The sequence below is a fragment of the Halosimplex carlsbadense 2-9-1 genome (assembly GCF_000337455.1).
Classification (GTDB): Archaea; Halobacteriota; Halobacteria; order Halobacteriales; family Haloarculaceae; genus Halosimplex; species Halosimplex carlsbadense.
Genome location: NZ_AOIU01000004.1, coordinates 1 through 57,671 on the forward strand (window position 1 = coordinate 1; position 57,671 = coordinate 57,671).

The 57,671-nt window shown below is 68.9% G+C and carries 42 protein-coding genes and 1 pseudogene (1 of these 43 running past the window's edge); 13 read left to right on the forward strand and 30 right to left on the reverse strand.

Going from position 1 to position 57,671, the window contains the following annotated elements; all coding sequences use genetic code 11:
- Positions 1 to 2 precede the first annotated feature (2 nt).
- Both C475_RS00615 and C475_RS00620 read left to right on the forward strand, forming a co-directional pair.
- Entirely contained in the window at positions 3 to 695 is a 693-nt protein-coding gene (locus tag C475_RS00615) for a DUF7095 family protein (RefSeq protein ID WP_006881780.1), read from the forward strand.
- Positions 696 to 1,049: 354 nt separating this feature from the next.
- A complete protein-coding gene (locus C475_RS00620) occupies positions 1,050 to 1,886 on the forward strand; it encodes a deoxyribonuclease IV (RefSeq protein WP_006881781.1) in 837 nt (278 codons plus the stop codon).
- 113 nt (positions 1,887 to 1,999) lie between these two features.
- Here the strand turns inward: C475_RS00620 and C475_RS00625 are convergent, their stop codons facing one another.
- Entirely contained in the window at positions 2,000 to 2,641 is a 642-nt protein-coding gene (locus C475_RS00625) for a hypothetical protein (protein WP_006881782.1), read from the reverse strand.
- Between the two features lie 139 nt (positions 2,642 to 2,780).
- On the opposite strand from C475_RS00625, the gene C475_RS00630 reads away from it, so the two are divergent.
- Positions 2,781 to 3,368, forward strand: a complete 588-nt coding sequence (locus C475_RS00630; protein WP_006881783.1) for a helix-turn-helix transcriptional regulator — start codon at positions 2,781 to 2,783, stop codon at positions 3,366 to 3,368.
- 145 nt (positions 3,369 to 3,513) lie between these two features.
- On the forward strand, positions 3,514 to 3,984 hold the full coding sequence (locus tag C475_RS00635) for a hypothetical protein (protein ID WP_006881784.1): 471 nt from the start codon (positions 3,514 to 3,516) through the stop codon (positions 3,982 to 3,984).
- Positions 3,985 to 4,051: 67 nt separating this feature from the next.
- Here C475_RS00635 and C475_RS00640 read toward each other — a convergent pair whose 3' ends face one another.
- Positions 4,052 to 5,458: an FAD-binding oxidoreductase/lyase gene (locus C475_RS00640; RefSeq protein ID WP_006881785.1), complete on the reverse strand. Its 1,407-nt coding sequence runs from the start codon at positions 5,456 to 5,458 to the stop codon at positions 4,052 to 4,054.
- Positions 5,459 to 5,564: 106 nt separating this feature from the next.
- On the opposite strand from C475_RS00640, the gene C475_RS00645 reads away from it, so the two are divergent.
- Entirely contained in the window at positions 5,565 to 6,839 is a 1,275-nt protein-coding gene (locus C475_RS00645; RefSeq protein WP_006881786.1) for a DUF6498-containing protein, read from the forward strand.
- A gap of 456 nt (positions 6,840 to 7,295) precedes the next feature.
- A complete protein-coding gene (locus C475_RS00650; protein ID WP_006881787.1) occupies positions 7,296 to 8,093 on the forward strand; it encodes a class I SAM-dependent methyltransferase in 798 nt (265 codons plus the stop codon).
- Between the two features lie 8 nt (positions 8,094 to 8,101).
- Here the strand turns inward: C475_RS00650 and cysK are convergent, their stop codons facing one another.
- Positions 8,102 to 9,064 (reverse strand): cysteine synthase A, encoded by a 963-nt coding sequence (gene cysK / locus C475_RS00655; protein ID WP_006881788.1) that lies wholly within the window; start codon positions 9,062 to 9,064, stop codon positions 8,102 to 8,104.
- Between the two features lie 147 nt (positions 9,065 to 9,211).
- Between cysK and C475_RS00660 the strand changes: the two genes are divergently transcribed.
- Complete coding sequence (locus C475_RS00660) at positions 9,212 to 10,300, forward strand: aminopeptidase (protein ID WP_006881789.1); 1,089 nt, start codon at positions 9,212 to 9,214, stop codon at positions 10,298 to 10,300.
- Positions 10,301 to 10,406: 106 nt separating this feature from the next.
- Here the strand turns inward: C475_RS00660 and C475_RS00665 are convergent, their stop codons facing one another.
- From C475_RS00665 to C475_RS00675, 3 genes are all read right to left on the reverse strand, one after another.
- Positions 10,407 to 11,216 carry a lipoate--protein ligase family protein gene (locus C475_RS00665; protein ID WP_006881790.1) on the reverse strand — a complete coding sequence of 270 codons (810 nt, stop codon included), beginning with the start codon at positions 11,214 to 11,216 and terminating at the stop codon, positions 10,407 to 10,409.
- 40 nt (positions 11,217 to 11,256) lie between these two features.
- Complete coding sequence (locus C475_RS00670) at positions 11,257 to 11,595, reverse strand: hypothetical protein (protein WP_006881791.1); 339 nt, start codon at positions 11,593 to 11,595, stop codon at positions 11,257 to 11,259.
- Positions 11,596 to 12,157: 562 nt separating this feature from the next.
- Positions 12,158 to 12,823 (reverse strand): helix-turn-helix domain-containing protein, encoded by a 666-nt coding sequence (locus C475_RS00675; protein ID WP_006881792.1) that lies wholly within the window; start codon positions 12,821 to 12,823, stop codon positions 12,158 to 12,160.
- Positions 12,824 to 12,908: 85 nt separating this feature from the next.
- Here C475_RS00675 and C475_RS00680 point away from each other — a divergent pair, with 85 nt between their 5' ends.
- The gene (locus tag C475_RS00680; protein WP_006881793.1) at positions 12,909 to 14,600 is read left to right on the forward strand and encodes an NADH-quinone oxidoreductase subunit D; all 1,692 of its coding nucleotides are present in this window, start codon (positions 12,909 to 12,911) and stop codon (positions 14,598 to 14,600) included.
- A 147-nt stretch (positions 14,601 to 14,747) separates the two neighbouring features.
- On the forward strand, positions 14,748 to 16,655 hold the full coding sequence (locus C475_RS00685; protein WP_006881794.1) for a vWA domain-containing protein: 1,908 nt from the start codon (positions 14,748 to 14,750) through the stop codon (positions 16,653 to 16,655).
- Between the two features lie 39 nt (positions 16,656 to 16,694).
- Here C475_RS00685 and C475_RS00690 read toward each other — a convergent pair whose 3' ends face one another.
- Complete coding sequence (locus tag C475_RS00690; RefSeq protein ID WP_006881795.1) at positions 16,695 to 17,114, reverse strand: DoxX family protein; 420 nt, start codon at positions 17,112 to 17,114, stop codon at positions 16,695 to 16,697.
- Positions 17,115 to 17,427: 313 nt separating this feature from the next.
- Here C475_RS00690 and C475_RS00695 point away from each other — a divergent pair, with 313 nt between their 5' ends.
- On the forward strand, positions 17,428 to 17,811 hold the full coding sequence (locus C475_RS00695; protein WP_006881796.1) for a winged helix-turn-helix transcriptional regulator: 384 nt from the start codon (positions 17,428 to 17,430) through the stop codon (positions 17,809 to 17,811).
- A gap of 33 nt (positions 17,812 to 17,844) precedes the next feature.
- Here the strand turns inward: C475_RS00695 and C475_RS00700 are convergent, their stop codons facing one another.
- Together C475_RS00700 and C475_RS00705 are read right to left on the reverse strand one after the other, a co-directional pair.
- Positions 17,845 to 18,894, reverse strand: coding sequence for a TrmB family transcriptional regulator (locus C475_RS00700; RefSeq protein WP_006881797.1), 1,050 nt, complete (start codon positions 18,892 to 18,894; stop codon positions 17,845 to 17,847).
- Between the two features lie 182 nt (positions 18,895 to 19,076).
- On the reverse strand, positions 19,077 to 21,254 hold the full coding sequence (locus tag C475_RS00705; protein WP_006881798.1) for an ABC transporter substrate-binding protein: 2,178 nt from the start codon (positions 21,252 to 21,254) through the stop codon (positions 19,077 to 19,079).
- Between the two features lie 289 nt (positions 21,255 to 21,543).
- Here C475_RS00705 and C475_RS00710 point away from each other — a divergent pair, with 289 nt between their 5' ends.
- Positions 21,544 to 22,452: a serine/threonine-protein kinase RIO2 gene (locus C475_RS00710; RefSeq protein WP_006881799.1), complete on the forward strand. Its 909-nt coding sequence runs from the start codon at positions 21,544 to 21,546 to the stop codon at positions 22,450 to 22,452.
- Between the two features lie 236 nt (positions 22,453 to 22,688).
- Here C475_RS00710 and C475_RS00715 read toward each other — a convergent pair whose 3' ends face one another.
- The 5 genes from C475_RS00715 to C475_RS24795 all read right to left on the reverse strand — a co-directional run bounded on the left by C475_RS00715 (position 22,689) and on the right by C475_RS24795 (position 32,207).
- Positions 22,689 to 23,252 carry a DoxX family protein gene (locus tag C475_RS00715; RefSeq protein ID WP_006881800.1) on the reverse strand — a complete coding sequence of 188 codons (564 nt, stop codon included), beginning with the start codon at positions 23,250 to 23,252 and terminating at the stop codon, positions 22,689 to 22,691.
- Between the two features lie 148 nt (positions 23,253 to 23,400).
- Positions 23,401 to 25,281 carry a glycoside hydrolase family 5 protein gene (locus C475_RS22110; RefSeq protein ID WP_006881801.1) on the reverse strand — a complete coding sequence of 627 codons (1,881 nt, stop codon included), beginning with the start codon at positions 25,279 to 25,281 and terminating at the stop codon, positions 23,401 to 23,403.
- A 129-nt stretch (positions 25,282 to 25,410) separates the two neighbouring features.
- Positions 25,411 to 27,267 carry a DUF2125 domain-containing protein gene (locus C475_RS00725; RefSeq protein WP_049929814.1) on the reverse strand — a complete coding sequence of 619 codons (1,857 nt, stop codon included), beginning with the start codon at positions 27,265 to 27,267 and terminating at the stop codon, positions 25,411 to 25,413.
- Positions 27,268 to 27,475: 208 nt separating this feature from the next.
- Complete coding sequence (locus C475_RS25250; RefSeq protein ID WP_006881803.1) at positions 27,476 to 29,143, reverse strand: cellulase family glycosylhydrolase; 1,668 nt, start codon at positions 29,141 to 29,143, stop codon at positions 27,476 to 27,478.
- 88 nt (positions 29,144 to 29,231) lie between these two features.
- Complete coding sequence (locus C475_RS24795) at positions 29,232 to 32,207, reverse strand: DUF4397 domain-containing protein (protein WP_006881804.1); 2,976 nt, start codon at positions 32,205 to 32,207, stop codon at positions 29,232 to 29,234.
- 83 nt (positions 32,208 to 32,290) lie between these two features.
- On the opposite strand from C475_RS24795, the gene C475_RS25070 reads away from it, so the two are divergent.
- Positions 32,291 to 32,416 (forward strand): hypothetical protein, encoded by a 126-nt coding sequence (locus C475_RS25070; RefSeq protein WP_268869899.1) that lies wholly within the window; start codon positions 32,291 to 32,293, stop codon positions 32,414 to 32,416.
- A gap of 171 nt (positions 32,417 to 32,587) precedes the next feature.
- On the opposite strand, the gene C475_RS00745 is transcribed toward C475_RS25070, so the two are convergent.
- The 7 genes and pseudogenes from C475_RS00745 to C475_RS00775 all read right to left on the reverse strand — a co-directional run bounded on the left by C475_RS00745 (position 32,588) and on the right by C475_RS00775 (position 46,034).
- Positions 32,588 to 35,050 carry an endo-1,4-beta-xylanase gene (locus tag C475_RS00745; protein ID WP_006881805.1) on the reverse strand — a complete coding sequence of 821 codons (2,463 nt, stop codon included), beginning with the start codon at positions 35,048 to 35,050 and terminating at the stop codon, positions 32,588 to 32,590.
- 24 nt (positions 35,051 to 35,074) lie between these two features.
- Positions 35,075 to 38,408 (reverse strand): annotated as a pseudogene (locus C475_RS00750) (fibronectin type III domain-containing protein).
- Positions 38,405 to 39,946, reverse strand: coding sequence for a GH12 family glycosyl hydrolase domain-containing protein (locus C475_RS00755; RefSeq protein WP_006881807.1), 1,542 nt, complete (start codon positions 39,944 to 39,946; stop codon positions 38,405 to 38,407). Before C475_RS00755 ends, C475_RS00750 begins: the two are co-directional and overlap by 4 nt.
- A 41-nt stretch (positions 39,947 to 39,987) precedes the next feature.
- The gene (locus C475_RS00760; RefSeq protein WP_006881808.1) at positions 39,988 to 40,503 is read right to left on the reverse strand and encodes a fibronectin type III domain-containing protein; all 516 of its coding nucleotides are present in this window, start codon (positions 40,501 to 40,503) and stop codon (positions 39,988 to 39,990) included.
- Between the two features lie 82 nt (positions 40,504 to 40,585).
- Positions 40,586 to 42,616: a glycoside hydrolase family 5 protein gene (locus C475_RS00765; RefSeq protein ID WP_006881809.1), complete on the reverse strand. Its 2,031-nt coding sequence runs from the start codon at positions 42,614 to 42,616 to the stop codon at positions 40,586 to 40,588.
- 27 nt (positions 42,617 to 42,643) lie between these two features.
- Entirely contained in the window at positions 42,644 to 44,569 is a 1,926-nt protein-coding gene (locus C475_RS00770) for a glycoside hydrolase family 5 protein (RefSeq protein ID WP_082223216.1), read from the reverse strand.
- A gap of 394 nt (positions 44,570 to 44,963) precedes the next feature.
- A complete protein-coding gene (locus tag C475_RS00775; protein ID WP_006881811.1) occupies positions 44,964 to 46,034 on the reverse strand; it encodes a TrmB family transcriptional regulator in 1,071 nt (356 codons plus the stop codon).
- Positions 46,035 to 46,268: 234 nt separating this feature from the next.
- Here C475_RS00775 and C475_RS00780 point away from each other — a divergent pair, with 234 nt between their 5' ends.
- On the forward strand, positions 46,269 to 46,859 hold the full coding sequence (locus C475_RS00780) for a 50S ribosomal protein L15e (protein ID WP_006881812.1): 591 nt from the start codon (positions 46,269 to 46,271) through the stop codon (positions 46,857 to 46,859).
- Positions 46,860 to 46,982: 123 nt separating this feature from the next.
- Here C475_RS00780 and C475_RS00785 read toward each other — a convergent pair whose 3' ends face one another.
- The 9 genes from C475_RS00785 to C475_RS00825 all read right to left on the reverse strand — a co-directional run.
- Entirely contained in the window at positions 46,983 to 47,969 is a 987-nt protein-coding gene (locus C475_RS00785; RefSeq protein WP_006881813.1) for a phytoene/squalene synthase family protein, read from the reverse strand.
- 224 nt (positions 47,970 to 48,193) lie between these two features.
- Entirely contained in the window at positions 48,194 to 48,424 is a 231-nt protein-coding gene (locus C475_RS00790) for a hypothetical protein (protein WP_006881814.1), read from the reverse strand.
- Positions 48,425 to 48,727: 303 nt separating this feature from the next.
- Complete coding sequence (locus C475_RS00795; protein ID WP_006881815.1) at positions 48,728 to 50,752, reverse strand: serine hydrolase domain-containing protein; 2,025 nt, start codon at positions 50,750 to 50,752, stop codon at positions 48,728 to 48,730.
- Positions 50,753 to 50,918: 166 nt separating this feature from the next.
- Positions 50,919 to 52,232, reverse strand: coding sequence for an RNB domain-containing ribonuclease (locus C475_RS00800; protein ID WP_006881816.1), 1,314 nt, complete (start codon positions 52,230 to 52,232; stop codon positions 50,919 to 50,921).
- A gap of 193 nt (positions 52,233 to 52,425) precedes the next feature.
- On the reverse strand, positions 52,426 to 52,722 hold the full coding sequence (locus C475_RS00805; protein WP_006881817.1) for a DUF7562 family protein: 297 nt from the start codon (positions 52,720 to 52,722) through the stop codon (positions 52,426 to 52,428).
- Between the two features lie 125 nt (positions 52,723 to 52,847).
- Positions 52,848 to 53,495: a hypothetical protein gene (locus tag C475_RS00810; protein WP_006881818.1), complete on the reverse strand. Its 648-nt coding sequence runs from the start codon at positions 53,493 to 53,495 to the stop codon at positions 52,848 to 52,850.
- A gap of 84 nt (positions 53,496 to 53,579) precedes the next feature.
- Positions 53,580 to 54,935: an MFS transporter gene (locus C475_RS00815; protein WP_006881819.1), complete on the reverse strand. Its 1,356-nt coding sequence runs from the start codon at positions 54,933 to 54,935 to the stop codon at positions 53,580 to 53,582.
- A gap of 396 nt (positions 54,936 to 55,331) precedes the next feature.
- Positions 55,332 to 56,582: a hypothetical protein gene (locus C475_RS00820; RefSeq protein WP_006881820.1), complete on the reverse strand. Its 1,251-nt coding sequence runs from the start codon at positions 56,580 to 56,582 to the stop codon at positions 55,332 to 55,334.
- A 371-nt stretch (positions 56,583 to 56,953) separates the two neighbouring features.
- Positions 56,954 to 57,671, reverse strand: the 3' portion of a protein-coding gene (locus C475_RS00825) for an ABC transporter ATP-binding protein (RefSeq protein ID WP_006881821.1). The gene runs 1,160 nt beyond the window's last position; the window shows 718 of its 1,878 coding nt (coding positions 1,161–1,878); its start codon lies beyond the right edge, outside the window; it ends in the stop codon at positions 56,954 to 56,956.

Sequence of the window (57,671 nt, forward strand, 5' to 3'; positions counted from 1 at the left end):
CGATGACCGACCTCTCCCGTGAGGAGGCCGTCGCCCGCGTCGAGGACCTCGTCGCCCGCGTCGAGACCGACCGCATGCCCGTCCCCGTCCGGGAGGTCTGGGTCTTCGGCGACGTGACGCTCGGCCTCGACCCCGTCGAGCGCCTCGACGTCTACCTCACCAAAGACATCCTCGTCGGCGGCGACGACAGCGACACCGACCCCGACGATCTTGCGCTGGGCGTCGACGGCATCGGCGAGACCGTCCGAGCCGACTGGGCAGCCGAACACACCGAACACGTCCGCACCAACGCCAACGGCTACGCCGCCCCCGAGAAGTGCCTGGCCGCCCACCTCGTCGGCGACGACGAGCCCGTCCACCTCGAAGTGTGCAACGCCTCGTTCGACGATAACGTCACCCAGCGCCTGGAGGGCGCGCTCGCCACCGGCAACTACGAGCAGATCCTCGACCCTCGCGGTGCCTGCCTATGGGTGGACGCTGAGCCGAGGCGAGGCTCGTCGGACGAGTCCGACGGTGGGCAGCGCAGCGAGGACGCGTTCGAGAAGCTACGCGAGGGCGAGTTCGTCCTCCCGACGCTGTCGGGTGCCCTAGAGATGCTCGGCGCCGAGCCCGGCGTGGCCGAAGAGGCCGCCGACGCGCTGCGCGCCTACCGCGCCGAGCAGGAGGGCGCCACCGTCCGCGGCGACGTGGTCTGACCGCGCCGCTCGCGGTCCCGCGCTCCCGCGTCTCCCGTCGGACCGCCCCGGTTGTAGCGACCCCTTGCGACGACGAAACCACTGCCTGACCGCGGTCAAGCGGTACATAACAATCGACCGCGACGACCTACGCCGAGGTATGCTCCTGTGGGCGATCCTCCTCGGCGCTCTCACCTGGTCGCTGGTCACGCTGCTGTTCCTGGCGCTCGCCTACGCCTACGGCGACGGTCGCGGCCGACGGACGCGCGCCTGACCGACGCTCGGGGTCGCGGCCGCGTCCGGGACCGCGTGGCCGCGACGTTCGCCGCGCGGCAGTCCGATACGACTTTGCCGGTCGACCCCCTGCGGTCGGCCATGACCCGTGTCGGCGCGCACACATCGATCGCAGGCGGCGTCCCCAACGCCGTCGACGAACAGCTGGAGATCGGCGGCAACTGCGGCCAGATCTTCTCCCACTCCCCGCAGGTCTGGCAGGACCCGAACGTCGGCGACGACGAAGCCGCCGAGTTCCGCGACCTGAACGACGAGCACGACCTCGGGCCGTGGGTCATCCACTCCTCGTATCTCGTCAACCTCTGTACGCCGAAGGACGACCTCCGAGAGAAGTCCGTCGACTCCATGCAAAAAGAGGTCGACGCCGCCGAGAAGCTCGACATCCCGTACGTCAACGTCCACCTGGGCGCCCACACCGGCGCGGGCGTCGACGGCGGGCTCGACAACGCCGCCAGCGCGCTGGACGAACTATCGATTCCGGCTGGCGTCACCGTCCTCGTCGAGTCCGACGCCGGCTCGGGCACGAAGCTCGGCGGCGACTTCGAGCACCTCGCCGAGGTCCTCGACCGGTCGAGTCAGGACCTCGACGTGTGTCTCGACACCGCCCACGCCTTCGCCGCGGGCTACGACCTCTCGACGCCCGAGGGCGTGGCCGAGACCGTCACCGAGTTCGACGAGACCGTCGGGCTGGACCATCTGGAGTGTGTCCACCTCAACGACTCCAAACACGCCTGCGGGACGAACAAGGACGAACACGCACACATCGGCGAGGGCGAGATCGGCGAGGACGGCATGCGCGCCTTCCTCAACCACGACGAGTTGCTGGACGTGCCGCTCGTCCTGGAAACCCCGACCGAGGACGGCAAGAGCTTCGCGTGGAACGTCGAGCGAGTCAGAGAACTGCGAGATACCGAGTGACCGGCAGCGAACGGAGCGCCGACGGAAGACGAACCAGGTCCCGGCCGGGCGGCTGACCGCGCGGCGGTGGCAGGTGGCCCGTTCCGGGGTTAGTGGACGGACCGAACCGACGGTTACTCCGTGACGACGACCACCTCCTCGGTTTCGAGGTCTACCTGCGCTTCGTACGCTACCGCGCCGGTCGCGGTCCGGATTTCGACCTCGACGTGGCCGTCGTACGACTGCTCGCTGACGGTCACCGACCCGTCTCCGGTTTCGATCGTCGCGTTCCGGACCTCGAACGCCCGGGTACCTCCACTCTCGGTCCCGTTCGCTCCCGTCTCGGTCCAGTTCCCGTCGACGGAGACGTTCATCGACCCGGCCCGGTCGGCGCTGATCCCGTAGATCGGTTCGACGGTGAGTTCGTACTCGTCCAGTTCGGCCAGTCGCTGGCGGACCCGTTCGTCGCTCCGGGCGATAGCCTTCGCTCGGTCGCGGTCCGTCGGGGAGAGCGGTCCCTCGGTCGTCTCTACGGCCAGCCGGTCGTCGGTCGCACTCATCTCGACGGCTGTGACCCCGGTCATGTTCTCGACGACGGTGACGGTCCCGTTCGTCCCCGAGAGAGTGACGCCGCTGTCCGAAACGCGGAACTCCCCGGCCGGAGCCGCTTCGGAGAGCGGCCCGGCGACGCCCAGCGCGGTCCCGGCGTAGCCAGCGCCGCCGCCGAGCACGGCGAGCGCGACCAGCGCCAGCGCCCGTAGTCGGATGTCGGTCATCGGTAGACCGTTGGCTGAAACGCCTCATCAGCGTTCCGCCGAAAGCGGTTCGGAACGCGTTTCGTCGGTCTTTCACGGGCGTTTCAGAGGGAAACGAACCGATGGGATTAGGGGACCGCGGGAGGATGGCCGGGAACGTATGCCGCCCCTCCAGCGACGCCAACTCGCCGCGGCGGCCGCGTTCGTCGCCGCCGCGGTGGTCCTCGCAGTGCAGCTCATCACCCCCTCCCCGGTCGTCGTCTCCGTCGGCGAGAACGGGACGAACGTCTCCGAACTCGGGACGTATTTCACCCCCGAAGACGTCGCGGTCGTCGCCGCCGCCGCCGCGCTACTGGGCGCGAGCGGCACGTACCTCCTCGTCGGCGACAGTTCGACCCCCGACGCGGTCAATTCGACGGCCAGCGCCGCGACCGCGTCGCTCCCCGAGAGCGATTCTGCCGCCGTCGACTCGCCCGCTTCCGAGCGGTCGTCCGGACCCGAACCGAGCGACGACCTGGTCGAAACACGCCGCGAAGAGCTAGAGGAGACCGCGAGACGACTCTCGACCAACGAACGAGCCGTCTACGAGACCGTGCTCGACGCCGAGGGTACCCTCCCACAGACCGAGATCGTCGCCGGGACGGAGTTCTCCAAGGCGACGGTCAGCCGCACGCTCGACACGCTGGAGAGCAAGGACCTCCTCGAACGCAGGCGACGCGGCATGGGAAACGTCGTCTACCTCCGGTGAAATGCGTCTGAAACGGGATTCGAACGGCGATTTCGGGCGTTTCCAACGGGGATATATCCGGTCTTTCGAGCAACGTGTACTCGCCGTGGCGCGGTGTCGCGCCGGGATCCGCCCGGCGCGGCGCACGCGTCACGCGAACAGACAGATGAAACGCAAGACCCTGATCGCGTCCCTCTGCGTCGCGGCGCTCGCCCTCGGTGGCGCCTCCGTCGCCGCCGCGGACCTCGGGACGCCCGATCGACCGGTAGCACAGCACCACGACGACACATCCGATATCACCGTCGAGGTCGTCGACCCCGACGGCGAACTGACGGCCGACGAGCGCGAGCGGACCCGCTCGCTCGTCCGCGAGGCCGACGACGCCGTCGCGTCGCTGGCCGAACGCTTCGAGGCCGGGACGGTGACCCTGAGCGTCAGCGGGGTCGACCCGAGCGATCGCGTCCACATGGACGCGAACGCACCCGACGGCGGCCCCGAGACGGTCGTCGTCGCCGACCTCGCTGAGGAGTCGGTACGCGTCGAAGACGGCACCCTGATCGACGACAGCGAGATCGTCAGCCAAACCGTCGACAGCGACAACGTCACACTCGTCGACGGCGACCGTTCGGCGAACTGACGGACTGACCGCCGGATAGCTCCACTCAACCGCCGTCGCCGGGATCGGCGACGGTCGTTCCCTTTCGTCACCGCTCGACCGCGTCGGGCCGATTCTGCACGCGCGGGTAGCGAACGCCCAGCGCCGTCCAGTCGAGCCAGCGAGCGCCGGGACGGTCGTCCGCAAGCCGTCCGTAGGGCGGGTCGCCCGCCGTCGGAATCGCGTCGGCGGGGCCGCTGGGGTCGACGGCGTCGGCGACGTAGTCGAGGGCGTCGTCGGTCGCGCGCCAGACGCCCGCCGCACAGGACGGCAGCGCGACGCCGACGTTGTCGACCCCCGCGAGCGGTTCGGCGTGAGGGACGGCCTCGTCGTCGACGCGCTGCTGGAGCGTCGCGTAGGCGTAGAACTCCAGGTCGGCCTCGCCGGCGGCGCGGTTCTTGACGGCCGGGACGAGGTCGAACAGCTTGTTGTAGCCGACCTCGACCTTCTCGGGGTCGAGCGTCCCCATCGCCTCGTCGGTCGTGTCCTCGGGGTCGACCGCCTCGGCGGCGGAGTCGTTGGTGACGTACCAGGTGACGTAGTTCTCCTCGCGATAGCGGTGCCGGCGCGGGACGACGGTCATCCCCTTGTGCGGGAGGTACGCGCCGACGGCCGGCAAGTCGTCGGCCGGCCCGCGCACCGCGAGGACGAGCTGGTTACGGTAGGTCACCGGCTCCAGCGACGCCCGGACCGCGTCGCCGTCGCCGCCGGCTTCGCGGAACGACTCGCTCCCGACCAGCGAGTCGACGAAGCCGTGCGTGCCGGTCCCGGTCGCGGCGACGACGTAGTCGGGTTCGACCTGCACGGTCAGGTCCTGATGCGTCTCGACGGTGAGCCGGTCGAGTGCGGCCGGGTCGGCCGCGTCGCCGGCCGCGAACGCCGCGTCGGTGATATCGCCGACGACGATGCGCTCGGCGTGGTCCGCCGCAAGCGCGCGGACGAGCGCCTCGCGGTCGATCACGTACTCCTCGACCGCGGCGACGTGCTCGCCGCTGCCCTTCGCGAAGACGGTCCCGTCGTGGTAAACCTCGTGAAGCCCCTCGACCCCTTGTTCGTCGTACTCGTAGCCGGCCTCGTCCCACTGGTCGACGAGGTGGCGGTAGGGGTAGTCGGTCGAGGCGACGTACCACTCGCCGCCCTCGACGGGGACGCGGGCGTCCTCGGCGAACGGCAGCCACCGCTCGTCGACGGCTTCGCGACGAGCGCGGTCGGGGTTGAGGTACCCCTTCGACAGCACTCCGGGCCAGTCGAAGGTCTGGCCGGCGCCCAGCGGCGTGTTCGAGACGAGCGCCGCGGCGTACCCGCGGTCGACGAGTTCGTCCAATACGAGGAGTCCCTGGACGCCGCCGCCGACGACCAACGCGTCCACGTCGGCGGTCGGGTACCACTCGAAGTACTCGCGAGCCTGCTCCCACAGTGTCACCCCACGGTCGAACTCCGGTTCGTCCGCTCCCATTCGTTGTCCGCCCTTTTCGCCCGGCCCATATATGTCTGACTCCCCGTCCCGTCGGCGCTCCGTCGGGAACCGTGACCCTCAACTGAGCGACCCTCGACGCTCGGCTATGCGAGTCCCCTCCGTCGGCCGCCCGGGGCCGCTCGCGGTGGTCGCCTCGAACGCCGTCGCCCCCGTCGGCGTTCTGGCGTTCGGGTGGTCGACCACCGTCCTCCTCGGCGTGTTCGTCCTCGAACTCGCGGCGGTGCTGTGCTGGGCGGCGGTGAAGGTCCCCTTCGCAGCCAAGCGCCCGAACAACGCGATGGACGGCCATCGGCTGCTGGGCGCGCTCCAGGCCAAACGCGGCGGGATCGACCTCCCGGGACCGCTCCCGCCCGTGTACCTCCGGAACCTGCCGACGCTCGTCGTGCTCGTCGCGCTCCTCGCGCCGATAGAGCTCGGCGCGGCGTTCCTCCTGTTCGCGCTCGCCGACCCGACGATCACGGCCGAGACCACCGGACAGATGCTGCTCGGCGGCGTCGGCGTGTTCGCCGCCCGCGGCGTCGAGACCGCGACGGACTACTTCCGCGACGGCGGCTACCGCGACCACTCCCCGCGGTCCGTGATACTGGCCCCGTTCAAGTACGTCTTCGGCGTCGGGACGCTCCTGTTCGTCGTCGGCTCCTCCGGCGTCGACAGCGGCGTCGTACTCGCCCTGGTCGTGGCCGGCAAGCTCGTCTACGACCTCCGGACGATACAGGTCGAACGCGACCCGGACAGACGCGGCGTCTTCTACCGGCTCTACGGCAGCAGGGAGACCGAGATCGAACCCGAGCCGGTCGCCGTACCCGACGGCGAGCCGGTCGTCCGCGCTCGCCCCTCGCGCTCGGTCGCCGTCGCTGACGCGCTCTACCGCGGCGCCCTCTACACCCTGACCAGCACCGTCGTCGTCTGCTACGCCTTCGCCGCCGTCCTCGCCGTTTTCACGCTTCGACTCGCGCTGGCGCCCATCGCCGTCGTCCTCGCGTTCGGAACGCTCCGGGCGATCACTCGCTACCTCCGGTACGGCCCGCTGGAGTACCGCGGGTACGACGGCGTCCTCGTCGCCTACGACACGCTGTTCGACGAACCGCAGGAACGGATCGAGCGCGACGAGGTGAAACGCGTGGCCGTCGAGACCGACCTCGTCGACCGGCTGTTCGACACCGCCAGCGTCGAGTTCGACCGCGGCGACCTGACTCCGGAACTGCAGTTCACCGTCCCCGACCCCGACGAGGTCGAGCACGACGACACGCCCGAGTCGCTGATAGCCCCCTACGTCGACGACCCGAAGGCCATCGCCGACGCGCTCGGCGCCGGCTGGCTCTACGAGCGCGATGTCGAGGGGTCGGCCGCCGCGGACTGAACCGTCCGGCGAGGTCGATACGGGCGAGATACGGTGTGGAGGCGGTTGCGACGAGCGGTCGCGGTGCGGTCGGCGCGCGCTGGAGCGCGCTCTCGTGCGCGCGACGAAGTCGCGCGAGGGATGAGCATCGCAGCTTGCGAGAAGCGCAATCGGCTGGGGAGGTTCGTGGCCGTCTGCGGTGCTGTGCGGACGGTCGCGGTATTGTGCGGTTGTGGTCCCTGGCGGACTGAAAGGGCGAGGCGCGCTCGCGTTCAGTTCAGTCGTCTGAGCGGGCACTATCCGCGCGGGCGGTGCGGAGAGCGCGGATATCTCGCTCAGCGACCGCGAGCGCGTCGAGGGCTTTCATCGCTTGCCGTCGAGTGCAGTCGACACGAAAGCTAGCGAGCACGCCGAAGGTGTTCATCGCTCGCCGTCGACCGACGCGCCTATGCGGCCGGAACGCCGAACGAACGCCCAGTGCGAGAGTTCAGCGCCGACTACCTGGAAACCACCCGCGAGGGGATGTGGGGCGACTCCCGCGCAGCCCTCGTGGATCTCGACCTCTCGACCCGCGAGCGCGTGCTCGACGTGGGCTGTGGGACGGGCGAACTCACCCGCGTCCTCGCCGAGGAGAGCGACGCCGACGTTATCGGCGCCGACGCGGACCCGCGACTGCTCGCCGCGGCGAGCGAGGTCGCCCCGGTCGTGCAGGCCGACGCGACGCGCCTCCCGTTCGTCGACGACGCCGTCGATCTGGTGGTCTGTCAGGCGCTGCTGATCAACCTCCCCGACCCGGTCGGCGCGGTCGAGGCGTTCACGCGGGTCTCCTCGGACCTGGTCGCGGCCGTCGAGCCGGACAACGGCGCCGTCACCGTCGACTCCACCGTCGATTCGGAGCCGCCGCTGGCTCGCCGCGCTCGCGAGCGATTCCTCGACGGCGTCGGGACGGACGTGACGCTGGGCGCCGGCGCTCGCGACGCGTTCGAGGCGGCCGGACTGGACGTCGTCTCGACCCGCCGGTACGACCACGAGCGCGTGGTGGCGCCGCCGTACTCCGAGGCCGCCGTCGAAACCGCCCGCAGGAAAGCCACCGGGGAGGGGCTGGCCGACGACCGCGAGACGATCCTCTCCGGCGAAACCTCCGAAGGGGAGTACGACGACCTGCGCTCGGCCTGGCGCGCGATGGGGCGCGACGTGGTCGACCAGATGAGCGACGAGGCGTACGTCCGCACCGAGACGGTTCCCTTCTTCGTCACCGTCGGCCGCGTCGAGTGAGCGCCGAGTCAGTCGTCGGCCGGAGCGGCCTCGCCGGACTCGCCGGCCTCCCAGTGGCTGACGGTCGCCGGCTCGAACAGATCCGTCGAGAGGTAGCGCTCGCCGGTGTCGGGGAGGACGACGACCACCAGGTCGCCCGGGCGTTCGCGAGCGACCTCGCTCGCGGCGGCCAGAGCCGCCCCGGCGGAGACGCCCGTCAGGACGCCCTCCTCGCGGGCGAGCTTGCGGGTGGTTTCGACCGCGCGCTCGTGGTCGACGGTGCGGACCTCGTCGACGAGTTCGGTCCGCAGGATCTCGGGAACGAAGCCGGCGCCGATCCCCTGGATGGAGTGCGACCCGGCGTCACCGCCCGAGAGGACCGGTGAATCGGCGGGTTCGACGGCGACGCTCTCCACGTCGGCGCCCGCCTCCTCTTTCAGGTACTCGGAGACGCCGGTGATCGTCCCGCCGGTGCCGACGCCGGCGACGAAGACGTCCACCTCGCCGTCGGTGTCGCGCCAGATCTCCGGCCCCGTCGTCGAGCGGTGCGCCTCGGGGTTGGCGATGTTCTCGAACTGGCTGGCGAGGACGCCGCCCCGGTCGTCGGCGATAGTATCGGCGGCCTCGATGGCGCCGTCCATGCCGCCGTCAGCCGGCGTGAGGACGACCTCGGCTCCGAGAGCGGAGAGGAGCGCGCGCCGTTCCTCGCTCATCGACTCGGGCATCGTCAGTACGAGGTCGTAGCCCCGAGCGGCGCAGGCCATCGCCAGCCCGATGCCGGTGTTGCCGGAGGTCGCCTCGACGACCAGGTCGGTGTCGTCGAGGTGGCCCATGCGCTCGGCGCGGTCGAGCATGGCGGCGCCGATCCGGTCTTTGACCGAGTTGGCGGGGTTGAACGACTCGACCTTGGCCGCGAGGTTGTCGGCGAACGAGTCCAGCCACACGAGCGGCGTGTCGCCGATTTCGTCGGCGATGTCGGCTGCGATATCCATCGTCTCGCCGTAGGTGCTCGCGCCGGTTGGGTCGTCACCCTCGATATCGGGGGCAACGACCTCACCCCCGCCGACTTCGACGGGTCGCGGCCGGCGCGGAGCGGTCGGTCGGGGAACCGTTAACGGGCCGGCGGCCTACCCCCCGATATGGATCCCCGAGTCGAGGACCACGCGGACGTCATCGTCGACCACTCGATCGACCTGCAGGCCGGCGACGAGGTGCTGATCTCCGCCCCCGCGGTGGCCGAGGACCTGATCGTCGCGCTCGAAGCGCGGATCGCCGAGCGAGGCGCCCACAGCGTCGCGCTCGGGGGAAGCGCGCGCGGCCAGCGGGCGTTCAAGCGCGCGATGGACCCCGAGGACTACGACGGCCCCCCGGCGTCGCTCATGGCGATGGTCGAGGAGATCGACGCCGCCATTGGCGTTCGGGCGTCGACCAACACCCACGAGACGGGCGACGTGGCACCCGAGAAAAACGCCGCGTACGCGCAGATCATGAAACCGGTCCAGGAGGCCTACACGGACAAGCGCTGGGTCGCCACCCAGTACCCGGCGTCGGGCAACGCACAGGACGCCGAGATGAGCACGGAAGCCTACGAGGAGTTCGTCTACGACGCCGTCACGAAAGACTGGGACGAACAGCGCGAGTTCCAGGCCAACATGGTCGAGATCCTGGACGGTGCCGACGAGGTCCGGATCGTCTCCGGCGACACCACGGACGTGACCATGTCCGTCGCCGGGATGAACCCAGTCAACGACTACGCCGAGAAGAACCTCCCCGGTGGCGAGGTGTTCACCGCGCCCATCCCCGACAGCGTCGAAGGGGAGGTCCTGTTCGACATGCCGCTGATGGCGCAGGGTCGGGAGGTCGAGAACGTGCGGCTGGTCTTCGAGGGCGGCGAGGTCGTCGAGTCGGCGGCGGCGAAAAACGAGGACGTGCTCGCCGCGATGCTCGACACCGACCCCGGCGCGCGCCGGCTGGGCGAACTCGGTATCGGCATGAACCGCGACATCGACCGGTTCACGTACAACATGCTGTTCGACGAGAAGATGGGCGACACCGTCCACATGGCGCTGGGCCGCACCATCGAGGAGAACGTCCCCGACGACAGTGACGTGGAGGGCAACGACTCGGCCGTCCACACCGACATGATCGTCGACATGAGCGAGGACTCCTACATCGAGGTCGACGGCGAGCGCGTCCAGGAGGACGGCACCTTCCGGTTCGAGGAGTGAGTGGCTCGAACGAACTGAGAGCCACTGGTACCGGGCGGGGAACGCAGTGACCCGTGAGGACGGCTTCGACGCCTGAGCGGAGCGGGCCCGGACCGCGACCCCGCCCTCACAGCGGGTCGTCGCCGTCGCGTGTCCACCCGTCCTCTCGGTACTTCTTGCGCGCGCGCTCGCGCGCCTGCGGGAGTTCCCCGTCCGTCCACGTTCCCTCGTGAGCATCTCCCCACGACCGGAGCGACGATTCGAGTTCCGCGACGGCCTCCTCGCGGTCGATTCCGGACTGCTCGCGGACGCTCGTCACGCGGTCGTCGAACGCCTCGGCGGTGACGTCGGGGTCGGCGAAGCAGTCCAGGTGTCGGTCGGTCGTCCGCGCGAAGGTGATCGAGCCGTGCTGGACGACCGCGTCCTTCTGTCGGTACTGGGCGTTGCCCGAGATCTTCCGGTCGTCGCCGGCGACCACGTCGTGAGCGGGGTGGAGCGCCCGGAGGTAACACGCCGGCTCGTACACCGCCGGCCGCTCCTCGTCGGCGAACCGCGCGTCGACGCCCATGCCTTCGAGGGCATCGAGCAGCGGTTCGCAGAGCAACTCGTACGACTCCAGCAGATCACCGGGCAGTTCCTCGGCCGGCGCGACGACGGAGTAGGAGATGTCGCCGTAGTCGTCGTGATAGATCGCGCCGCCGCCGGTCGGCCGGCGAGTGACCGTGATCCCCGCGCGCTCGCAGAACTCCCAGTCGATCGTGGCGGGGTCCTGGTGGTAGCCCAGCGAGAGCGTGCTGGGTTCCCAGCGGTAGACCCGCAGCGTTCGGACCCCCTCCTCGGCGGCCGACTCGGCGGCGACCTCGTCTAGCGCCATGTTCAGCGGCCCCGGTCGGGACTCTTCGGTGATCAACCGCCAGTCCCGGTCGGCCAGACTCATATCCGAGGTTGGCACAGCGTCGGCAAATCGGTTGCGTTCGTCAGGCTCGACCGCGAGCGTCCAGCGCGAGCGCGACGACACCGGCGACGACGAACGGCCCGACGGCCAGCGGGCTCGTCAACCGCGAGACGAGGAAGTCGAGGAACTGGAAGACGACGGGCTGGGCCACGTCGAAGCCGAACAGGCGCGCCCACTCCGCCGCGAGCCGCGGCTCCAGCGGCGACACCGGCATGGCGATCGCCACCCTCGGGAAGCCGGCCGACAGGTACAGCGAGAACGTCACTACCAGCGCGGCGAACAGTCGGGCGACTGCGCGCCCGTAGGCGCGAACCACCCAGTCGCGCCGCCCGTGAGCCTCGATCGGCGTCGCTCGGTTCATCGGTAGCGTGGAGTTGTCAGCCGATGGTTATAAATCTCGGCCACCGGGGCGCCAGTGATCAGTACAGGTGTGGTCGTTAGCGGTGCGGCCGGCGTGCGCTGTCGAGCGTGCCCGCCACCTGGCGGGCCGCTCGAAACAGTCGCGCGAGGGATGAGCGAGCCGAAGGCGAGCGAATCGGTTGGGGAGGGTCGTGGCCGTCTGCGGTGCTGTGCTGTCCCTGGTGTCTGCGCGAACCGTGTGAGCGCAGGCTCAGGAGAGCTTGCTCTCCTGGTGGACTGAAAGGGCGAGGCGTGCTCGCGCCGATAGTCGCCTGAGCGGGCCACTATCCGCGCGGGCCGTGCTGAGAGCGCGGATATCCCGCGCAGCGACCGCGAGTGCGAGGCGCGAGCGAAGCGAGCGCCTCGGCATGCGAACGGGGAGTGCAACGACCCGTGAGCGAGCGCGCCGAGGGCTTTCAACGTGTACCGTCGACTGCGGTCGCTGTCTCTCGATTTCTTTCCAACCCAACGTCACCCGAAACGACCGATACGCTCGCACCACGAATCGAACGGGACGCGACGACTCAGAACGGGCCGGTCGAGGCGACGTTCTTCATGACCGAGCGCTCGGCGCGCCGGAGCAGTTCGGCGGCGGTGCCGGGGGCACAGTCGAGGCGGTCGCCCACGTCCTCGACGCTGCCCTCGCTGGGCGTCTCGTAGTAGCCGCAGTCGACCGCCGCGAGGACGGCCTCGAACTGGCGGTCGGTCAGGTCGCTGCCGGCGTCGAGCCGGCGGGCGTCGTACTCACCGACCTCCAGCACCTCGGCGTCCATCCCCTCGGGCATCTCGTCGACGGCGGTCTGGAGCATCTCGGCGGGACCGACGGCGGTCAGCCGGACGGTGCCGTCGGCGCGGTACTCGACGGGCATCAGCCCCACCAGCCCCGGCTGGGTGAACGCGCCGACGAAGTCCTGACTGTGTTCCGGGATCGTCTCGCGGACGTAGAGGTAGAAGGTGTCGTCGGGACATCGCGAGATTTCGTAGGTCGACACGCTCTCGACGTCTTCGAGGATGGGCTCGTAGGGGTCGGGGTCGCCGTCGACGTGGAACAGGAACGCCGGCTCGTCGTCCAGCGCCGTGTTGTACTGGATCAGTCGCGAGACGGTGTACCCCTCCTGTTCGACGACGAACTGGTGCATCGGGTGTCGCACGGCCGGTTTCTGGTGGACCGCGACGCGCAGGTACCGCATCGCGCGATCGAATTCGGCGGGCCGACTTAAACCCTGCCCACTCGTGAGGCCCAACGGCGATTGTCCGACCGCGCCAAGCGCGGGTATGGACCAACGGCAGCGACAGGTGGGCGAGACGGGGGAGACGGCCCCCGCGGCGGTCGCCCCGGCCGACGCCGACTCGCCGCTCGACGCCGCGCTCGCGGTCGTCCCCGACGACGCCGTCACCGACACCGAACAGCATCTGAACGCGCCCGCGCTCGTCGTCCGAGCCGACCGCGTGCAGGCGGCGCTGTCGGCGTTGCGCGACCGGGCGGGGTTCGACCACTGCGCCTGCGTCACCGCCCAGGCCTACGGCGACCGCTACGAGTCGATCTACCACCTCCGCAGCTACGACGACCCCCAGCGCGAACTCTCGGTGGTCGTCCCGACGCCCGCCGCCGCGCCCGAACAGGAGAGCGCGGCGCCGGTGTATCCCACCGCCGACTGGCACGAACGGGAGGCCTACGACCTCGTCGGGATCGAGTACGACGGCCACCCCGACCTGCGGCGGATCCTCCTGCCGGAGACCTGGCAGGGCCACCCGCTCGATCCGGACTTCGACCAGACGGAGCCGCAGATCGTGCCCTTCCGCGAACACGAGAACCCGCTGGCCGAGGACCACCGCGACGGTGACACGATGTACGTCAACCTCGGCCCGCACCACCCGGCGACCCACGGCGTGCTCCGCGTGGGCGCCACGCTCGACGGCGAACACGTCGCCGAGGTGACCCCGGACATCGGCTACATCCATCGCTGCGAGGAGCAGATGTGCCAGCAGGGCACCTACCGCCACCAGATCATGCCCTACCCCGACCGGTGGGACTGGACCGGCGCCGGCCTCTGTAACGAGTGGGCGTACGCCCGCGTCGCCGAGGATCTGGCCGACATCGACGTGCCCGAGTACGCCCAAGTGATCCGCACCATGAGCGCCGAACTCTCGCGGCTGCTCGGCCACTTCCTCGCCGTCGGCACCTACGCGCTGGACGTGATCGGGGAGTTCACCGCCTCGTTCATGTACGCCATCAAGGAGCGCGAGCGGATCCAGTCCATCCTCGAAGACCTGACCGGCCAGCGGCTGATGTTCAACTACTTTCGGCTCGGCGGTGTGGCGTGGGACCTGCCCGACCCCCGCGCGGACTTTTTCGCCGAGATCCGCGAGTTCGTCGACGACCTGCCCGACCGCCTCGCCGAGTACCACGACCTGCTCACCAGCAACGAGATCTTCCAGATCCGCACGGTTGAGACCGGCGAGCTATCGGCCGAGACGGTCAGGGAGTACGGCTGTACCGGCCCGGTCGCTCGCGGGTCGGGCGTCGACTACGACCTGCGCCGCGACGATCCCTACGGCTACTATCCCGAACTCGACTGGGACGTGGTCACCGCCGAGGGCGGCGACAACTACTCGCGCGTGCTCGTGCGCCTGCGCGAGATAGAACAGTCCGCACGCATCATCGAACAGTGCGTCGACCTGCTCGAGGAGTGGCCCGCGGACGAACGCACCGTGCAGGCCAACGTCCCCCGGACGCTGCGGCCCGACCCCGACACGGAGATCTACCGCGCCGTCGAGTCCGCCAAGGGCGAACTGGGCATCTACATCCGCGCGGACGGCACGGACAAGCCCGCCCGCTTCAAGATCCGCGGCCCCTCCTTCTCGAACCTCTCCGCGCTGGAGGAAGCCGCCCGCGGCGAGTTCGTCGCCGACCTCATCGCCACCATCGGTAGCCTCGACCCCATCATGGGCGACGTGGACCGGTGACTGCGGGAGGTTCGTATTGGCATTCGGTACCGAATACCACGATCGACGAACGCGCGCGATAGATCTGTCGATAGAGCGGTTTTGAACGGTGAAACGCGCCTTTGATCCATCGGCCGACCTATTAACTGACGTGAACGATCGTGGTGCATGCGTCAGGCACTACTCGCGGTGGCGGTGGTCGCGCTGGTGGTCCTCGCCGGCTGTGGAAGCGCGTCGAACAGCTCGGGCGGTCCCGTGGGCGGCGGCGACGGGGCCAGCGGTGCGGTGGCCGGGGACGGGGGCAGCGGCGGGAGCAACAGCATCGGCGTCAGCGCCGGCGGCGCCGCCGACGCCAACGCCTTCCGGAGCAACGTCGAGGAGGGGTACGTCCCCCAGCCCACGGATCTGACCTACGAGGGACTGTTCCACGACTACTACTTCGACACCGGCCAATCGCGGCCGTGCGAGGCGCTCTTTTGCCCCTCTTACAGTACGGCGGTGACCCGGGACCCGCTCGCCAACGACACCGAGCGGTTCGTCACCGTCGGGCTCAACTCCGGCGTCTCGACGGCCGACTTCGAGCGCAAGCCGCTGAACCTCGTGGTCGTCGTCGATACCTCGGGGTCGATGAGCGACCGATTCAGCGAGTACTACGACGACGGCGGCGAGGAACGGCGAGTCGAAGAGAACCAGCCGAAGATCGACGCCGCGGGCGACGCCGTCGTCTCGATGCTCGGCCGGCTGAACGCGAGCGACCGGGTCGGCGTCGTCGCCTACGACAACACGGCGCGCACGGTCCAGGGGCTCCAGCGGGTCGGCGAGACCGACCGGGGCGACCTCCGGAGCGAGATGCGCTCGCTGCGGGCCGACGGCGGCACGAACCTGGACGCCGGGATGAGCCGCGCCGAGGAGATGCTCTCGGCGCACGCCGGGAACAGCGAACGGGAGACCCGCGTGGTCTACGTCACCGACGCGATGCCGAACCTCGGCGAGACCGACGGCGGCGCCCTGGAGTCGCGGATGCGCTCGTACGCGAACCGTGGGATCCACACGACGTTCGTCGGCGTCGGCGTCGACTTCAACTCCCGGCTGACCGAGACGGTCTCGACGGTGCGAGGGGCGAACTACTACACCGTCGACTCGCCGGCGCAGTTCGACGAGCGCATGGACGAGGGGTTTGCCTACATGGTGACGCCGCTGGTGTACAACCTCTCGCTGGAGGTGGCCGGCGACGGCTACCGGATCGAGAACGTCTACGGGTCGCCCCAGGCCGACGCCGCTAGCGCCGAACTGATGGAGGTCACCACGCTGTTTCCCTCCCGGCGCGAGGGCAACAAGACGGAGGGCGGGGTCGTCCTGCTGGAGGTGGCGAAGACCGGCAGCGACCCGACGCTCGACCTCGTCGCGAGCTACGAGGACCCCGGGGGCGGTGCCCGAACGGTGACGAGGAACGTGAGCTTCGAGTCGCGAGCGGCGCCGTCCTACGGGTCGACCGGCGTCCGCAAGGCGGTCGCACTCGCCGAGTACGGGAACCTGGTGCGCAACTGGATGGCCCACGAACGGGCCGGCGGCGACGCCGGTGCCGACTCCGCCAAAGCGGCTATCGAGTACCGGGAACACGACGGCCAGTGGGAGCAGTCGTCGGTCGACCTCGCTGTCAGCGCGCCGTACGACCGCCGGTTCGACCGCTTCGTCGATCACTTCCGCGCCGAGAAGGCGGCGCTGGGCGCTGACCGCATGGAGCGGGACCTGGCGATACTCGAACGGCTGGCGGCCGCCGACGGCGGGGCGGAGAGCGGGGCCGACGACGGATCGCCGGCGCCAGCCGACCGCGGTACCCGCTCGCCGATTCCGTCGTTCACGGAACCACCCGCCGACGACTCGGATCCGACCGCCGCCCTCGCGGACGAGGGCGGTGATAGCGAGTCGGCCTCGAACGCCGGGTTCCTCGGCCGGCTCGGTAGTGACCTGCCCCTGCTCGGGGCGATCAACCTCCTCGTGACGCTCGCGGTCGCCGCCTACGGGGTCTCACAGAAGCGACAGTCCCGGGCGACCGCGAGCGAGCGGATGGAGTGAACCGGGGGTCACCGGAGCGGGTATCGACCGCGTGACGCGCTAGAAGAGACCGAAACCGACCGCGTAGGGCCAGGCCTGCCCGCCCAGTGCGAGGAATCCGAGCGCGCCGCCGGCCAGCGCGACGTTCTTCAGGAAGCCAGTCATCTCGTCCTGGGCCTGGTCGTCGGGGACCGCCCAGAAGTCGTGCATCGTCACCGCCGAGACGAGCAGGAAGGTGGCGAGCGCACCGGCCGAGAGCACCGGCGCGACGCCGAGCGCGACCCCGATACCGCCGAGGACGAGCATCACGCCCGAAGCGACCACCGAGAACGCCGGCGCGGGGATCCCCTTCATCTCGGCGTAGCCGGCCATCCCCTCGACGCCCGAGAAGTGGTTGATCCCCATGAACGCGAGGACGCCGCCGAACAGCACCCGAGCGAGCAGGAAGATCACGTCGCCCGCCGCCGACTCGGCGACCATCAGGCCGTCACCGCCGTTCGGGCCGCGATGTGTTCGTCGTCCGTGCTACCGTCGTGAACGCGTGCCTCTGCCATCGACAGCACGTACAACCCCCATACAAATATACGTTATCTGACACCAGTGTCACCGGGAGACACCGGTGTTACCGGGCGCGTGGTGGGCCACCGACGCCATCGTGACTCCGCCACAGCGGTGTCGGGTCGGCTTTGGCCGGCTCGAACCGGATCGGGTCGCGTCCAGTAATCAGGTGTCTCGGTGATACCGGGTTCGTGAACGAACTGCCTAAGTAGGTGGGCGGAGTACGGGGAGACACATGGCGACGAACGCGAACTCCGAGGCGGCGAACCCCGAGGCCTGTCCCGTGGTCGACTCGCTCGAACAGATCGGTTCCCAGTGGCGACTGGTCGTGCTGTACGACCTCCAGGAGGGGGAAAAGCGGTTCAACGAGCTCAAGCGCTCGACCGGCGCGAGTTCGCGCACGCTCTCGCGCGTGCTCGACGACCTGCAGGAGCTGGACCTGGTCGACCGCCGACTCGAAGAGGACGCCCCCGTCGCGACGTTCTACTCGCTGACCGCGAAGGGCGAGTCGCTCTGTCCGGTCTTCGACGCTATCGAGGGCTGGGCCGACGAGTGGCTCGGCGCGGACGCCGACGAGAAAGAGGCGATGGCCGCCGTCGAGGCCGTCGCCGGCGAGTAACACCGTCGACCGCGGGCGCCGTTTCCCGGACGCTCACTCCTCGACCGGCCGGAGCCGAACCGACGCGGCGCGGTACTCTTCGAGGAAGCCGCCGGGCGCGCTGACGCTGACGACTCGCTCGCCGGTGTCGACGACGAGGCTGTTCTCCAGGGTGAACTCGTTGGTGACCGGGTCGACGAGCGCCTGGCGTACCTCGCGGACGCGCCCCTCGATCCGGCCGCCGGACTCCGTCTCGACCGCTGCGCGCAACGCCGCGCCGGCCTCGCGGTGGCGGGCCGCGGCGAACGTCGCGGCCCGGAACCACTCGAAGGTCGCCGGCAACTCGGGCGGGTCGGCGACGTGGACCTCCCGCGGGAACGGCCAGTAGGCGCCGAGGAACGTGGCGATGACCGCGCCGGTCAGTCCCCACTCGGAGACCCAGACGACACCCTCCTCGAAGTAGGCGCCGTCGAACACTTCGGGGCTGCCGATCATCGCCCGCTCGTCGTCGGCGGCGTAGGCGAACGCCATCTCGCCGCCCCAGCAGCGGACGGCCGTCGCCAGGTCGGCGTAGCGGTCGGGCGCTTCCCCCATCTCCTCGACTTCGCCGACCAGCAGGAGGACGAACGCTCCGCGCTCGCGGGCCGCGCGCAACTCCGACTCGACCTCGGGAACCACGTCGGCCGGTACCGAGACCAGCACCTCCGACTCGGCGCTCTCGATGTCTTCACGGAGGTTCTTGAGCGCTTTCCGCCGGGATTTCGCCATCTCGATCTCCGAGGTCCGGGGCTGGGTCTCGGTGAATCGCTCCTCCAGGGCGGGCGTCATCGCGTCGATGCGCTCGGAGATGTCGGCCATCGCCTCCCGCGGCGCGAGCGCGCGAATGGTGGTCGGCGAGGCGTGGTCGTTGACTCGCACGAGCCCCCGGTCTTCGAGGCGCTCGACGATGTTGTACACGGTCCGCTGGGTGACGCCGGCCTCCTCGGCGACGGCGCTCGTCGTCGCCTCGCCGAGTTCCAGCAGCGCGAGGTACGTGTTGATCTCGTTGTCCGAGAGCCCGAACACCCGCAACTGTTCGCGCAACGCTGCGTCGTCGGAGTCCATTTGTGTCGATGTCTCGCTCGCGAGTAATCCGTGTGTTGTTCGGCGGGAGCCGTCCCGGCGATCGCGACGCGTGGGAGTGGGAGCGACGTGTGGCGTCGCGATCCCCGGACGCTCCGTGACAAGGAGTTGGGAGCGGTATTGCGACGATACCACCGACCGGTGGCGACGGCGTCGTTACATCGCTACCCCTCCTCCGGCGGTTCGAACTCGGTGTCGTAGCTGGCCTGTGCGATCCCGCCCAGCACGAGCACGTTCTCGATGCCGAACGAGTGCTCGTAGTCGAACGCCCGCGCGGAGGACCCTGGCCAGTCGAAGTCCCGGACGTTCCCGAACGACCCCTGCATGTACTGGTGGAACGGGAAATGGGGGACGTAGAAGTTGTAGTACTTCGCGCAGGTGCGATACAGCTGCTGGCGCTCGGCCTCGCTGTTGCCCGGCTGGCGGATCGCGTTGACCGTCTCGACGAGGTTGATTTCGGTGGCGCCGTCCAGGTCCGGGGCCTTCCCGGCCTCGTCTGGGGCCTCGAAGGCGCCGGGCTCGTCGGGGATCTGCTGGACGATCGGCTTGCCCTGAGTGTCGACGGTGTCCTCGGGCTCGGCCTCGAATGGGTCGGGGGCGGTTGGGCTGCCGGCGACGAGCGTCTCGTCCCACCAGGCGCCCACGTCGTGGTAGTACTGGAAGACGTACGGGTCGCCGTGCCAGTACAGCGACGACTCGTAGTTCAGCCCCCCGTTGGGGTCTAAGTTGTTCGACCACGTCGACCACCCCTGCGTCGAGAGGTTCACGCCGAAGCCCCAGTTGGCCAGGTTCGCCCGGATCGTCTGGGCGGCCTGGACGTGTTCGGGGATCGTCGACGTGGCGAACAGGTCGATCTCGGCGGGGTTGCCGGAGGGATCGACCCACTGACCGCCCTGTCTCGTGTAGCCCGCGCGGTTCATGTACTCGGTGGCCGTCTCCGTGTTCGACCCCCGCGAATAGGTGTGCAGACTGTCGAGGAACTCCTCGGAGAAGATCGCCTCCGATTGGGCGTCCAGGAGGAACGTGTCGTGGGCGAGCGGCTGGGCGCCCCCCTCTCCCCAGCCGTTCATCGAGACGGCGTTCCAGTCGACCGCTTCGATCAGCGCGCGGCGCACCCAGAGATTCTGGAGGTGGGAGTTGTTCCAGTTGAGTTTCCACATGTCGCCGCCGGTCGCGCGCAGCCACCGCGTGAACTCCTGCATGTAGTCGGGCAGTACCTCGCGGTTCAGCGCCGCGCCCGGCGACACGTCGCCGACGTTCACGTCCAGCACGCCCTCGGTTTTCAGCGTCTGGGCGCGGTCGCCCTCCGCCCAGTAGATCGCGAGCTTCTCGACGTTGGTGTGGCCGGCGTTGGGATGCTCCGGGTCGAGCCGGAGGATCATCCGCTCGGAGCCCACGTCGTCCATCGACTTCAGGCGGTAGGGACCGGACCCGGCGAGGTACTCGTCGGTCCCGCCCGCCAGCGCGATGCGGTCGAGCGAGACGCGGTCGCTCTTGAGCTCGTCGGTCACCGAGGTCGCCCGGTCGCGCGACCCGGCGTCGCGGTACTGCTCCAGATACGGCTCCGTGAACGACGGGTGCAGCGGCGGGTCGCCGTCGACCGGCCCCGCGTACGTCTCCAGGATGTTGCTCGCCGTCGGGTCCGGCTCCTGCTCCGAGACTGTCCCCTTGTCCGTCCACTGGTGGAGCGTCCACTGGTCCTCCGCCCGCTGGTTGAACGTCGCACTCTCCGTGAACTTGTTCCCGGCCTGGAAGAACTCGACGTGGTTGTGCTTCTCGCGGGCGACCGCGTCGTGAGCGTCACCGTTCCAGTACGTCGAGCGGTCGTCGTGGTGGTCGTACCAGTCGTAGGGCGGCTCGACGTCTGTGCCCTCGATCCACGTCATGATCTCGATCTCCTCGTGGTCTGGCTTGTGCGGGGTGGGAATCGTCGTCCCGCTGTAGGTCAGGTTCGTCGTGTGGACGTTCCGGAGCCCGTGGAGGTCGGACATCCACAGGTCGCCGGCGGTGTTGTCCTGGGGCGTCCAGGGGTTCCAGTCGAACACGTCCGGCGAGTTCGCGTGGGCGTAGGCGATCGTGTCGACGACGGGCTCGCGGTCGGTCGCCGTCGCCGTCTCGGTGTCCGTTCCCGAATCCGCCGGTCCGCTGCCCTCACCGTCGAACTCGATCGGTTCGACGGTGCCATCGTCCGACCCGGCGGGCGTCGCCGTCGACCCGCCCTCGCTCGGACAGCCGGCCAGTCCCGCCGCGCCTAACCCCGCGATCACCTGTGCGTACTGTCGGCGCGAGAAGCCGCCCGCCGACTCACCGTCCGCCTCGTTTCCCTCGTGATTAACTACCATGATTCGTGCCCTACTGTGGCCCACCCCTTGAAATAATTTCTGGAAGAAATCTTTTTTCGCGATATTTTCAACACACTCGTCCGGCCGTTCGGGCCTCGGAAACGTCGATTCCACTCACCGAGTCCCGGTTGCGGCCATCGCGAACGAGCGGTCGGCGTCCCGTGAGGCCGTGCGTTCGGGGCGACCAGTTCAGCGGCTCGGGGAGAATTCGATATCGCGGCATGTGATTTATCGGCCGGTCGCGGCCGACGCGTCGGGCTTTTCCCTATCGACGGAGTACGGGCGAGTAATGGTCCAGAACGTGGCATCCGTGATAGCCGACCTCGAACCGGAGGACTTCTATCTGCTCTCGGGGGTCGAACAGGGGATGCGCTTCTCGGAATATGTCAACCGCGAGAAGCTCCCCGAGTACACTCGCCTGTCCCCGGAGAACGTGGACTACCGGCTGGACCGCTGTGAGGACCGCGGGCTGGTCGAACGCAAGACGATCCAGTACGAGGGGTTCAAGCTCACCTTCGAGGGGTACGACGCGCTCGCGTTGCACACCTTCGCCGAGCGGGAGACCTTCGACGGCGTCGGCGCTCCCCTGGGCGTGGGCAAGGAGAGCGACGTGTACGAGGTCCGCTCGTATCGCCCGCTCGCGCTGAAGTACCACCGCGAGGGCTACACCAACTTCCGCGAGGTAATGAAAGAGCGCGACTACACGTCCGATCGGGACCACGTCTCCTGGCAGTACACCGCGCGCAAGGCCGCCGAACGCGAGTACGACGCCCTCGAAAGCCTCTATCCGGACGTGTCTGTCCCCCAGCCCGTCGACCACAATCGCCACGCCCTCGTCATGGAGAAGGTCGACGGCGTCGAGCTCTCCCGGACGAAACTCACCGACGCCCAGGTCGTCCCCGTCATGGAGCTGATCCTCGCGGAGATGGCGACGGCCTACGCCGAGGGGTACGTCCACGCCGACATGAGCGAGTACAACGTCTTCGTCACCGAGGCGGGCGTCGTCGTCTTCGACTGGCCCCAGGCCGTCCCCACCGACCACGAGAACGCCCGCGAACTGCTCGAACGCGACGTGGAGAACCTCGTCGGCTACTTCGCCCGCAAGTACCCGAGTCACGTCGACGGAGTGGACATCTCCGGCCTCGCCGCAGCCCTCGCCGACGATTCGTTCGAGTCGGTCGCCGAGTTCGCCCAGTAGACCCGCCTCGCCAGGGTATCGTCGTCGCCGATTCCCCGAGACCGACCGCTGAGTCGACGGATCCGCGAATTTTGTCGCCCCACAGAGAACACAGTTGCGGCCTCGTATCGCACTAATAAATCAGATATCGCGATATGGAATTCGATCGGCGTACTCCGCCAGGCACACAGAAACGGTCGCGAGAAGGATTGGTTCGTGCGATTCGGTCGATTGCGCTCGGGAGAGTGCCCCGGGCCTCAGCCGAGGACGTATCCCAGGCGGGGGAAGCGCTCGATCAGCGCTTCGCCGCCGACCTCGTAGCGCTCGATGAGCGTGTCCAGCCCGATGATGCGGCCCGCGCCGAAGGCGGCGACGGCGAGGAACACGAGCATGTACGCGAAGTCGCCGTTGATGACCCCGTGTTCGATGCTCCAGTTCCCGAAGTAGAACATGAGCATCATGAGCGCGCCGAAGAACGCCGCGAGGCGGACCAGCGCACCGACGAGCAGGCCGAGGCCGATGAGGACCTCGCCCCACGGGACGGCGACGTTCGCGAAGGCGACGAACCAGTCGGTCGTCCCCATCCACAGGAACATCCCTTCGAGGGGGTTGCCGTTCGTCGCGGCCGAGTGAACCAGGTAGCCGTCGGCGGCGAAGCCCCCGCCCAGGACCTTCGCCAGGCCCGAGTGCAGGAACGCGTAGCCCATCATCAGCCGCAACGCCAGCACGAACCACGCCGAGAGGCTGTGTGCCTTCCCGTGAACCGTGAGACCGCCGATCTTGCTCTCGAACTCGTTGACGCCGGGGGTGGTCGTCGACATTGGTGTGACCTCTATCTAGAGAGACGGCGAACGCGAGCATATACCCGGGCGGCTGTTCTCCACCGTTGGGAACCGTTCTCGGCGAGTGAGAAACGCCCTCCGGTGAGAACGGACGGTTCGTCCGCCTCGACCCCGAGAGAGGGGGACGCTACTCCAGCCGGACGCCGTCGATCCGCAGCCGGCTACTGCCGCCCTGCCAGAAGTTCAGCCGCAGCGAGAGACTCGACGATGTCCGGTCGACGCCCGCCGACGCCATGTCGACGGCGACCGTCGACAGGGTGGTGCCGATCGAGTCGTCGGTCACGTCGGCGAGCATGCCGCTCGCGCCGCCCATGCTGAATCGGACCTCCGACTCCTCGCCACCCGATGCGCCGGCGACCGAGAGGACGAGCGTGTCGTAGTCGCTCACGTCGCGGTTGATCTGCTCCTGGTACCAGCCGCCGTTGTCGTACGCCAGCACCAGCGCGCCGTCCTCGACCTCGCCGGAGCCGTTGGCGAAGCTCCCGGCGCCGCACCACTGGCCCAGGTCGTTGCGGTTGGCCGACCACGCGGGGTCGCCGTCGTAGTCGTTGATCACGAGGGCGTCGGTCGCGGGTGTGTCCGTCGGCGTGTTCGGCGCGTCGGTCGGCGTCGGCGTCGACGTTGGACCGCTGGGCGTCGGCGTGTCGGTGGGCGTGGCCGTCGGCGTCGCGGTCGGGGTAGCGGTGGGCGTGGCGGTCGGTGTCGCCGTATCCGTCGGCGTGTCGTCGTCGGTCCCGGTATCGACCTCGCCGTCGGGCACGTCCTGGTCGCGGTGGGCGGCGAGTTCCTCCCGCCAGAACTCGCCGTAGGGTTTGACCGACCAGTCGTGGTCGAGCATCGCCGGCCGCCACTTGCTGTCGAAACACCAGACCTGCCAGTGGACGTCGTAGTCGGCGAAGAAGTCGAGAAACTCCTGGCCCTCGTCGTCGGCGGTCCCGGTGATGTAGTTCGCGCCGTTCTCGCCCCAGCCGAACTCCGTCATGAACACGGGCACCTCCTCGGCCGGTTCCCCGAAGTACTCCGAGAGCGGCCGGAGATTCTGATGGCCGTAGACGTGGCCGGTGTACGCGAGGTTGTCGCCGTCGAACTCGTTTCTCGGCGCCTGGTAGGTCCACTGGCTCCAGCGGGGCGAGCCGATCAGGATCAGGTTCCGCGGCGCGTGCTCGCGGATGGTGTCGACCCAGGGCTGGGCGGCCGCCTTCCAGGTGTTCCACGTCTCGATGGCCTCGTCGTCGGTCGGGTCCACGTCGACGTTGGGCTCGTAGTGACCTTGGAAGGGGTGGATCGGCTCGTTGTACACCTCGAAGAGCACGTTCGAATCCTCGGCGAACTCCGGGGCCACCGTCTCCCAGAACATCGTCAGCTCCTCGTCGATGCCCTCGCTGTCGTAGGCGTGTGCCTCGTCCTGGCCGCGGTGGCGGTGGTAGTCGACGATGCAGTAGACGTTGTGCTCGGCGCAGGTGTCGACGGCCGGACGGAGGTGGTTCTGGACGTACGATTCGAGTTGTGACTGCGAGAATCCGGGGACCGGCGGGATACCGCCAGTGTCGTGGCCGCCGACGTCGGTGGGCTGGATCGGCAGGCGCACGATCCGCGAGTACCAGCCCTCCTCGGCGTTCGTCGCCCGCGCGATGGTCTCGTCGGCGTCCGGGCGGAATTCCTTGGCGTTCATCCGCTTGGCGTCGGGGACGTTCACGCCCCGGAGGATCACCTCGTTGTCGCTCGGGTCGCGGATCAGGTTGCCGTCGCGGTGGAGCCACGGCGTGGGGATGCCGTCAGCGGCGGCGCTGCCGGTGATGCCCAGCCCGAGCGCCGTCGCGGCGCCCGCGCCCGCGGCCGTCCGCAGGAAGTTGCGCCGGGAGACGGCGTCGACCCGGCGGGCGACCCCGTCGGCGTAGCCGCCCGAGGCGTCGCCAGTCCGGTCGCCGGCGGTGTCGTCTCTCCGGTGGTCGGCGGTCTGTTCGTCGGTCGATGCGTCGGTTCGGTCGCTGCCGTGGTCGTGTGACATCTGAGGATGGAGTGGGATCCGCGGCGCGGCGCCGCCGTCAGGGGCGACGGCGCCGCGGTCGCGGGCGGGGTTCGGGAACGGTCTCGGTCGATTCGGGAACGGTCCCGGTCGGTTTCGGGACGCTCGCGGTCAGTTCGGGACCCGGTAGGTCAGGCCGATGGCGTCGATGATCGGGTCGTTGCGGTCGAGGTTCGTCTCCAGTTCGACGTGCAGCGAGTCGAGCATCGTCTCGACCAGGTCCTGCCGTTCTGCGCTGGTCGACCACGAGCTGCCGTCGCGAGGCGTGCCGATCTCCATGGCGACGCTCTGACCCGGGTAGAGCGTCCGCATGTGGTAGGGCTCGTCGTGGTTGGCGATCCGGACCGCGTACACCGACAGCTCGTCGTAGTCCGGATGGTCGACCTCGATCACGTCGCGCTGGGGATGGCCCAGCGACGCGCTCGGGCGGTGGGGATTGTTCCAGTGACCGTCCGAGAGGTTCGAGGCGTTGCCCGACGGGCCGAGCCACCAGATGACCGCCGCGTCCTGGAAGTACGGCACCTCGCTGGTGTTCGTGAGCTTGATGTACTGGTTGAGATAGCTCCCGCCGGTCTCGTGGATGCGGATCTCCGCCTCCATCGGCGCGTTGGCGGTGAAGCCGTCGCCGCCCAGCGAGTCGCCCGTCACTGGGTCGACCTTGTCGGCGGCGGCGTCGAGCACCGGGTTCGTCTCGTCGTTGTAGAAGGAGTCCGGGATGTTCCCGGAACTCCCCCACTCGCGGCTGTCGTCGTACTCGGGCTGGTCGTGGGCGCGGTCGCGGACGCGCACCTCCATCGGCTGGTAGGACCGCGCGTCGGTCGGCCAGCGGTCCTGGATCAGCTGGTCGGGGTCGTTGGTCGCCGCGGTCGGCCCCGCGGTCTCGTCCCAGACGACCGACGGCTCGTCGTGGACGCCGGGGTCCTCTTCCTCGTCGGGCAGCAGCGCCAGCCGCGGCAGTAGCTTCACCGTCGCGTGGGCCGGGAAGTCGTTCTCGGCGAGCTGTTTGACGTACGGCAGCGCCTGCGTGCCCAGCTGGCCGAGCGTCAGCGAGCCGTCGCCGACGTTGTTCTCGACGGCGCTCACGTCGTAGTCGAACTCCTCGGCCTTCTCGGAGTCGGTCCACTCCTGGAGCTTCGAGCCCGTCTCGCCGGGCAGGTAGTCCGTGAAGCTCCGCGGGACGTGGTAGGGGTCGTCGAAGTGCTCGTACAGCTCCGCGACCGTGGTGTTCTCGGTGATCTCCGACGCGGCCGGCAGCGAGTCGGGCTCGGGCGGCCGTTCCGGGAACGGCACGTCCCACGTGCTCCCGCCGTCGTCGGGTGTGTCGGTGGGCGTCTCGTCGTCGGGCGTGTCAGTCGGCGTCGGCGTCTCGTCGTCGGGCGTGTCCGTCGGCGTGGGTGTCGGGTCCATCGGCGTCGGGGTCGCCGTCGCGGTCGACGGCGGCGCCTCGCCGTCGCTCGTGAACGCGATCCGGTCGATCTCGACGGCGCCCGAGGCGCCCTGCCAGAAGTTGAACCGCACGGCCTTCGGACTCTCCGGGTCGCCGCCGACCGCCGAGAGGTCGACCGAAACCGTCGACCACTCCGTCCCGATGGTGTCGTCGGTGAGGTTCCCGAGCAGGCCCCTCGCGCCACCCACGTCGACCAGGAAATCGCTCTCCTCGCCGCCGGAGTCCCCCCGGACTCGCATCGTCAGCTGACCGTGGTCGGCGACCGACTGCCGGACGTTGCTCGCGAACCAGCCGGCGTTGTCGTACTCCAGTCGGAGCGCGCCGTCGGCGACCTCCCCACTGCCGTCGCCGTTGGCGAAACTCCCCGCGCCGGCCCAGTTGCCCAGGTCGTTCGACCCGGGATAGGTTCCCCCGTCGAAGTCGTGGACGACCAGCGCGGACTCCTGGCCCAGCACCGTCGACACCAGACCCAGGCTTCCGAATGCGATACCCCCCTTCAGTACGGTTCGTCTATCGACCATTGCAAAATACACATACGCCCTATAGGTATTAAATTTAACGAATGGGAAAATAATCTTTTCGAAACGCTAAGCTTTCCGGGTCGGAGCGGACGGACCGCGGGCCGCGGCCCGAAACGCGTGGAGTCGGGGCGTGGAAACCCCGGGGAACGGAAGCCGTGGTGGAGCGGCCGACCCCTATTCCAGTCGCACCTCCCCGATCTCGAGCGTGCTACTGCCGCCCTGCCAGAAGTTGAACCGCACCGACGGCGACGAGCGGTCGATACCGACCGCCTCCATGTCGACGCGGACTTCCCCCATGCTGGTGCCGATGGAGTCGTCGGTCACGTTGCCGAGCATGGTCCGCACCCCGCCCATGNATGTCGACGCGGACTTCCCCCATGCTGGTGCCGATGGAGTCGTCGGTCACGTTGCCGAGCATGGTCCGCACCCCGCCCATGTCGAACAGGACTTCGGACTCCTCGCCCCCGTTCGCGCCGCGCAACTGGAGGACGAGCGTGTCGTAGTCGCTCACGTCGCGGTTGATCTGGCTCTGGTACCAGCCGCCGTTGTCGTACGCCAGCACGAGCGCGCCGCCGGTCTCCTCGCCGCCGCCGTTGGCGAAGGAACCGGCCCCGCACCACTGCCCCAGGTCGTTGCGGTGGCTCGCCCAGCCCGGATCGCCGTCGTAGTCGTCGACCACCAGGGCGTCGGCCGGCGGTTCGTCCGTCGGCGTCTCCGGCTCGTCGGTCGGCGTGGGCGTACTCGGTTCGTCGGTCGGCGTGGGCGTACTCGGTTCGTCGGTCGGCGTCTCTGGCTCGTCGGTGGGCGTGTTCGGTTCGTCAGTCGTGGTGTCCGTCGCGGTCCCGCCGTCGCCGAGCTTGCTGTAGACGACCGAGAAGTAGTCGCTCGTCGTGTAGCTGTCGGCCGAACAGTCGTCGCCCCAGTAGGGGTCGGCCATGTTCATCGGGTCGTTCGACCCGTCGCCGTTCCAGGCCCAGCCGACGACCGGCCAGCCCAGCTCGCTCGCGTAGTCGACGATCGCCGACCAGTCGGCGCCCGTCGAGTTGGCGTAGTTACCGAACTCCCCGATCATACAGGGGTAGCTCGTCTCGTCGAGGGCGTCCAGATCCTCGGGGACGAGGTTCTGGCCGGTCGTCGCGTTGTACGCGCTGGGGTAGACGTGCGCCGAGAGGATCAGGTCGTCGTCGTCGATCATCTCGGCGGCGTCGGCCAGCCGATAGGTGCCCTGGCCCCAGCCGGGCGCGTCGCAGACGATGGCGCCCGAGTAGCTCGTCTCCGAGCGGACGGTGTCGATCGCCTCGCTGTACGCGTCGGCGTACTCCTGGGCGGTCACCTGGTGGTTGCCCCACTCGTTCATCATGTTGACCGTGAACGAGGTGTCGGCCGAGAGCGTCTCGTAGTGCTCCGCCCAGAACTCCGCGGCCTCCTGTAGCGCCGCGGCGCTGGCCGACCCGTTGTCGGGGTAGTGGTGGTACGTGGCGATCACGTTCAGGCCGTGGGCGGCGGCCTCGTCGATCCAGCGCTTGGCGTCCTCGACGGTCGTCGCGACCTCGTTGAACGAGAACGGCTCGATCTCGATCCGGACCGTCTCGATGTCCGGATACTCGCTCATCAGGTCGTAGCCCAGGTCCTGGTCGCCGTCGCAGAAATACGACGGCTGGAGGTTGACGCCGTCGCCGAAGGAGGCGCCGGCGGCCGTCGTCACCGCCGCGCCGAGCGTGCCGACCGCGCCCAGCGCGACGCCGCCGCCGAGGCCGCGCAGGACCGTCCGCCGTCGCGGGCCGCGAGTCGCGCCGTCGCCCCCGGCGCCGACCTGGTCGCGGTCGCGTCGCTGTTCGCCGTCCTGTGCCTGTCGTGGTGGGTCGTCGGAGTGCATGGGTCTGTGTCGTATCGCTGGGGCCTGCCGGCCGTGACGACCGATGCGGGTCGACACGGTGGCCGACCCGCTCAGTCGCTCGCGGCCGTCAGGAGACGGTCACCTCGACCGTGTCGGTGGTCGAGGCGCCTTCGTTGTTCGTCGCGGTCAGTTCGACCGTGTAGGTACCCGCCGAGTCGTAGGTCGTCTCGGCGTACCAGCCGCTCGCGGACTCGCCGTTGCCTAGACTCCAGGACAGCGAGTCGATCCAACTGCCCGAGTCGGTGGTGTCCGTGACGCGGAAGCTGACGCGGTCGCCGACCGACGCCGAGGTCGCGCTCGGGTCGATCTCCGCGATCAGGTCGCCGCTGCCCGAACCGTCGGAGCCGTCCGAACCGTCGGAGCCGTCCGAGCCGTCCGAACCGTCGGAGCCGTCGCCGCTGCCGCCGGAGCCGCCGATGGAGATACGGTCGATCTCGACGGCGCCGGAGGCGCCCTGCCAGAAGTTCAGGCGGACGGACTGGGGGTTCTCCAGGTCGGCACCCATCGCTTCGAGGTCGACCGAGACCGTCGACCACTCGGTCCCGATGGTGTCGTCGGTGACGTTCGCGAGCACGTCGCTCGCGCCGCCGACCTGGACGGTGAAGTCGCTCTCCTCGCCGCCCGAGTCCCCGCGGACGCGGAGGTACAGCGTCGGCCGGTCGGCGACCGACTGGGTCACGTTACTGCCGAACCAGCCGGCGTTGTCGTACTCCAGCCGGAGCGCGCCGTCGGCGACCTCGCCGTCGCCGCCGTTGGCGAAGCTCCCGGCGTCCGCCCAGTTGCCCAGGTCGTTCGAGCCGGGATACGTGCTCCCGTCGAACTCGTGGACGACCAGGCCGTCACCGGCCGGCTGGTCGTCCGGCGTCTCCGGCTCGCCGCCGGGTCCGCTATCGACCGAGAGGGTCAGATCGAACGCCTCGCCCGTCGGCTCGTCGTCGGGTGAGAGGTAGCCGCCGGCGAAGCCGGTGTAGACCGTCTCGCCGGCCAGGCCGACGTCGAACTCGGCGACCACGTCGCCGTCGTTGCCGGCGGTGTCGCCGCGCACCTGCACGGTGTAGTTGTCCGCCGGCACCTCGACGTACCCGGACTGCCCGAAGCTCACGCCGTCGAACAGCGTCGAGCCCGAGGCGGTCGTCACGTCCACCGCCGGCGCGTCCGGCGACGCGTGGACCAGGCGGAGCCGCGCAGTGTCGGCGCCGACATCGCTGTTGTCGTCCTCCAGCACGATCGGAGTGAACTCCGTGTCGGCGTCGAGTTCGCCCGTCGCCGCGACCGTGTAGTCGCTGCCGTCCGCGACGGTCACGTCGCCCTCGAAGACCGACGTGTTCGCGTCGCCGGCGGCCGTGATCTCGACGGTGTGCGTGCCGGCCGACACTTCCAGGTAGTCGCTGACCGCGCGGAACGGCACGTCCGTGAGAACCGCCGTCCCGTCGACGTACACGTCCACGTTCGGCGCGTCCGGCGAGAAGTGCGCCACCCGCACGTTCGCGCTCCCCGAGGGGTCCGTGGTACTCTCGCCGGTCGTCGCCGAGACCGTCGCCGCGTCGGACTCGTTGCCCGCGCCGTCGACCGCCGTGACGCCGATCGTGTAACTCGTCTCCGCCGAGAGCCCCTCGACGGTCGCCGTGGTCATGCCGGCGCCGACTGTCTGGTCCTGGCTGCCGTCGACGGTGACCACGTACTGGTCGAGTCCCGACGACCCGTTGTCGGAGACGCCGTCCCAGGTGACCGTGACCGTCGAGTCGGTCGTCGCCGACACCGAGAGGTTCTCCGGCACCGACGGCGGCTGGGTGTCGCTCGTGCCGCCGCCGTCGCCCTCGACGGAGACCGTGACCGTCGTCGTGCCCGAGGCGTCGGAGACCGAGACCGCCTCGGTCGTCTCCCCGCTGTCGGTGCTGACGGTGACCTCGTGGTCGCCGAGGAAAGCGCTGGTCGCGTAGGCGCCCGAGTCGTCGGTGGTGCCGCTGTCGTCGGTCCACCACTCGTCGTAGACCAGACCGGTCCACACGTCGTAGGCCGGCTTCTGCGACCAGTCCTGCGCGAACAGCGGCGCCTCGTTCTCCCAGTGGCGGCCGTCCCAGAAGCCCCACATGATGAAGTCGTCGACGCCCGGATGCGAGAACGACCCCTTCAGGTAGTTCTCCATGACGTCGGCGCGCTCCTCGTCGCCGTTCCAGTCGTCGCCGTTGTACATGTCGAATTCGGTGAGCTTCACGCGGGCGCTCAGGTCAGCCCACTTGTTGATCTCCTCGGCGACCTGACTGGCGCTGATCCGCCCGTCCGGGCTGGAGTTGCTGTTGTACTCGCCCGTGCGTGCGGCGACGTGGGCCTGCAGCCCGACCGTGTCGAGCTGGACGGCGTTGCTGTTGATGTGGTCGATCTCCGACTCGTAGCGGCTGTCAGTGTAGGCGTAGGGGAACTGGTTGAAGTCGTTGACCGCGATCCCGAGATCCAAGTCGTTCTCGTCGATGACCGACGCGGCCTTGGCGTACCAGTCGGCCAGGAGCTGAGAGGTCCACGGGACGACCTCGCCCGTCCACGGCTCGTCCGTGTTTATCTGGTCGCCGTAGACGCCGAGTTGCATCTGGTAGGCGTGCATCGCCTCGTTGACGACCTCCCACTCGGTCATGTCCTCGCCGTAGTAGGTGATGATCTCCTCGATGTGGGCCATCGAGCGCTCGCGGATCGTCTCGGCGTCGTTGTTGTCGATGGCCGTCTGGATGTCCGAGGGGATGGCGGCCACGTCCTCGCGGCCCCACAGACAGACGTGCCCGCGCATGTCCAGCCCCTGGTCGAGGACCCACTGGGTCGCCTCGTCGGCCAACGCCTGCTCGTTCTCCCAGAAGTCCCACTTGTGGCGGTTCTCCATCACCGCCTTGTTGAACAGCTCCGGGATGTACTGCCGGTAGTTGTCCCCCTCGCTGGACTGATTGATCAGCGTGTTGGCGTTGACCGCCGTCCCGAAGCCGAAGTCGTGCTCCTGCTGGGAGACCGAGACCTCGGCGCCCGAGACCGCCGATCCGTCGGGGTTCTCGACGACCACTTCGAGGTCGCCCGTGCGATGCTCCTGGATGCGCTCGTCGACCGTCTTCGACGTGTCGGCCGTCTCNCACTTCGAGGTCGCCCGTGCGATGCTCCTGGATGCGCTCGTCGACCGTCTTCGACGTGTCGGCCGTCTCCGCGGCCGCCGCCCCGCTCGCCGCGCTTCCGAGACCCGCCATCGCCGCCGCGGCCAGCGACGCCTTCAGGTAGTCCCGCCGGTCCATCGACGCCAGCGCCTCCGCGGCGTCCTCGTCGAGGACCTCCGGGCTGTCGGCGTCGGCCGACCCGTCGTCAATCACTACGTCTGTTTCGTCCGTCTGTGCTCGCTCGTGTGTGTCGTCGTTCGTCATAGTTCCGTGTGTGCCTTTGTCGGTTCGCGCGCTATTCGAGCCGTATCTCCTCGATCGTGAGGACGCTGCTACCGCCCTGCCAGAAGTTGAACCGCACCGAGATATCCCCCACAGAGCGGTCGATCCCGGCCGATTCCAGGTCGACCCGTACCGCACCCGTGCTCGTGCCGACGGAGTCGTCGGTCACGTTGCCGAGCATGGTCCGCACCCCGCCCATGTCGAACAGCACCTCGGACTCTTCACCGCCGTTGGCGCCGCTGACCTCGAACACCAGCGTGTCGTAGTCGCTCACGTCCCGGTTGATCTGGCTCTGGAACCAGCCGCCGTTGTCGTACTCCAGGACGAGCGCGCCGTCGGTCTCCTCGCCGCCGCCGTTTTCGAACGAGCCAGCCCCGCACCACTGGCCCAGATCGTTGCGGTGAGACGACCAGCCAGGGTCGCCGTCGTAGTCGTCGACGACCAGCGCGTCCGCGGGCGCCTCATCGTCGCTGTCGTCGCCGTCGTCGCTGGCGGCGGTCGTCGCCGTCACGGTCGCCGCCGCCGAGGCGTTGGCCGCACCGTCGACCGCCGCGACGCCGATCTCGTAGGCAGTCTCCGCGGAGAGCCCCTCGACCGTCGCGGTCGTCATCCCCGCACCGACCGTCTGATCCCGACCTCCGTCGACGGTGACCACGTACTGGTCGAGTCCCGACGATCCGTTGTCGGAGACGCCGTCCCAGGTGACCGTGACCGTCGAGTCGGTCGCCGACGACACCGAGAGGTTCTCCGGCACCGACGGCGGCTGAGTGTCGCTCGTGCCGCCACCGTCGCCTTCGACGGTGACCGTGACCGTCGTCGTGCCCGAGGCGTCGGAGACCGAGACCGCCTCGGTCGTCTCCCCGCTGTCGGTGCTGACGGTGACCTCGTGATCGCCGAGAAAGGCGGTCGTCGCGTAGGCGCCCGAGTCGCCGGTGGTGCCGCTGTCGTCGGTCCACCACTCGTCGTAGACGAGGCCGGTCCACACGTCGTAGGCCGGCTTCTGCGACCAGTCGTCGTAGAACAACGGCGCCTCGTCCTCCCAGTGGTCGCCGTCCCAGAAGCCCCACATGACGAAGGCGTCGACGCCCGGATGCGAGAACGCCCCGCGCAGATAGTTCTCCGTCACGTCGGCGCGCTCCTCGTCGGAATTCCAGTCGTCGCCGTTGTACGTATCGAATTCGGTGATCTTCACGCGCGCGCCGTGGTCGGCCCACGTGTCGATCTCGGCGACCACCTGGTCGGCGTCGATGCGCCCGTCGGGGTCGTCGTTGCTGTTGAACTCACCCTCCCGGGCGGCGACGTGGGCCTGAAGACCGACGGTGTCCAGCTCCGCCCCGTTGGCGTTGATGTGGTCGATCTGCGACTCGTAGCGGTTGTCCGTGTAGCTGTAGGGGAACTGGTTGAAGTCGTTGACCGCGATGCCGACGTCGAGATCGTTGTCGTCGATCACCGACGCGGCCTTGGCGTACCAGTCCGCCAGGAGTTGCGAGGTCCACGGGACGACCTCGCCGTTCCAGGGCTCTTCGGTGTCGATCCGGTCGCCGTAGACGCCGAGTTGCATCTGGTAGGCGTGCATCGCCTCGTTGACGACGTCCCAATCGGTGATGCTGTCGCCGTAGTGGGTGNGGTCGCCGTAGACGCCGAGTTGCATCTGGTAGGCGTGCATCGCCTCGTTGACGACGTCCCAATCGGTGATGCTGTCGCCGTAGTGGGTGATGATCTCCTCGATGTGATCCATCGAGCGCTGGCGGATCGTCTCGGCGTCCCGGTCCTCGATCGCAGTCTGGATGTCCGAGGGGATGGCAGCCACGTCCTCGCGCCCCCAGAGACAGACGTGCCCGCGCATGTCCAGCCCCTGTTCGAGCAGCCAGTCGGTCGCCTCGTCGGCGGTCTGCTTGTTGTTCTCCCAGAACCGCCACTTGTGGTGGTTGCCGAGCACCGCAGTGTTGAACAGCTCCGGGATGTACTGGCGGTAGTTGTCTCCCTCGCTGGAGGCGTTGATCAGCCTGTCGGCGTTGACCGCCGTCCCGAAGCTGAACGCGTGTTCCTGCTGGGAGACCGAGACCTCGGCGCCGGAGACGGCGCCACCGTCGGGGTTCTCGACGACCACTTCGAGGTCGCCCGTGCGATGCTCCTGGATGCGCTCGTCGACCGTCTTCGACGTGTCGGCCGTCTCNCCGTCGGGGTTCTCGACGACCACTTCGAGGTCGCCCGTGCGATGCTCCTGGATGCGCTCGTCGACCGTCTTCGACGTGTCGGCCGTCTCCGCGGCCGCCGCCCCGCTGGCCGCGCTTCCGAGGCCCGCCATCGCGGCGGCCCCCAGTGACGCTTTCAGGTAGTCCCGCCGGTCCATCGACGCCAGCGCCTCCGCGAAACTCTCGTCGGGGGTCGCCGAGCTATCGGCGTCTGACTCGACCGGCGCACAGTCCGCCTGCGGCGTCGTCGGTTCGGTGTCGTTCGTGGTATCGTCTGCCATTGATTCGTGGATATCGTCGTGTGTCTACTCGAGTCGGATCTCGGAGAGTTCGAGCGTGCTGGATCCCCCTTGCCAGAAGTTGAACCGCACCGACGGCGACGAGCGGTCGATGCCCGCCGCCTCCATGTCGACGCGGACTTCCCCCATGCTGGTGCCGATGGAGTCGTCGGTCACGTTGCCGAGCATGGTCCGCACCCCGCCCATGNATGTCGACGCGGACTTCCCCCATGCTGGTGCCGATGGAGTCGTCGGTCACGTTGCCGAGCATGGTCCGCACCCCGCCCATGTCGAACAGCACCTCGGACTCCTCGCCCCCGTTCGCGCCGCTGATCTCGAACACCAGCGTCGAGTAGTCCGAGATGTCCTGGTTGATCTGGCTCTGGTACCAGCCGCCGTTGTCGTACTCCAGGACGAGCGCGCCGCCGGTCTCCTCGCCGCCGCCGTTTTCGAACGAGCCGGCGCCGCACCACTGGCCCAGATCGTTGCGGTGGCTCGCCCAGCCCGGATCGCCGTCGTAGTCGTCGACGACCAGCGCGTCCGCAGGCGTCTCGCCGTCGTCGCCGTCGTCGCTGGCGTCGGTCGTCGCCGTCACGGTCGCCGAAACGGACTCGTTGCCCGCGCCGTCGACCGCCGTGACCGCGACTTCGTAGCTGGTATCGGCGGACAGCCCCTCGACCGTCGCCGACGTGGTCCCCGCGGCGACCGTCTGCTCCTGGGTGCCGTCGAGGGAAACGACGTAGTGGTCGACGCCGCTGCCGCCGTCGTCGCTCGCCGCGTCCCACGAGAGCTCGACCGTCGACGGCGTCGTGTCCGCGACGGAGAGGCCGGTCGGCGCCGAGGGTGCAGTCGTGTCGCCGTCGTCCCTGCTCGCGTCGGTCGTCGCCGGGACGGTTACCGCCGGTGACGCGTTGCCCGCGGCGTCGACCGCCGCGACGCCGATCTCGTAGCTCGCGTCGGCCTCGAGCCCGTCGACGGTGGCGGACGTGGTCCCCGCTGGGACCGTCTGCGTCTCGCTTCCGTCGAGGGAAACGACGTAGTGGTCGAGTCCACTCCCGTCGTCGGTGACCGCGTCCCACTCGACCGTGACCGAGGAACTCGTCGTGCCGGTCACCGAGAGGTTCGCCGGTGGCGACGGTGCGGTCGTGTCAGCTGCGGCCCCAGTCGTCACCGAAGCGCTCGTCATCGCCGACTCGTTGCCGGCGCCGTCGGCCGCCGAGACGGCGACCTGATAGGTCGTCTCCGCGGACAGCCCCTCGACCGTCGCCGACGTGGTCCCCGCGGCGACCGTCTGCTCCTGGGTGCCGTCGACGTACACGGCGTAGCTCTCGAGACCGCTCCCGCCGGTGTCGGTGACGGCGTCCCACTCGACGGAGACCGACGACTCGGTCGTCTCCGTCACCGAGAGGGTCGCGGGCGCCGGCGGCGCGGTGGTGTCGCCGCTCCCGCTCGACTCGCCGAACTCGACCCAGTCGAAGTTCCAGGCGCCCGAATCGGCGGTGATCCGGACGACGTGTTCGCCCGCGGGCAGGTCCAGATCACCGACGCGGATCGTCTGCCAGTTCGACCAGCCGCCGGTCTGCCACACGTCCTGTGTCGCCAGCGTCTCGCCGTCGACGGAGATCCGGAGCGTCCCGCCGCCGCCCGACCCGGCCGAGACGTTCACCCGCGTCGTCCGCGTGCCGGCGCTCTCGACCTGGACGGTGTACTCTAGCCACTCGCCGGTCTCGATGTAGCCGACGTTGTAGCCGGTGTTGGCCGACGTGCCGATGTCGACGGCCGTCTCCCGGTAAGCGGCCCCGCCCTGGTTCGCGGCGGAGGTGTCGTAGTAGCTGATCCCCTGGCCGCCCTCGTCGAAGTCCTCGGCCTGGACGCGACCGGGCAGGGTGTGCGGGCCGTTGTAGGCCGACTGCCCCGCGTCCCGGGCGATCGTCTCGGCGACCGTCGTGGCCGGGTCGGACTCGTTGCCGGCGTCGTCCTCGGCGGTGACGGCCACCTCGTAGGTCGTCCCCGGCGAGAGCCCGGTAACCGTCGCCGTGGTCGACCCGGGCAGGGCCTCCTGCGCGCGCTCGCCGTCGAGATAGACGGTGTAGCGCGACAGGCCGGCCTCGCCCTCGTCGGTGACGGCGTCCCACGAGAGATCGAACCCGATCTCCGTCGCGTTCGAGACCGTCGGACTCCCAGGTGCCGGCGGCGCCGTCGAGTCGTCGATCGGGCTCGCGGGAACGCTGTCGTCTTTCGTCTCCGAGAGCCAGGTCTTGATGTATCCACCCATCTGGTCGTCGCCGTCCTTGAGCGTCCACGGCTCGGCCGAGCCCTCGCCGGGCGACTCGAAGAACGTCGGCGCCCACGAGTCGTCGAAACACCAGGAGATCCAGCCCATGTTGGCGTACCCCTCCGCCCACTCGCGGAACGGCTCCCCCCAGCCGGAGGTGGTCCCCTGGTCGACGCTCCCGCCCTCGGGGTCCCAGCCGAACTCCGTGACGACGACCGGCACGTCCTCGGCGGGTTCGCCGTAGTACTGGTCGAACTCCGAGGGCGCGCCGTTGTCGGGGTAGATGTGCGCCGCGTAGATCAGGTTCTCCCCCTCGAAGGGGTACTCCGGCGCCATGTGGGTCACCGAAGTCCACCGCGGCGACCCGATGATGATCGGCGTCTCGGGCGCGTGCTCGCGCACGAGGTCGACCCACGGCTGGGCGGCGTCGCGCCAGGTCTGCCAGGCGCCGGCGTCGTCGCCGTACATCGTCGGCTGGGTCGGCTCGTTGAACAGCTCGTAGATGACGTGCTCGTCGTCGGCGAACTCGGGCGCGACCGCGTTCCAGAACGTCCGCATCACGTCGTCGATGGGGTCAAGCGTGTCCTCGTTCTCGCTGTTGTACGTCTCCGTCGCCTCCTGGGTGTACGGCCGGATGAGGTGGAAGTCAACCAGCGCGTACACGTCACGGGAGGCCAGGATGTCGACCGCCGGCCGGACGAACTCGGAGACGACGGTCTCGATACCGAACTCGTTCACGCTGTCCTGCGTGATCGGCAGCCGGACCACGTTGGGGTGCCAGCCCTCGGACGTGTCGGTCGCGCGCCGGATCACCTCCTCGAAGGATTTGGGGTGATACTGGCGGTAGAAGCCGGGGTCGGCCGTCGCCATCCCGCGCAGTTGCACCTCGTTGCCCTGCGGGTCGCGGATCCACTTGCCGTCGGTGTGCAGCCGCGGCGTCGCCACGCCGGCGCTCGCGCGCCCGGACAGGAGCGTCCCGCCGGCCGCCGCGGCGCCGATGGTCTTCAGCGCCGTCCGCCGCGTCGCCGTCGCGGCGCTGTCGCGGGCGTCGTCGCTCCCGCCGTCGGTCGATGACTCCCCCGTCACTCCAGACGCACCCCCTCGATGGTCAGCGTGCTGGTGCCGCCCTGCCAGAAGTTCAAGCGCAGCGACGGCGACGACCGGTCGACGCCCGCCGACGCCATATCGACGCGCACCTCGCTCGTACTCGTCCCGATGGAATCGTCGGTCACGTTGCCGAGCATGGTCCGCACCCCGCCCATGTCGAACAGCACCTCGGACTCCTCGCCGCCGTCGGCGCCGCTGACTTCCAGAACGAGGGCGTCGTAGTCGCTCACGTCGCGGTTGATCTGGCTCTGGTACCAGCCGCCGTTGTCGTACTCCAGGACGAGCGCGCCGTCTTCGACTTCGCCGCCGCCGTTTGCGAACGAGCCGGCGCCGCACCACTCGCCGAGGTCGTTACGGTGGCTCGACCACGACGGGTCGCCGTCGTAGTCGTTGACCACGAGGGCGTCCGCGGGCGCCCCGCCGTCGCCGCCTCCGGGGTCGTCCGTCGGCGTATCGGTCGGCGTGTCCGTTGGCGTATCGGTCGGCGTGTCCGTCGGCGTATCGGTCGGCGTGTCCGTCGGCGTATCGGTCGGCGTCTGGGTAGGGGTCGGCGTCGCTGTGTTGCCGCCGTTGTCCGCGGACTCGCCGGATCCGCTGCTGTACGTGGTGCCGTTGACGGTCACGTCGAAGGTCTCGTAGGTCGTCTGTCCGACCGACCCGGCCCAGTACTCGTTGCCGAGTTCGATGCCGGAGAGCCAGAGGTCCTCGCTGACGCCGTGCTCGTCGGTCATGTAGTCGACGATCGGTTTCAGGTCGATCTTCCCACCGTCGTGGCCGCCCTGGATGCGGAAGATGTAGAAGTCCGCGTTGGTCCCGCCGCCGCCGCCGTAGGTCGCCCAGTGGTCGACGGTGTTGCCGTACTGGTCGGTCCAGAGATCCGTGGCCTCGACGCCGCCGTGGCTGTGCTGGTCGTTCCAGTCCAGCAGGAGCATGATCTCGTACCGGTGAGTCGCGGTCTCCTGGCTGACCGGCTGCTCCATGAGCCACCACTCCTCGGCGAAGTCCCACTCGCCACCGGACTCGCTGTAGTCGGTCTCGACCTCGATGGTCAGTTCGTCGACGTTCCGCCGGCGCACCGGGAAGTCGGCGACACCGGTGTCCGACCCCCAGGGCTTGGTGCCGACGAGCACCTGCGGGTAGTTGATCCCGCCACCGGTGCCCGAGGCGTCGAAGTCGTAGCCGTAGCTACCGTCCTCGTTGAGCCAGATGCACTGGTCGGCCGCGTCGTTGCCCCAGCGGTTGTCGACCAGCGAGAAGCCGTCGGCCACCTCGATGGTGCCGTACTCGGAGTTGCAGACCTCCTCGACTTTCGCCGCCGAGACCCGGTCGCCCAGGCCGACCGCGAGGCCGCCGGCGCCGAGCGCCGCACCGGCCTTGAGGACGCTGCGTCTGCTCGTCGCCCCGGACGGTGCCTGGTCCGTAGCCCCGTGGCTCGCTTCGGTCGTTTCGGCGCCGTCCGACCGCGTGTCGGCGGCGCGCTCGTCGCTCTGTTCGGTCGCCTCGTCGTTTCGTGTCATGTGTCCGTGTGTGCCGCGGGGCCGTGCCCCACTGTTCTCTGTCAGTCGTTCCGTTCGGTCGCTCGATCGCCCTGGTCGGTCCACCCGCCGGTGTCGCCCGACCGCGGTGAGCGCGAGTCCGGACGCCGTGAGCCGGTACCCTCCGGAGCGTGTGACGGAGCTGTCGTCGGGCCGGGCTCGACGGCGTCCGCGTCGGACTCGTCGGCCGCGGGGTCGACCGGGTCGGTGGTCAGCCGCACGGTGGCCGGGCGGGACTCGGTGCCCGCCCCGTCGACGGCGGTGACACCGACCGAGTGGATCGTCGCGGGCGCCAGGTTGGCGAGCGCGACGCGGGTTCGTCCCCGGTCGGCTTCGGCCCGCTTGACCCCGTCGACGTAGACGTTGTAGTGGTCGGTCGGTGCCGACGCCGGCGCCGACCACGAGAGCGTGGCCGTGACGGCGGTGGTGCCGTCGACGGACAGCCCTGCGGGTGCGGCCCGCGCGACCGGCGCAGTACCCCCAGTACCGCGGTCGCGCGCTCCCCCGTCGTCCCCGTCGGCGTGCTCGGTTCGTTCCATGGCTGGTCCGCGTCGGGCGTCCGGCGGTCGCCCCCCGGCGTCCGGACCGACCCGGACGCCGACGACCGCCGTGGTCGTCGCGTTACTCCAGGTGGATGCCGCTGATCCTGAGCGTGCTACTGCCGCCCTGCCAGAAGTTGAACCGGATCGACGGGCGCGAGCGGTCGATGCCCGCCGCCTCCATGTCGACGCGAACCTCGCTCATACCCGTGCCGATGGAGTCGTCGGTGACGTTGCCGAGCATGGTCCGCACGCCGCCCATGTCGAACAGCACTTCCGACTCCTCGCCACCGTTCGCGCCGCGGATGGTGAACACGAGCGTGTCGTAGTCGCTCACGTCCTGGTTTATCTGCTCCTGGAACCAGCCGCCGTTGTCGTACTCCAAGATTAGCTCGCCGGCGGACTCCTCGCCGCCGCCGTTCTCGAAGGAGCCGGCGCCACACCACTGGCCCAGGTCGTTGCGGTGGTTCGCCCAGCCCGGGTCGCCGTCGTAGTTGTCGACGACCATCCCGTCGGTCGGCGTCTCGGGCGCGTCCGTCGGCGTCGGCGTGTCCGTCGGCGTCGGCGTGTTCGGCTCGTCGGTCGGCGTCGGCGTGCTCGGTTCGTCCGTCGGCGTCGCGGTGGGCGTCGCCGTCGGCGTCGAAGTCGGCGTCGCCGTCGCCGTCTCGGTGTCGTCCTCGTCGGGGTTGGGCAGGTCCTCGTTGCGGTTCTCTTCGAGGTACTCCTGCCACCACTGGCCGGGGCGGGACTGGTAGTCGTGGATCTCCCAGGTCCCGTCCTGGCTGGACTCGTGCTGGAAGAACGCGGGCTCCCAGGTGTGGTCGAAGTTCCAGCAGATCGGGTGGACCGGGTACTCGTCGAGGAACGACTCGAAGTCGTCGGCGTACTCGTCGGCCGTGCCCTCGAGGAAGCTGAAGTTGTCCTTGCCGCCGCCCTCGGCCCAGCCGAACTCGCTGAAGAACACGGGGACTTCCTCGGCGGGCGTCCCGTAGTAGTCCGACAGCGGCCGGAGACTGTCGTGGGTGTAGACGTGGCCCGTGTAACAGATGTCCTCGCCCTGGAACTCGTTCTGGGGCGCCCAGTAGGTGTACTGGCTCCAGCGGGGCGACCCGATGGTCAGGAGGTTGTCGGCGTGCTCGCGGACCGTGTCGATCCACGGCTGGGCCCGGTCGACCCACATGTCCCAGTAGCGTTTGGAGTCCTGAGCCATCACGTCGGTGTCCTGCCCCGCGTCCTCGCCCGCGTTGGGCTCGCGGTTCGGCGTGCCCCAGTCGCCGGCGTAGGGGCCGGTCGGCTCGTTGTACACGTCGTAGATGATGTGCGAACGGTCGCTGTAGCGGGGCGCGACGAAGTTCCAGTAGTCGTGGAGCTCCTGGTCGAGCTCCTCGGCGTACTCCTCGGTGTAGCCGTCGAGCTCGGAGGCCTGATCCTCGGAGTTCCAGAGGACGCCGCGCTCGCCGCAGAAGCCGCGGTCGTTGGGGAACGACTCGTTGCCACACTGGTACTCCCCGATGTCAGCCTCGTTCTGGGGCTGGTGGAAGATGGGGAAGTGACGGTGATAGTCGATCATCACGTACAGCCCCTGTTCCTCGGCGGCGTCGACGATGGGGTCGACGTACGTCGAGAAGTACTCCTCCATGTCCGTCTCGTCGAACTGACCGGGCAGCTGCGGCCCCCAGTCGTCGCCGTGGACCATCTCCAGGTTGTTCGTCGCGCTGGCGATGTCCTGTGGCTGGGTCGGGAGCCGGATGATCCGACTGTACCAGCCGCCGTCGTTGGAGTCGTCGGTGTTGGTCGCCTTCTCGAAGACGCCCATGGAGTCCTTGCCGCGCCAGCTACGGGCCAGCCGCGCCGGGTCGGCGATGTTGACCCCGCGGAGGATGACCTCGTTGCCGCTGGGGTCTTTGATCTTGTTGCCGTCGCGGTGCAGCTGCGGGGTGTCGATCCCGACCGCAGCGACCGAGCCCGTCAGGGCCTGGGCGAAGCCGGCCGTGACCGCGGCCGCCCCCGTCGCTTTCAGGACGCTCCGGCGGGAGAAGCTCCCGCTCGAATCGGAGGTCGATACGTCGTCGTTCGATGCCTGTGCGCTGTCGTGTGTGCCGTTGTCGCTCATTGTTAGGGTGTGGGTTCGTTTCTCGGTCTATTCGAGTCGGATCTCGGAGAGTTCGAGCGTGCTACTGCCGCCCTGCCAGAAGTTGAACCGCACCGACGGCGACGAGCGGTCGATACCGGCCGCCTCCATGTCGACGCGGACTTCCCCCATGCTGGTGCCGATGGAGTCGTCGGTGACGTTCGAGAGCATCGTGCGAACGCCCCCCATGTCGAACAGCACCTCGGACTCCTCGCCCCCGTTCGCGCCGCTGACCTCGAACACCAGCGTCGAGTAGTCGCTCACGTCCTGATTGATCTGGCTCTGATACCAGCCGCCGTTGTCGTACTCCAGGACGAGCGCGCCGCCGGTCTCCTCGCCGCCGCCGTTTTCGAACGAGCCGGCCCCGCACCACTGGCCCAGGTCGTTGCGGTGGCTCGCCCAGCCCGGGTCGCCGTCGTAGTCGTCGACGACCATCGCGTCCGCGGCCGGCGTGTCCGTCGGGGTGTCCGGCTCGTCGGTCGGCGTCGGCGTCTCCGGCTCGTCGGTCGGCGTGTTCGGTTCGTCGGTCGGCGTGTTCGGCTCGTCGGTCGGCGTGTTCGGCTCGTCGGTCGGCGTGTTCGGCTCGTCAGTCGGCGTCGGGGTGTCCGTCGGCGGTGTCGCCGTGCCCTCGCCGGGGATGCCGTCGTTGCGGTACTGCTCGAGCCAGCTCTTGATGTCGTCGCCCATGCCGCCGCTACCGGTGGTCAGCGACCACTCACACGGCAGGTCCGAGCAGGCCTCGGGGACCGTGCCGTTGTAGGGGTCGCCGACGGAGTCGTTGGCGTTGTCGGCGAACGGGCGGTCGAACATGACCGGGCGCCAGACCGGGTCGGCGCACCACGCCGTCCAGTGGATGGCGGGGCTCTTCTCCAGGAAGTCGTGGAAGGCGTCGCCGAACTCGTCGGTCCCCCCGATGTACTGGCCGCCGCCTTCCTCCCAGCCGAACTCGGTGACGAACAGCGGCGCCTGCTCGTAGACGCCGGCGACGCCCTCGCCGTTGCGGGAGGCGTCCTCCCAGTCCTGATTTCGGCTGGAGTTGTGTCCAGGATAGATGTGGTAGGTGTAGGCGATGTCCTCGCCGTCGAACTCCTCGAGGAGCGCGCCCTCGGGACTCTGGGTCCAGGAGGGCGACCCCATCAGAATGAGGTTGTCGGCGTGGTTCCGGATCGTGTCGACCCACGGCTGGGCCATATCCAGCCACATGTCCCAGATGTCGGCGACCCACTGCGTGGTGGTCGGGTCCTCCCACATCCCGGGCTCGGTCGGCTCGTTGTACACCTCGTAGAGGACGTGGCTGTCCTCGGCGTACCGCGGCGCGACGACGTCCCAGAACATGTCGACCTCGTCCTGGAGATCGGTGTTGAGCGGGCCGTTCTGCCCCTCTGCCCACATCACGTCGCGGTGGCGGTGGTAATCGATGATACAGTAGACGCCGCGCTCCTTACAGCGCTCGACGACCTCATCGAGGTGGTTGGTCAGGTAGCTCTCTAACTGGGTCTCGTCGAACGCCGGCACTGGCGGGCCCGAGCCCGGCTCGTACTCGCCGATGTCGACGGGCTGGACCGGGACGCGGATCATCCGCGGGTACCAGCCGTTGCTCGCGTCGGTGAGCATGTCGATGACCTGGACGGCGTCTTTCCCCCGAGCCTGCGACGTGACGTTGATCCGCTTGGGGTCGGCGATGTTGACCCCGCGCAGCGTCACGACGTTACCGTCCGGGTCCTTGATCAGATTGCCGTCGCGATGCAACTGAGGGGTCGGAATGCCCGCCGACGCCGATCCGACGGCGCCCGCGCCGACACCGAGCGCGACCGCCCCGGCCGCAGCTGTCCCTTTCAGGAACGTGCGGCGGGACGGTCCCCCTTCGTCCGCGCCCGGTTCGTTGGATTGTGATACCTCTCGTCCCCCGTTCGAGGGTTGCGGCTTGTTTGTCATTTCGACCTCCGATACACACCGAGTGGTGTGTAAACCGTACAACGAATGACCGGTATAAAACGTTTTTCTAGCCCGAGATATAATAAAGTACTCAGATTCAAAATAACGTTTTTCAGCCTATTAGGGTGCCGTATAGGCGGTATTAGCGAATTCAAAAGACTATGTAATAATTACGGTAGGTCATGGTACACATTCAGACAGGTGTAGAATCTGACTCGAACGGCCAAACGAGATTTTGCCGTCGAGACGTGGCAATCCCGGACGTTCTTTCCACTTCGCTATCGTTTATACAGCAGTTAATACAAGTACCTTACACCCACATACAACATTATTATATTACATAATTTTATGATGTTTTATGGATCGAACGAGTGGTCGAGGCGGGTGCGGTCGGTCAGTCGAGCCACTCGACGCCGTCGACGGTGACGCGCTTGACCTCGAGGTCCTCGTGGAGCGCGCCCCAGCCGCCGACCGTGCACCGGCCCTCGGTGGTCCAGAGGACGATCGTCGCTTGCCCGGAGAGGTCGGTCATCGTGGGCCGCCGTCCGGTGCGCGCGGAGTCCGCGGAGTACTTGACGTCGGTGAGGACGCCCGAGACCGTTCGATCGCGTCCCGAGTCCGGTTCCATCCCCCTGACCGTCACGGAGACGACGGCGTCGTCCCACCACAGGGGGTAGACGTCCCGGATGAACTCCTCCAGACAGACGTACACCGCCGACCGCTCGCGACAGTGCGAGACCGTCTCCCAGTTCGTCCAGAGGCAGGTCTGGAAGTACCACCGGAAGATGAAGGGGATGATGTCGTCGTCGATCACGACGCCGTAGGGCTCGGGCATGCGCGTCGTCGGCGCGAGACACGCCTTCGTCCGGTCGACGAGCGCGCAGAACGGCCCCGGGATCGGCCGCTCGCGGATCTCGGTCACCACGTCGGTGACCGGGTGGTCCGCGATCCCTACGTCCCCCGCCGGGACGACCGACGCGCGTACCACCACGTCCGACTCGAACGCCTCCGTCAGCGCGCTCTCGTAGGCGACCAGTTGCTCGTCGGTCAACGCCAGGTCGACCGTCGAGTCGGCCTCGCGGATCAGCCGCTCTGCGTGGTCGACGACGGTGTCGACCCGCTTGGTCACGTTCATCTTGTTGTCCCCCAGCGGCGACGCCTCCCAGCGGTCCTCGATCTCCTCGGCGACCGCCGACAGCCGGTCGCTCTTCTCGTGGAGGTCCTGGACGAACTCCGCGGGTTCCCTGGCCCGCGCGTGCAGCGTCTCCCGGTCGAGCGTCTCCACGTACCCCATCTGTTCCAGCTCCGTCAACACGTCGTAGATCCGCGGGACCGGGACCGAGCAGTTCCTGGCCACGTCCACGGCCGGCGATACCCCCATGTCCAGCAGCGTCAGATACGCGTCGGCCTGATAGGAGGTCAACCCCGCGTCCTCCAGTCCCCCCAGGAGTTCGTCCCGTTCCATCGTGTTTAAGCGGATATAATACACCAACACAATAATATTCGCATGACACCCATCGACCAAGTGATACGAGCGTCCGGTGCGCCGTCGCGAGTTCGGATCGCTTAAGGGCGCGAGCGGGGAACTGGCGAGTAACTCGCTGGGCGGTCGGGCACCAGCGGGCGCCTGCCTGTGCAGGTCGGGATGTGATCGCCGGCGACGGCGGTTGAACCACGCAACGCCCGGCGGTGAACACCCATGGCAAAGAGCTTCTACACGTACATCCGGGACGCCTGGAAGGACCCGGACGACGGCAAGCTGGCGGAGTTGCAGTGGCAACGAAAACAGGACTGGCGCGAGGAGGGCGCGCTCGAACGGATCGAGCGCCCGACCCGTCTCGACCGCGCGCGCTCGCTGGGCTACAAGGCCAAGCAGGGCGTCGTGGTCGTCCGCGCGAGCATCCGCAAGGGCGGCGCTCGCAAGGAGCGCTTCACGGCCGGTCGCCGGTCGAAGCGCCAGGGCGTCACGCGGATCACCCGCCGCAAGAACCTCCAGCGCGTCGCCGAGGAGCGCACCACCCGCGTCTACCCGAACCTCCGCGTGCTCAACTCCTATTCGGTCGGTCAGGACGGCAGCCAGAAGTGGTTCGAAGTGATCCTCGTCGACCCCGAACACCCCGCCATCGAGAACGACGACGACCTCTCGTGGATCTGTGAGGACCAGCACACCGACCGCGCGCTGCGCGGTCTCACCAGCGCCGGCCGCCGCAACCGCGGGCTGAACAACCGCGGTAAGGGTACCGAGCGCACGCGTCCCAGCATCTCCAGTAACGAGAACCGCGGCCGATAGACTCGCCGAATCACAGCTTTTCGCGTCGCTGAGACTCCGGAGCGACCGCTGTCCGCGGAGCGGCCGCCGTTCGCACATCGATAGACGGGAGAATCGCGAGCAACTACACCGGACGAGGGCGTCTCAGGCGACGTGGCCGGTGACGCCGTCGGTCTCGACGCCGTCGCCCTCGCCGCCGGGCGAGACGGCGCTGACCGCGTAGAAGGTCGCCTCGGGGTCGCGGTGGCGCCGCCAGTGGATCCAGGTCCGGACGAGCAGGTAGCCGCGTCGGAGCCGGCCGAGTTCGGGCGTCTCGCTCAGCACGTCGTAGTCGCGAGCGCGGATGAGCCGGTGGTGTTCCGCGTAGAACACCGCCGCGAGCAGGACGCCGAACTGGCAGTCCTCGGGGAGCATGCGGATGCCGGCGACCCCCTCCCGGTAGCGGCGTTCGGTCCGCTGGAGCTCGTGGCGCATGGCGGCGACGAACCCGTCGGTGACGGTGGCCTCGGCGAGGTCGGACTCCTCGACGTCGAACTGCGCCAGGGTCTCCCCCGGCACGTACACCCGTCCGTAGTCGTGGATGTCCTCTCGCACGTCCCGCAGGAAGTTCGTCAGCTGGAACGCCTCGGCCAGGGCCTCGGCGTGGGGCTGGGCCTGCTCGCGGTCCTCGTCAGGCATCTCCATGGCGGCCATCATCATGTTCGCGACGGCGACCGACGACCCGCGCATGTACTCCTCTAAGTCCTCGTAGGCGGGGTAGCGGGCCGTCTCGATGTCCTGGACCATCGCGTCGACGAACACCTCGACCTCGCGGTCCTCGATGCCCGTCCGGTCGGCCAGCGACCGGAAGGCGTCGAGGACCGCTCGCTCGTCGTCGGCCAGGAGAGCCGCGTCTTGGGGGTCGAGGTCACCCAGCGCGGCCGCTCGCATCGCTTCGAGTCGCCGCCGCTGGGCCTCGGGGTCGGGGTCGTCCGTTCGGTCCACTACTTCGTCGGCGATCCGGAAAAAGGCGTAGAGGACGTACGTCGTCTCCCGGACCCGCTCGGGCAGGAGCTTCGTGGCGGCGTAGAACGTCCGCCCCGTCTGCCTGTGGATCTGCTTGCTCGTATCGACTTGGTCGCTCGCTGGCATTGTTAGTGAGAGGTCGCCGGTCGTAGAGAGCCCGCGAAGCGTCGCGGGGACCACCACAGGTCAGGGCGCCGGCCGACCGTTCGTATCCATATGTTCGAGAGAGATTAAATAAGCAACCACCCAAACTGGTTGGGGAGCCGTCGCCGCGTCCGGCGAACCGTCTCGCGACCGGCCCTGCGGTGACGGTCACTCCGGACGGCCGGAACGCGAGCCCCCCACGGCGGTCAGCGACCGCGCTCGGGCGGGTTGACGAACAGCCCGTCCGCGACGGCGAGCCCGCCGACCACGGACGCCCCGGCCACGAACACCCTCGTGGGCAGCGGCGACACGACCGACCCCACGAGCGCCAGCAGGAACGCCGCAGGTATCACCAGTAGCAGGATGTCGTAGCGGGAGAGTCGGCTGCCTGCTGTGCTGTGGTCCCGTGTGCGTCTGGTCCTGTCGCTGGTGGCCATCTGTTCATCACCTCTCAAATACATATAGGGGTGATCCCCACTAAAATGTTATGCCAGATCATGTCTCCGAACACACTTCGAACAGTCTCGGAACCGCCGAGAAATATTTTCGTATTATTTCCGTAGCTACTTTGAGTACCGTAACTCAATTTACTGTCCGATACGCGCCGCTCGACCGCGTTCGATCGGTCTAGAGACGGATCGATAGCTCGAGAACGCGACCGTCCGCTCGGCGCCCACTCGGCTCGGCGCCGGGCCGGCGTGCGGGCGAGGCCGGAGCCCGGCCGGTCGGACCGGGTGCCGTCACAGCGGCGGAACCAGCAGGTTCCAGAACCACAGCAGCCAGCAGGCGACGGCGAGCGACCCGGCGACCAGCGTGTAGTGGAGCCGACCGAAGCGGCCCCAGTAACCGGCGGTCCAGGCCCGAACGGCGAACCCGAGCGCCGCCAGCGTCCCGACCAGTCCCAGTATCGGCAGGGCGAACAGCGCGACGAACGTCGGCGGTGGCGCCGACAGCACGGCGAACGGCGTCGCTGCGAGATGGATCAGCGCCGCGACCGGGAAGGCGAGGACCGCGACGGCGGCCCCGGCGGCGACGACGCGCGCGAGCGTCGCCGGCCGGTCGGTCCAGCGCCGCGTGTCCGCCGCGGCGTCGGCGTCGTCGCCGGACCGGAACCACCCGATTGCGGTGGCCGTCGGCCACCCGAACACCGCCGAGAGCAGGCCGACCAGAGACAGGACCGTCAGCGCGGCGTGCAGGGAGAGCCGGTCGACTCCCTCGACGCGACCGTACGCCGTCGTCGGGTTCGCGCCGCGGTGGAGATACTCGATCGCCTCGCCGTCGGCGCCCGTGTCGAAGGCCAACCGTTCGCTCCCGTCGACGCGTTCGAAGACGAGCGGTTCGATCTCGACCCACCGGCGCGTCACGCTCCCGCCGGTCGTGACCAGCGCGCCGTCGTCGGCGACGGTGACCTCGACGGTATCGGCCTGGAGCGTCGTCGTGACCCGATCGTGCCAGTGCGACGAGTGTCGCAACGACCGGTAGGTGCCGCCGAGGTCGCCGGCCCGCGCGGGCTGGCCGTCGGGCGAGCGCGTTCCCTCGTCGCCCGAGTTCCGGTCCGGATTCGAGCCCGAGTCGGGGTCGGGGAGCAGTTCCGAGCGGAACCCCTCCAGCACGTCGCGGGCCGCCGTACCGCCGTCGGCGCCGTTGTACGCGACGAACAGGCCGAGACCGCGCTCGGGGACCACCAGGAGGTCGCTGTAGAACGCCGGCGTCCCGCCGCTGTGTCGGAGCGTCCGCACGCCGCCGTAGTCGCTCTCGACGAACCCGAACGCTATCCCCGGGAGTCGCTCGTGAGCGGTCGCCCACTGGCGCTGGCAGGCCGCGACGGTCTCCGGGGCGAGGACCCGTTCGCCGTCGACGACGCCGTCGTTCAGGTGCAACTGCATGAACCGCGCCATGTCGTCGGCCGTCGTCGACAGCGCGCCCGCAGGGGCGAGCCCGACGTAGGGGAACTCGCCGTCGGCGTAGGCGGCGCCGGGGCCGTAGCCCGTCGCGTGGGCCTCGGCCAGCGAGTCGGGGAGCGGCTGGCGGAAGCTACTCGCGGTCATCCCCACCGGGTCGAGCAGGTCGGCGGCGACGGCCTCGTGGAACGGCGCGTCGGCGACGACCCCGAGGACGCCGCCGGCGACGGCGTACCCGTAGTTCGAGTAGGCGGGCGCTTCCCCGGGCGGCCGGACCCGGGCGTGGCTCCACGTCCGGAGCGCATCGGGGAGCGGCCGCAGGGCGTCAGCATCCGTGATCCACAGTCCCTCGTTTGACATCTCGTACCCCGCGCGGTGGGTCACGAGGTCGGCGAGCGTGGCCGGCCCCACGGTGTCGTCGAGGCCGGCGTCGAGGTAGTCGGAGACGGGCGCCTGGGGGTCGATGTCGCCCCGCTGGATCCGGGCCATCAGCGCCGTCGCGACGACCGGCTTCGAGACCGAGCCGACGCGGAACGGCGTGGTCGCGTCGACGGCGGTTTCCTCGTCGCGGTCGGCGACGCCGTAGCCCTTCGTGAGCGCCACCTCGCCGTCGGCGACGACGGCGACGGTCGCGCCCGAGGCCGTCCGACCCTCCAGGCTCGACTCGACGAGGTCATCGACCAGCGATTCGAGATCGGTGTCACCGCCGTCCTGCAGCGCGCCCCGAGGCTCGTCGTCCGGGGCCCTATCGGTCGGTTCGGCGTCGATCGGGTCGGCGCCAGCGCCGGCCGCCGCCGAGCCGGTCGCTGCGGCGGTCGCGGCGACTCCGGCGAGGAACCTGCGGCGAGTGGGCGACTGTGTCATCGAAACGACGGTTCTGCCCAGCGGGGGATATAGGTTTGGCGCAGGAATTTTCTATTCGATAAGCGACAGGAAGTCGGCGACGGCTCGGCGGGACCGCGACTCGGCGGGTACGCCTCGTCGTCGACCACACCGTCACTCCGCTTCGCTCGTGACGAGCGATCGAGTCCTACTCGGACTCGACAACTTCGATCCCGCGGTTGTTGACGGCGTGGGCGTCGAGGCCGATCTCTTCGAGGAACTGCTTGTACTCGCGTTCGCACTGCTCGGCGTCCTTCTGCTGGTCGGAGGCGTGCTTGCACAGCGCCTGGAGGTCCTCGGGCACGTCGTTGGTGTGGACGATCCAGTGGTTGATCAGGTCCGACAGCCGGCGGATGGGCGAGGTGAAGTGGCCGTAGATCTCGAAGTTCAGCGCGTGGTGGCCGCCGAAGGGGTCGCTCATGTACTTGGCGCGGGGCATCACGAACATCACGGCCCGCTGGATCTTGTTCAGCTGGCGACCGGGCGCGTCTTCGAGCGTCGCGTTGACGGCTTTCCGGGGGTCGTCCCACGCTTCGCCGGGGATCGAGACGCCGTCCAGGTCCTGGATCTCCTGGAGCGCTTCGTCCCACTCCTGGGGGGAGGGCTGGGGGTGGACGCGGTACATCGCCGAGACGCCGCGGTCCCACATGAGTTCGTGCGTGACGGCCTTGTTGGCCTTGAGCATGCACTCCTCGATGATCGTGTGGGCGCGGTCGCGGGCCGGGTTCAGGACGAGCGAGCCGTCCTCCTTGCGCTGTTCGTGCATCCGGTCGGCCAGCTCCCAGACGAGTTCGGTCTTCTCGGCCAGGTCCACGTCGGTGTCTTCGAGCATGTCGTCGGCGCTGTCGGGGTCGTCGAGGATGTCCTCGGCCTCGGAGTAGGTCAGGCGCGCGTCCGATTCGATGACGGATTTGTAGATGTCGATGTCCTCGTAGGAGAGCGTCTCCGGATCGAGGTGCATCTCGACGGTGTGGGCCAGGCGGTCCTCGTTGGGGACGAGCGAACAGACCGTCTCCGCGAGGACGGGCGGCAGCATGTGGATGGTGTAGTCCGGGAGATAGACGGTGTTTCCCCGCTCGACGGCCTCCTCCCACATCGCAGTCTCCGGGTTGACGTAATGGCTCACGTCGGCGATGTGGACCCAGAGGACGTACTCGTCGTCGCGCTTCTCGACGGAGATGGCGTCGTCGAAGTCCTGGGCGTCGATCGGGTCGGTCGTCCAGGTCGTCATCTCCCGCAGGTCCCGGCGCTCGTCGATCTCATCGGCGATCTCCTGCTGGACGCCCTCGGTGCGCTCCTCGGCTTCGGCCATCACCTCGGCGGGGAACTCGTCGCGGATCTCGAACTTCTCGAACAGTTCGTCGCGCTTGTTCTCGAGATGGCGGGCCATCTCCTCGTCGATCTCGACGGGACCCTGGCCTTCGATCGTCCCGGCCTGGGCCTGCTCGTCCTCGGTAGTCATGTAGCGGGTTATGACCAGGGTACAGATAGGCTTTCTGTGGTACGCGTGGCGCGAGCGAAGCGAGCGCCACGGAGGAGCGAGCGGTGACCGCAGGGAACCGCGAGCAGTGCGAGGGCGAGCGAAGCGAGCCCTCGATGCGAGCGGCGCGAAGCGCCGTAAGCCGCGGGCGTCGACGCGGCGAGCGCCGGCCGAGTCAGCGCTCCTCGACGGAGTCGGCCCGCTCGGCGAGTTCGAGGTAGGTCGCGAGGAAGGCGTCGCGGTCGCGGCCGGCGGCGGCCGACTCCACGTCTTCGAGGAGTCTTTCGAGGTTCCCGCGGGGCTGGTGACAGCGCTCGCGGTCGCACGGCTTGCAAAGGTGTTCGAACTCCTTTCCCTCCCGGTCCCAGCGGTCGCCGAACTTGTCGTACTCCCGGGCTTCCGAACGGGCGACCGAGTCGCCGCAGGCGATACAGGTCACCTCGTCGCGGCCCCGTTGGGAAGAGCGCCACATACAGCCGGCTTCGGACGACGCCCACTTAGCGCTTACCGCTGATCACTGAGGCCGGACTAAGTCGGGCGACGGCTCGCGACCGGAACCCACCGCGATCGGCCGCTGCCCGCGAGGCGACGGTCGGCTCACTCCTCGGCGGCCGTCCGCTCGGGCTCGTAGGGGTCGACGTCGATGGCGCCGTGCGCGAAGCTCCGCGTGCCCGACTCGACGATGTAGGTCTCGTCGTCGTACCGGACGGTCCCGGGCAGTTCCACGCCCTCCTGGTCCGGTCCCGGGCAACACCCGGAGCCGGTGCGCACCCGGTCGAACAGTCGGCGCTGCTCGGTCGAGAGGTTCCCGTAGGCGACGACGCGCTCGTCGGCCGACACGTTCCCGGTGTCGACCAGGTACGCGGGCGTCCCGTACGTGTACCCGACTACCCAGACTCGACCGTCGGCGTACACGTAGTCGAGGTCGTTGAACGTCTCGACGGGCCCGCTGGACTCCAACTCGACCCACTCGTCGGCCCCGCGTGCGGCCTCGAACGCGTCCCGGCTGGCCGACGACAGCGACCACGCCGGGGTCACCTCGGCGCGGTCGACGCCGTCCGGGAGGTCGAGCGGGACCGGCGTCTCCGTCCCCGTGGCCGTCGGTTCCGCGGTCGGACCGGTCGCGGGAGCCGTGGACTCTACGGCTGGCGTCTCGGTGCCGGCCTCGGTGGCCGGTCCCCCGACCGTCGCGCAACCGGCGAGCGTTACGACGATGCAGAGGGCGAGCGCGTGGGCGAGACGCATAGTCGTGTGCGGGTGAGCAGCGGCCGGAGTAAGTGCTTTGTCCGTCGCGACGGCCGGGGAACGACCGACAGCGGGGTGCGGGCGTCACTCCCTCCCGGACTCCGGCGCGACGGTCACACCGAAGGCGGCCGGGTCGGCGTCGGCGACGGGCGGGAGCCGCCGCAGTGGCGGGCGGGCGAGCAGGTACAGCGCCGTGAACCCGAAGCCGAAGGCCGCCAGTCCGACCGTCGTCGCCGTCCCCAGTAGTTCGGCGACGACGCCGCCGACCAGCGATCCCAGCGGGAGGGTCGCACCGGAAGCGGTCCCTTTGATCGTCGAGACGCGGCCGAGCAGGTCGGTCGGGAAGACGGTCTGGTTCAGCGTCGACGAGAGGACGCCGCTGGCGCCCGCGGGCACCCACGCGAGTCCGAACAGGACGACGGTGAGCGCGGGCGACGGCGCGACCACCGCGCCGAGCCAGCACGCGGCGCCGGCGGCGTTGCCGACGAACAGCAGTCGGCCGTAGGAGACACCTTCCAGATACGGCGCGACCACCGAGCCGACGAGCCGACCGACGCCGAGCGCGCCGAGCAGCGCCCCGTAGACGGCCGGACCGCCGAGCGCGTCGCCGTAGGCCGGCAGGACCGCCAGCGTCACGCCCGTCGCGAGGTTCGCCACCGCCGTCGTCAACACGAGTTCGACGAAGACGGTCCCGCGCAGCACGTCGATCCCGTCGCGCAGGTCCGCGACGTACGAACCGAGTATCGACTCCTCGGCGCTACCGGCGTCCTCCCCGTCGGGTTCCTCAACGTCGGCGGACCGTGCCACCGCGACCCCGGCGAACAGCAGCGCCGCGAGCGCGAAGGTCCCGGCGTCGAACAGGAACAGCGCCGTCGCGCCGAAGACGGCGATGAACGCGCCGCCGAGCGCGTCGAAGATCATGTCCAGTCCGAGCGTGACCGTCGCGAGCGCGGAGTTGGCTTGCGAGAGCCGTTCGTCGGGGACGATCCGCGGGACGATCGTCGCCTGCATCGGCGCCATCAACAGCGTCGCGAGCGTCAACAGCGGGACGACCGCGAAGATGACGCCGACGCTCAGGGTCCCCGTCACCGCCGCGAGCGGCAGCGCGAGGACGACGACCCCCTGGAGCAGTTGCGACCCCACGAGGACCGGCCGGAGCGGGAGTCGGTCGACGACCGGGCCGGCGAGGATCTGCAGGAGCCACGGGAGCAACAGGACGGCGTTGGCGATCCCCGTGAGGACCGTCGAGCCGCTGAGTTCGAAGACGAGCCAGAGGACCGCGACCGTGTAGAGGCTGTCCCCCGCGTTGGTCACGAACTGCCCGGCGAAAAAGCGCCGGAAGTCGCGGTTTCGCCACAGCGACCGGTCCGTCGCGGGTTCGGCGGCGTCACCGCTCGCGGTCGTCTCGTCCGTCTCTGCAACCGCCTCGGCGGCGGTCATCGACGACCACCTCCCGGGGAGGAGACGGGGGCGAGCGGTTCCGGAGATGGTTCGAGCGGTCGCGGCGACCGCGAGCGATGCGACTGTCGTCGGTGCGATACGTGCGTGGGCGAGCCCCGGCGGGTGGCCGTGGGCTCGGCGGGTGTCGGCATGTGCGTATGTGTTCGACGGAGAGACTGCGGCTACGAGATGTAGCGAAGCGAACCCGAGTGCTGCAGCTATCGGGCCGCTCGCGCCGCGGGCGGCGAGCGCGGGTCGAACACCGGACGACCGACGATCCGACGGGTCATAGAACGCCTCGATCGGATCGATCCCGAGGTTTCACTTAGTACTGACGGCGCCGTGGTATGCGATTTCAGCTCACGGGAACCAGCGAGGCGACGACATCTGCGGCCGTCACCGGGTCGCCCCCACGTCGTGACGGAGCGCCCAGCGGTCCTCGCAGGGGTCCAACCGGTGGGGTTCGCTGCCGCGCTCGGTGACGATCCCGGCGTGGAACAGCATGGCCTTCAGCTGGAAGACGGTCGGGGAGTGGTAGGCGTCGCCGTCGGCGAGAGCCTCGCCGCGGAGGTCGCCGTCGTCGGTCAGCGCCCGCGAGCGGACGCCCTCGTCGCCGCGGACGAACAGTTCGACGGTGAACGTCGGGCGGAGTTCGTGGAGGTACTCGACGAACTCGCGGAGCGTGGGACGGCGCTCGCCGTCGTCGTGCAGCGACTGGAGTTCGGTCACGAGCAGCTCGGTCGCGGGGTAGTCGTAGACGACGCGACGGGCGAGCTGTCCCCACTTCGGCGCGACCTCGCAGAAGCGCTTGCGCGAGCGCTTCCAGTCCTCGAAAGTATCGAGCGCGGCGTCGACGCTGCCGCACTCGGCGAGCGCGAAGCGGACGACTTCCTTGCCCAGCGCCGTCAACGTCGTCCGGTCGGGCTCGACGCTGACGAGGTTCAGGAACGCCGCGCCGGCGCGGGCGGCGTCGGTCGCGCCGACGACTCGCTCGGCGAGGACAGTCTCCGTGTCGCGGTCGTGGGTCACGGCGAGGGGGTAGGCGAGGTAGTTCTTCGGGTGGTTGAGCCCGAAGCTCTTGCCGGCGACGCCCTGCGCGCTGGCCTGGAAGCGGATGCTCGTCGCCGCGTCGGCGGTCCGATTCCCCACGACTCGTGGGCGTTCGAGGGGTCGAACGTCGCCGTCCGCGTCGACCGCGAGGACGCCGACGTTACACTCTCTGGCCAGCGAGCGGTCGGTCTGGGTGATCGCCGCCGCGGGCGCGGCGAGGAAGGCGACGTTGGCCTCGCCCAGGCGGTCGCGGGCCTGGACGATGCCGCGCTCGGTGTCGACGCCGCCGCCCGCGTAGCCTTTCGCCTCGACGGCGATCAGCGGCGGCTCCCCGCCGAGGCGGTCGACCGCGAGCAGGTCGTCGTCGAGCGGCCGCACGCCCACCAGGTCCGGGTATCCCGACCCGACTCGGACGTGATTGAACGGCGCCAGCGCCTCGCGGACCGCCTCGTCGACCGTCCGCTGGTCGACCCACCGCTCCCGAGCGAACTGCGTGTCGACCACCGCGTAGGCCTCGGCGCCGTCCTCGGGGAACAGCCGCCGCTTGGCCCGGGCGAGCACGTGCGGTTCAGTCAGGTCCGCGCCGGCCGCAGCCATGCTACCTCGACTGGCGAGCTCGCACAAAAAGGGTGGTGTCGCGTGGACGGCTTCGGGGTGTCTCCGACCGGCCTTCGCCCACCGAACGGCCGCCGGCCGGATCGCGGCAAAACGACGCCACAGCCCGCGTTCGAGTCACCCCTCCGTGCTCGGCTGTGGCCGATATAAATCGCATGTCGCAATATAGAATCGATCGAGCGGAGGGTTCGACTACGGCAGGTGTAGCGGGTCTGAAATGCGCGATTTTGGCCCACTCGGTGAACGGATCTCGACCTTCTGAGACGCTAAGCGTCGTCCGTGTCCGAAAATCGGTCATTCCGAACTGAGTGGAAGAACGACGTCACCCGACCGCGGTAGCCGACACTGGCCTGCTAGTCGTCGCCCGCTACCCGTTCGAGGAACGCTTCGGGAAGCTCGTCTATCTCTCCGATTTGGACGCGCCAGAGATCGGCGTACGTCCCGTCCTCGGCGAGTAACGCGTCGTGTGTTCCCGCTTCGACCAACTGTCCATCGTCGAGGACGAGGATGCGGTCAGCGTCCCGCACTGTGGAGAGGCGGTGGGCGATGACGAAGGTGGTTCGGTCAGCCGAGATCTCCGCCAGGTTCCGCCGGATGAGTACCTCCGTCTCGTTGTCGACGTGACTGGTTGCTTCGTCGAAGACCAACACCGAGGGGTCCCGGACGAGGGCCCGCGCGATAGCGACGCGCTGGCGTTGGCCGCCCGAGAGTTTCACGCCGCGCTGGCCCACGTGCGTCTCGTAGCCGTCGTCCAGATCCGCGACGAACTCGTGGGCGCCGGCCTCCTTCGCCGCCGCGACGATCTCCGCTCGGCTCACTCCCTGCTCGCCGTAAGAGATGTTCTCCGCCACCGTCCCGTCGAAGAGGAACGACTCCTGATCGACGTAGCCGACGGCTGCGCGGAGGTCCTGCCGCGAGAGGTCGGTGATGTCACGACCGTCGAGGCGGATCACGCCGTCGTCGGGCTCGTAGAAGCGCAACAGGAGCTTGATGAGCGTCGACTTCCCGGCGCCGGTCGAACCGACGATACCGACCGTTTCACCGGAGTCTACGTCGAAGGACACCGAATCG

Bases quoted from the DNA above. Each gene is read 5' to 3' on its own strand.
- C475_RS00615 (WP_006881780.1), top strand. From the start codon at position 3: ATGACCGACCTCTCCCGTGAGGAGGCCGTCGCCCGCGTCGAGGACCTC.
- C475_RS00620 (WP_006881781.1), top strand. From the start codon at position 1,050: ATGACCCGTGTCGGCGCGCACACATCGATCGCAGGCGGCGTCCCCAAC.
- C475_RS00625 (WP_006881782.1), bottom strand. From the start codon at position 2,641: ATGACCGACATCCGACTACGGGCGCTGGCGCTGGTCGCGCTCGCCGTG.
- C475_RS00630 (WP_006881783.1), top strand. From the start codon at position 2,781: ATGCCGCCCCTCCAGCGACGCCAACTCGCCGCGGCGGCCGCGTTCGTC.
- C475_RS00635 (WP_006881784.1), top strand. From the start codon at position 3,514: ATGAAACGCAAGACCCTGATCGCGTCCCTCTGCGTCGCGGCGCTCGCC.
- C475_RS00640 (WP_006881785.1), bottom strand. From the start codon at position 5,458: ATGGGAGCGGACGAACCGGAGTTCGACCGTGGGGTGACACTGTGGGAG.
- C475_RS00645 (WP_006881786.1), top strand. From the start codon at position 5,565: ATGCGAGTCCCCTCCGTCGGCCGCCCGGGGCCGCTCGCGGTGGTCGCC.
- cysK (WP_006881788.1), bottom strand. From the start codon at position 9,064: ATGGATATCGCAGCCGACATCGCCGACGAAATCGGCGACACGCCGCTC.
- C475_RS00660 (WP_006881789.1), top strand. From the start codon at position 9,212: ATGGATCCCCGAGTCGAGGACCACGCGGACGTCATCGTCGACCACTCG.
- C475_RS00665 (WP_006881790.1), bottom strand. From the start codon at position 11,216: ATGAGTCTGGCCGACCGGGACTGGCGGTTGATCACCGAAGAGTCCCGA.
- C475_RS00670 (WP_006881791.1), bottom strand. From the start codon at position 11,595: ATGAACCGAGCGACGCCGATCGAGGCTCACGGGCGGCGCGACTGGGTG.
- C475_RS00675 (WP_006881792.1), bottom strand. From the start codon at position 12,823: ATGCGGTACCTGCGCGTCGCGGTCCACCAGAAACCGGCCGTGCGACAC.
- C475_RS00680 (WP_006881793.1), top strand. From the start codon at position 12,909: ATGGACCAACGGCAGCGACAGGTGGGCGAGACGGGGGAGACGGCCCCC.
- C475_RS00685 (WP_006881794.1), top strand. From the start codon at position 14,748: ATGCGTCAGGCACTACTCGCGGTGGCGGTGGTCGCGCTGGTGGTCCTC.
- C475_RS00690 (WP_006881795.1), bottom strand. From the start codon at position 17,114: ATGGTCGCCGAGTCGGCGGCGGGCGACGTGATCTTCCTGCTCGCTCGG.
- C475_RS00695 (WP_006881796.1), top strand. From the start codon at position 17,428: ATGGCGACGAACGCGAACTCCGAGGCGGCGAACCCCGAGGCCTGTCCC.
- C475_RS00700 (WP_006881797.1), bottom strand. From the start codon at position 18,894: ATGGACTCCGACGACGCAGCGTTGCGCGAACAGTTGCGGGTGTTCGGG.
- C475_RS00705 (WP_006881798.1), bottom strand. From the start codon at position 21,254: ATGGTAGTTAATCACGAGGGAAACGAGGCGGACGGTGAGTCGGCGGGC.
- C475_RS00710 (WP_006881799.1), top strand. From the start codon at position 21,544: ATGGTCCAGAACGTGGCATCCGTGATAGCCGACCTCGAACCGGAGGAC.
- C475_RS00715 (WP_006881800.1), bottom strand. From the start codon at position 23,252: ATGTCGACGACCACCCCCGGCGTCAACGAGTTCGAGAGCAAGATCGGC.
- C475_RS22110 (WP_006881801.1), bottom strand. From the start codon at position 25,281: ATGTCACACGACCACGGCAGCGACCGAACCGACGCATCGACCGACGAA.
- C475_RS00725 (WP_049929814.1), bottom strand. From the start codon at position 27,267: ATGGTCGATAGACGAACCGTACTGAAGGGGGGTATCGCATTCGGAAGC.
- C475_RS00755 (WP_006881807.1), bottom strand. From the start codon at position 39,946: ATGACACGAAACGACGAGGCGACCGAACAGAGCGACGAGCGCGCCGCC.
- C475_RS00760 (WP_006881808.1), bottom strand. From the start codon at position 40,503: ATGGAACGAACCGAGCACGCCGACGGGGACGACGGGGGAGCGCGCGAC.
- C475_RS00765 (WP_006881809.1), bottom strand. From the start codon at position 42,616: ATGAGCGACAACGGCACACACGACAGCGCACAGGCATCGAACGACGAC.
- C475_RS00770 (WP_082223216.1), bottom strand. From the start codon at position 44,569: ATGACAAACAAGCCGCAACCCTCGAACGGGGGACGAGAGGTATCACAA.
- C475_RS00775 (WP_006881811.1), bottom strand. From the start codon at position 46,034: ATGGAACGGGACGAACTCCTGGGGGGACTGGAGGACGCGGGGTTGACC.
- C475_RS00780 (WP_006881812.1), top strand. From the start codon at position 46,269: ATGGCAAAGAGCTTCTACACGTACATCCGGGACGCCTGGAAGGACCCG.
- C475_RS00785 (WP_006881813.1), bottom strand. From the start codon at position 47,969: ATGCCAGCGAGCGACCAAGTCGATACGAGCAAGCAGATCCACAGGCAG.
- C475_RS00790 (WP_006881814.1), bottom strand. From the start codon at position 48,424: ATGGCCACCAGCGACAGGACCAGACGCACACGGGACCACAGCACAGCA.
- C475_RS00795 (WP_006881815.1), bottom strand. From the start codon at position 50,752: ATGACACAGTCGCCCACTCGCCGCAGGTTCCTCGCCGGAGTCGCCGCG.
- C475_RS00800 (WP_006881816.1), bottom strand. From the start codon at position 52,232: ATGACTACCGAGGACGAGCAGGCCCAGGCCGGGACGATCGAAGGCCAG.
- C475_RS00805 (WP_006881817.1), bottom strand. From the start codon at position 52,722: ATGTGGCGCTCTTCCCAACGGGGCCGCGACGAGGTGACCTGTATCGCC.
- C475_RS00810 (WP_006881818.1), bottom strand. From the start codon at position 53,495: ATGCGTCTCGCCCACGCGCTCGCCCTCTGCATCGTCGTAACGCTCGCC.
- C475_RS00815 (WP_006881819.1), bottom strand. From the start codon at position 54,935: ATGACCGCCGCCGAGGCGGTTGCAGAGACGGACGAGACGACCGCGAGC.
- C475_RS00820 (WP_006881820.1), bottom strand. From the start codon at position 56,582: ATGGCTGCGGCCGGCGCGGACCTGACTGAACCGCACGTGCTCGCCCGG.